Annotated in this window: 56 protein-coding genes and 4 tRNA genes (1 of these 60 only partly in view); 26 read left to right on the plus strand and 34 right to left on the minus strand. The window is 62.9% G+C overall.

The window, feature by feature from the left end; all coding sequences use genetic code 11:
* The 3 genes from VQ044_RS11370 to VQ044_RS11380 all read right to left on the minus strand — a co-directional run.
* On the minus strand, positions 1-90 hold a 90-nt coding region (locus tag VQ044_RS11370; RefSeq protein ID WP_010007596.1), incomplete at its 3' end, for a GTP-binding protein.
* Between the two features lie 196 nt (positions 91-286).
* Positions 287-360, minus strand: a tRNA-Gly gene (locus VQ044_RS11375).
* A 22-nt stretch (positions 361-382) separates the two neighbouring features.
* Positions 383-467 (minus strand) — tRNA-Tyr (locus VQ044_RS11380).
* Between the two features lie 234 nt (positions 468-701).
* Here VQ044_RS11380 and rlmB point away from each other — a divergent pair.
* Positions 702-1,550, plus strand: coding sequence for a 23S rRNA (guanosine(2251)-2'-O)-methyltransferase RlmB (gene rlmB, locus VQ044_RS11385; protein WP_327624857.1), 849 nt, complete (start codon positions 702-704; stop codon positions 1,548-1,550).
* A gap of 122 nt (positions 1,551-1,672) precedes the next feature.
* On the opposite strand, the gene VQ044_RS11390 is transcribed toward rlmB, so the two are convergent.
* Positions 1,673-1,747 (minus strand) — tRNA-Thr (locus VQ044_RS11390).
* Between the two features lie 162 nt (positions 1,748-1,909).
* Between VQ044_RS11390 and VQ044_RS11395 the strand changes: the two genes are divergently transcribed.
* Positions 1,910-2,683, plus strand: a complete 774-nt coding sequence (locus tag VQ044_RS11395) for an NAD kinase (RefSeq protein WP_327624858.1) — start codon at positions 1,910-1,912, stop codon at positions 2,681-2,683.
* A gap of 215 nt (positions 2,684-2,898) precedes the next feature.
* Here VQ044_RS11395 and VQ044_RS11400 read toward each other — a convergent pair whose 3' ends face one another.
* The 9 genes from VQ044_RS11400 to VQ044_RS11440 all read right to left on the minus strand — a co-directional run bounded on the left by VQ044_RS11400 (position 2,899) and on the right by VQ044_RS11440 (position 10,560).
* Positions 2,899-4,038: a DUF2336 domain-containing protein gene (locus VQ044_RS11400; RefSeq protein ID WP_327647427.1), complete on the minus strand. Its 1,140-nt coding sequence runs from the start codon at positions 4,036-4,038 to the stop codon at positions 2,899-2,901.
* Positions 4,039-4,149: 111 nt separating this feature from the next.
* A complete protein-coding gene (locus VQ044_RS11405; protein WP_327647429.1) occupies positions 4,150-4,770 on the minus strand; it encodes a flavin reductase family protein in 621 nt (206 codons plus the stop codon).
* A 2-nt stretch (positions 4,771-4,772) separates the two neighbouring features.
* Entirely contained in the window at positions 4,773-5,357 is a 585-nt protein-coding gene (locus VQ044_RS11410; protein WP_327647426.1) for a nitroreductase family protein, read from the minus strand.
* A 79-nt stretch (positions 5,358-5,436) separates the two neighbouring features.
* The gene (locus VQ044_RS11415) at positions 5,437-6,579 is read right to left on the minus strand and encodes a hypothetical protein (protein ID WP_327647425.1); all 1,143 of its coding nucleotides are present in this window, start codon (positions 6,577-6,579) and stop codon (positions 5,437-5,439) included.
* Positions 6,580-6,880: 301 nt separating this feature from the next.
* Positions 6,881-7,813, minus strand: a complete 933-nt coding sequence (locus VQ044_RS11420; RefSeq protein WP_327650932.1) for a hypothetical protein — start codon at positions 7,811-7,813, stop codon at positions 6,881-6,883.
* A 326-nt stretch (positions 7,814-8,139) separates the two neighbouring features.
* On the minus strand, positions 8,140-8,547 hold the full coding sequence (gene msrB / locus VQ044_RS11425) for a peptide-methionine (R)-S-oxide reductase MsrB (protein WP_327647422.1): 408 nt from the start codon (positions 8,545-8,547) through the stop codon (positions 8,140-8,142).
* A gap of 112 nt (positions 8,548-8,659) precedes the next feature.
* The gene (locus VQ044_RS11430) at positions 8,660-9,358 is read right to left on the minus strand and encodes a ribonuclease activity regulator RraA (RefSeq protein WP_327624864.1); all 699 of its coding nucleotides are present in this window, start codon (positions 9,356-9,358) and stop codon (positions 8,660-8,662) included.
* A gap of 99 nt (positions 9,359-9,457) precedes the next feature.
* Complete coding sequence (pncA, locus tag VQ044_RS11435; RefSeq protein ID WP_327647421.1) at positions 9,458-10,111, minus strand: bifunctional nicotinamidase/pyrazinamidase; 654 nt, start codon at positions 10,109-10,111, stop codon at positions 9,458-9,460.
* A gap of 101 nt (positions 10,112-10,212) precedes the next feature.
* Positions 10,213-10,560, minus strand: a complete 348-nt coding sequence (locus VQ044_RS11440; protein WP_327647420.1) for a hypothetical protein — start codon at positions 10,558-10,560, stop codon at positions 10,213-10,215.
* Positions 10,561-10,948: 388 nt separating this feature from the next.
* Here VQ044_RS11440 and VQ044_RS11445 point away from each other — a divergent pair, with 388 nt between their 5' ends.
* The 3 genes from VQ044_RS11445 to VQ044_RS11455 all read left to right on the plus strand — a co-directional run bounded on the left by VQ044_RS11445 (position 10,949) and on the right by VQ044_RS11455 (position 12,782).
* Complete coding sequence (locus VQ044_RS11445) at positions 10,949-11,470, plus strand: hypothetical protein (protein WP_327647419.1); 522 nt, start codon at positions 10,949-10,951, stop codon at positions 11,468-11,470.
* 379 nt (positions 11,471-11,849) lie between these two features.
* A complete protein-coding gene (locus VQ044_RS11450; protein WP_327624869.1) occupies positions 11,850-11,999 on the plus strand; it encodes an ABC transporter in 150 nt (49 codons plus the stop codon).
* 222 nt (positions 12,000-12,221) lie between these two features.
* Positions 12,222-12,782 carry a hypothetical protein gene (locus tag VQ044_RS11455; protein WP_327647418.1) on the plus strand — a complete coding sequence of 187 codons (561 nt, stop codon included), beginning with the start codon at positions 12,222-12,224 and terminating at the stop codon, positions 12,780-12,782.
* A 159-nt stretch (positions 12,783-12,941) separates the two neighbouring features.
* Here the strand turns inward: VQ044_RS11455 and VQ044_RS11460 are convergent, their stop codons facing one another.
* Entirely contained in the window at positions 12,942-13,676 is a 735-nt protein-coding gene (locus VQ044_RS11460) for a GntR family transcriptional regulator (protein WP_327624871.1), read from the minus strand.
* Positions 13,677-13,769: 93 nt separating this feature from the next.
* Here VQ044_RS11460 and VQ044_RS11465 point away from each other — a divergent pair, with 93 nt between their 5' ends.
* From VQ044_RS11465 to VQ044_RS11505, 9 genes are all read left to right on the plus strand, one after another.
* Positions 13,770-14,759, plus strand: coding sequence for a TRAP transporter substrate-binding protein (locus VQ044_RS11465; RefSeq protein ID WP_327647416.1), 990 nt, complete (start codon positions 13,770-13,772; stop codon positions 14,757-14,759).
* A gap of 77 nt (positions 14,760-14,836) precedes the next feature.
* A complete protein-coding gene (locus tag VQ044_RS11470) occupies positions 14,837-15,382 on the plus strand; it encodes a TRAP transporter small permease subunit (protein ID WP_327624873.1) in 546 nt (181 codons plus the stop codon).
* A complete protein-coding gene (locus VQ044_RS11475) occupies positions 15,379-16,707 on the plus strand; it encodes a TRAP transporter large permease (RefSeq protein WP_327647415.1) in 1,329 nt (442 codons plus the stop codon). The genes VQ044_RS11470 and VQ044_RS11475 overlap by 4 nt, the downstream gene beginning before the upstream one ends.
* Positions 16,704-18,062, plus strand: a complete 1,359-nt coding sequence (locus VQ044_RS11480; protein WP_327624875.1) for a malonyl-CoA decarboxylase — start codon at positions 16,704-16,706, stop codon at positions 18,060-18,062. The genes VQ044_RS11475 and VQ044_RS11480 overlap by 4 nt, the downstream gene beginning before the upstream one ends.
* Positions 18,059-19,588: a malonate--CoA ligase gene (locus tag VQ044_RS11485; RefSeq protein ID WP_327647414.1), complete on the plus strand. Its 1,530-nt coding sequence runs from the start codon at positions 18,059-18,061 to the stop codon at positions 19,586-19,588. The genes VQ044_RS11480 and VQ044_RS11485 overlap by 4 nt, the downstream gene beginning before the upstream one ends.
* A 122-nt stretch (positions 19,589-19,710) precedes the next feature.
* Positions 19,711-20,931 (plus strand): acyl-CoA dehydrogenase, encoded by a 1,221-nt coding sequence (locus tag VQ044_RS11490; RefSeq protein ID WP_327647412.1) that lies wholly within the window; start codon positions 19,711-19,713, stop codon positions 20,929-20,931.
* Positions 20,932-21,213: 282 nt separating this feature from the next.
* A complete protein-coding gene (locus tag VQ044_RS11495) occupies positions 21,214-22,224 on the plus strand; it encodes a DctP family TRAP transporter solute-binding subunit (protein WP_327647411.1) in 1,011 nt (336 codons plus the stop codon).
* Between the two features lie 112 nt (positions 22,225-22,336).
* Positions 22,337-23,017: a TRAP transporter small permease gene (locus VQ044_RS11500; RefSeq protein WP_327647409.1), complete on the plus strand. Its 681-nt coding sequence runs from the start codon at positions 22,337-22,339 to the stop codon at positions 23,015-23,017.
* A 5-nt stretch (positions 23,018-23,022) separates the two neighbouring features.
* Complete coding sequence (locus tag VQ044_RS11505) at positions 23,023-24,648, plus strand: TRAP transporter large permease (protein ID WP_327624879.1); 1,626 nt, start codon at positions 23,023-23,025, stop codon at positions 24,646-24,648.
* Positions 24,649-24,747: 99 nt separating this feature from the next.
* Here VQ044_RS11505 and VQ044_RS11510 read toward each other — a convergent pair whose 3' ends face one another.
* The 4 genes from VQ044_RS11510 to VQ044_RS11525 all read right to left on the minus strand — a co-directional run bounded on the left by VQ044_RS11510 (position 24,748) and on the right by VQ044_RS11525 (position 29,368).
* Entirely contained in the window at positions 24,748-25,449 is a 702-nt protein-coding gene (locus VQ044_RS11510) for an ABC transporter ATP-binding protein (protein WP_327647407.1), read from the minus strand.
* On the minus strand, positions 25,442-26,215 hold the full coding sequence (locus tag VQ044_RS11515; protein WP_327647405.1) for an ABC transporter ATP-binding protein: 774 nt from the start codon (positions 26,213-26,215) through the stop codon (positions 25,442-25,444). The genes VQ044_RS11510 and VQ044_RS11515 overlap by 8 nt, the downstream gene beginning before the upstream one ends.
* A complete protein-coding gene (locus VQ044_RS11520) occupies positions 26,212-28,074 on the minus strand; it encodes an ABC transporter permease (protein ID WP_327691105.1) in 1,863 nt (620 codons plus the stop codon). The genes VQ044_RS11515 and VQ044_RS11520 overlap by 4 nt, the downstream gene beginning before the upstream one ends.
* A gap of 94 nt (positions 28,075-28,168) precedes the next feature.
* Positions 28,169-29,368: an ABC transporter substrate-binding protein gene (locus tag VQ044_RS11525; protein ID WP_327647401.1), complete on the minus strand. Its 1,200-nt coding sequence runs from the start codon at positions 29,366-29,368 to the stop codon at positions 28,169-28,171.
* Between the two features lie 543 nt (positions 29,369-29,911).
* Here VQ044_RS11525 and VQ044_RS11530 point away from each other — a divergent pair.
* Positions 29,912-30,667 carry a YiiX/YebB-like N1pC/P60 family cysteine hydrolase gene (locus VQ044_RS11530; protein WP_327647399.1) on the plus strand — a complete coding sequence of 252 codons (756 nt, stop codon included), beginning with the start codon at positions 29,912-29,914 and terminating at the stop codon, positions 30,665-30,667.
* 115 nt (positions 30,668-30,782) lie between these two features.
* Here VQ044_RS11530 and thrS read toward each other — a convergent pair whose 3' ends face one another.
* A complete protein-coding gene (gene thrS, locus VQ044_RS11535) occupies positions 30,783-32,747 on the minus strand; it encodes a threonine--tRNA ligase (RefSeq protein WP_327647397.1) in 1,965 nt (654 codons plus the stop codon).
* A 155-nt stretch (positions 32,748-32,902) separates the two neighbouring features.
* On the opposite strand from thrS, the gene VQ044_RS11540 reads away from it, so the two are divergent.
* Positions 32,903-33,388 carry a LysM peptidoglycan-binding domain-containing protein gene (locus tag VQ044_RS11540; protein ID WP_327647396.1) on the plus strand — a complete coding sequence of 162 codons (486 nt, stop codon included), beginning with the start codon at positions 32,903-32,905 and terminating at the stop codon, positions 33,386-33,388.
* Between the two features lie 71 nt (positions 33,389-33,459).
* On the opposite strand, the gene yidD is transcribed toward VQ044_RS11540, so the two are convergent.
* Both yidD and VQ044_RS11550 read right to left on the minus strand, forming a co-directional pair.
* A complete protein-coding gene (gene yidD / locus VQ044_RS11545; protein ID WP_327647395.1) occupies positions 33,460-33,798 on the minus strand; it encodes a membrane protein insertion efficiency factor YidD in 339 nt (112 codons plus the stop codon).
* A gap of 48 nt (positions 33,799-33,846) precedes the next feature.
* Entirely contained in the window at positions 33,847-34,293 is a 447-nt protein-coding gene (locus VQ044_RS11550; RefSeq protein WP_327624887.1) for an iron-sulfur cluster assembly scaffold protein, read from the minus strand.
* A gap of 249 nt (positions 34,294-34,542) precedes the next feature.
* Here VQ044_RS11550 and folE point away from each other — a divergent pair, with 249 nt between their 5' ends.
* From folE to VQ044_RS11565, 3 genes are all read left to right on the plus strand, one after another.
* On the plus strand, positions 34,543-35,166 hold the full coding sequence (gene folE / locus VQ044_RS11555; RefSeq protein ID WP_327624888.1) for a GTP cyclohydrolase I FolE: 624 nt from the start codon (positions 34,543-34,545) through the stop codon (positions 35,164-35,166).
* A gap of 8 nt (positions 35,167-35,174) precedes the next feature.
* On the plus strand, positions 35,175-35,609 hold the full coding sequence (gene hisI / locus VQ044_RS11560) for a phosphoribosyl-AMP cyclohydrolase (protein ID WP_327647394.1): 435 nt from the start codon (positions 35,175-35,177) through the stop codon (positions 35,607-35,609).
* Positions 35,610-35,676: 67 nt separating this feature from the next.
* Entirely contained in the window at positions 35,677-36,675 is a 999-nt protein-coding gene (locus VQ044_RS11565; RefSeq protein ID WP_327647393.1) for a patatin-like phospholipase family protein, read from the plus strand.
* 70 nt (positions 36,676-36,745) lie between these two features.
* Here the strand turns inward: VQ044_RS11565 and VQ044_RS11570 are convergent, their stop codons facing one another.
* Together VQ044_RS11570 and VQ044_RS11575 are read right to left on the minus strand one after the other, a co-directional pair.
* Entirely contained in the window at positions 36,746-37,177 is a 432-nt protein-coding gene (locus VQ044_RS11570) for a CBS domain-containing protein (protein WP_327624891.1), read from the minus strand.
* 77 nt (positions 37,178-37,254) lie between these two features.
* Positions 37,255-38,007: a rhomboid family intramembrane serine protease gene (locus VQ044_RS11575; protein WP_327647391.1), complete on the minus strand. Its 753-nt coding sequence runs from the start codon at positions 38,005-38,007 to the stop codon at positions 37,255-37,257.
* A 393-nt stretch (positions 38,008-38,400) separates the two neighbouring features.
* Between VQ044_RS11575 and VQ044_RS11580 the strand changes: the two genes are divergently transcribed.
* The 3 genes from VQ044_RS11580 (at position 38,401) to VQ044_RS11590 (ending at position 41,471) form a co-directional block, all read left to right on the plus strand.
* The gene (locus VQ044_RS11580; protein ID WP_327624893.1) at positions 38,401-39,006 is read left to right on the plus strand and encodes a PilZ domain-containing protein; all 606 of its coding nucleotides are present in this window, start codon (positions 38,401-38,403) and stop codon (positions 39,004-39,006) included.
* Positions 39,007-39,415: 409 nt separating this feature from the next.
* Positions 39,416-40,462, plus strand: coding sequence for an SMP-30/gluconolactonase/LRE family protein (locus VQ044_RS11585; protein ID WP_327647389.1), 1,047 nt, complete (start codon positions 39,416-39,418; stop codon positions 40,460-40,462).
* A 406-nt stretch (positions 40,463-40,868) separates the two neighbouring features.
* Positions 40,869-41,471 carry a transglutaminase-like cysteine peptidase gene (locus tag VQ044_RS11590; RefSeq protein ID WP_327647387.1) on the plus strand — a complete coding sequence of 201 codons (603 nt, stop codon included), beginning with the start codon at positions 40,869-40,871 and terminating at the stop codon, positions 41,469-41,471.
* A 292-nt stretch (positions 41,472-41,763) separates the two neighbouring features.
* Here VQ044_RS11590 and VQ044_RS11595 read toward each other — a convergent pair whose 3' ends face one another.
* The 4 genes from VQ044_RS11595 to VQ044_RS11610 form a co-directional block, all read right to left on the minus strand.
* Positions 41,764-41,904, minus strand: coding sequence for a DUF3126 family protein (locus tag VQ044_RS11595; protein WP_442880619.1), 141 nt, complete (start codon positions 41,902-41,904; stop codon positions 41,764-41,766).
* Positions 41,894-42,103, minus strand: a complete 210-nt coding sequence (locus VQ044_RS11600; protein WP_327624896.1) for a DUF3126 family protein — start codon at positions 42,101-42,103, stop codon at positions 41,894-41,896. The genes VQ044_RS11595 and VQ044_RS11600 overlap by 11 nt, the downstream gene beginning before the upstream one ends.
* 71 nt (positions 42,104-42,174) lie before the next feature.
* Positions 42,175-42,999, minus strand: coding sequence for a serine O-acetyltransferase (gene cysE, locus VQ044_RS11605; RefSeq protein WP_327647385.1), 825 nt, complete (start codon positions 42,997-42,999; stop codon positions 42,175-42,177).
* A gap of 193 nt (positions 43,000-43,192) precedes the next feature.
* Positions 43,193-43,951 carry an alpha/beta fold hydrolase gene (locus VQ044_RS11610; protein WP_327647383.1) on the minus strand — a complete coding sequence of 253 codons (759 nt, stop codon included), beginning with the start codon at positions 43,949-43,951 and terminating at the stop codon, positions 43,193-43,195.
* Positions 43,952-44,105: 154 nt separating this feature from the next.
* On the opposite strand from VQ044_RS11610, the gene VQ044_RS11615 reads away from it, so the two are divergent.
* The 3 genes from VQ044_RS11615 to VQ044_RS11625 all read left to right on the plus strand — a co-directional run bounded on the left by VQ044_RS11615 (position 44,106) and on the right by VQ044_RS11625 (position 47,647).
* Complete coding sequence (locus tag VQ044_RS11615) at positions 44,106-44,351, plus strand: zinc-finger domain-containing protein (protein ID WP_327647382.1); 246 nt, start codon at positions 44,106-44,108, stop codon at positions 44,349-44,351.
* A gap of 4 nt (positions 44,352-44,355) precedes the next feature.
* Positions 44,356-45,546 (plus strand): FAD-dependent monooxygenase, encoded by a 1,191-nt coding sequence (locus tag VQ044_RS11620; RefSeq protein ID WP_327647380.1) that lies wholly within the window; start codon positions 44,356-44,358, stop codon positions 45,544-45,546.
* A gap of 178 nt (positions 45,547-45,724) precedes the next feature.
* On the plus strand, positions 45,725-47,647 hold the full coding sequence (locus VQ044_RS11625; protein WP_331827671.1) for an OmpA family protein: 1,923 nt from the start codon (positions 45,725-45,727) through the stop codon (positions 47,645-47,647).
* 344 nt (positions 47,648-47,991) lie between these two features.
* On the opposite strand, the gene VQ044_RS11630 is transcribed toward VQ044_RS11625, so the two are convergent.
* The 5 genes from VQ044_RS11630 to VQ044_RS11650 all read right to left on the minus strand — a co-directional run bounded on the left by VQ044_RS11630 (position 47,992) and on the right by VQ044_RS11650 (position 54,285).
* Positions 47,992-49,152 (minus strand): AI-2E family transporter, encoded by a 1,161-nt coding sequence (locus tag VQ044_RS11630; protein ID WP_327624903.1) that lies wholly within the window; start codon positions 49,150-49,152, stop codon positions 47,992-47,994.
* Positions 49,153-49,321: 169 nt separating this feature from the next.
* The gene (locus tag VQ044_RS11635; RefSeq protein ID WP_327624904.1) at positions 49,322-50,107 is read right to left on the minus strand and encodes an amino acid ABC transporter ATP-binding protein; all 786 of its coding nucleotides are present in this window, start codon (positions 50,105-50,107) and stop codon (positions 49,322-49,324) included.
* 362 nt (positions 50,108-50,469) lie between these two features.
* The gene (locus tag VQ044_RS11640) at positions 50,470-51,948 is read right to left on the minus strand and encodes an amino acid ABC transporter permease (RefSeq protein ID WP_327647376.1); all 1,479 of its coding nucleotides are present in this window, start codon (positions 51,946-51,948) and stop codon (positions 50,470-50,472) included.
* 18 nt (positions 51,949-51,966) lie between these two features.
* Entirely contained in the window at positions 51,967-53,157 is a 1,191-nt protein-coding gene (locus VQ044_RS11645; protein ID WP_327647374.1) for an amino acid ABC transporter permease, read from the minus strand.
* 108 nt (positions 53,158-53,265) lie between these two features.
* Positions 53,266-54,285, minus strand: coding sequence for an amino acid ABC transporter substrate-binding protein (locus VQ044_RS11650; protein WP_327624907.1), 1,020 nt, complete (start codon positions 54,283-54,285; stop codon positions 53,266-53,268).
* A gap of 217 nt (positions 54,286-54,502) precedes the next feature.
* Between VQ044_RS11650 and metC the strand changes: the two genes are divergently transcribed.
* Positions 54,503-55,684 (plus strand): cystathionine beta-lyase, encoded by a 1,182-nt coding sequence (gene metC, locus VQ044_RS11655; protein ID WP_327647372.1) that lies wholly within the window; start codon positions 54,503-54,505, stop codon positions 55,682-55,684.
* A 113-nt stretch (positions 55,685-55,797) separates the two neighbouring features.
* On the opposite strand, the gene VQ044_RS11660 is transcribed toward metC, so the two are convergent.
* Positions 55,798-55,873 (minus strand) — tRNA-Arg (locus VQ044_RS11660).
* Positions 55,874-55,930: 57 nt separating this feature from the next.
* Positions 55,931-56,157, minus strand: the 3' portion of a protein-coding gene (locus tag VQ044_RS11665) for an ETC complex I subunit (RefSeq protein ID WP_327647370.1). 82 nt of this gene lie beyond the right edge of the window; the window shows 227 of its 309 coding nt (coding positions 83-309); its start codon lies off the right edge, out of view; the stop codon is at positions 55,931-55,933.

Below are 56,157 nucleotides of genomic sequence, written 5' to 3' on the forward strand. Positions count from 1 at the left end.
CGCCGTCAACGACGTCTTGCCGTGATCAACGTGACCAATCGTCCCGATGTTCACATGCGGCTTGTTGCGCTCGAATTTGCTCTTGGCCATCGCCGACTCCCAACTTCGCAGGCGGTTATTTTCCGGCGCCACATAGCGAGTGCAGCCGGCAATGACAAGCGTCTGAGCCGCGACGGGCCAAACCAGCCGACGCAACGCCTGGCGACACACGATCGATTTCAGGGACATGCGGGAAACGTCGGACCCGCGGGCCGGACTATGATTTTGAAGAGGGAGGCGGGGATTTTGGAGCGGGTAGCGGGAATCGAACCCGCATATTCAGCTTGGAAGGCTGCTGCTCTACCATTGAGCTATACCCGCACTTCTAGCAAACGGTCGGCAGTGGTGGAGGGGGCTGGATTCGAACCAGCGTACGCATAGCGAACGGATTTACAGTCCGTCTCCTTTAACCACTCGGACACCCCTCCGAACTGCCGCCGACACGCGCAAGCGCTTGGCCGTACATGGATCGCGGCGGCGCATTCGCCAACCCCCGCGGTTCCGAGCGGCCTTATGAAAGGCGCGGAGCGATCTGTCAACGGCGCGTGGCCGTTGCATCGACGATCGGCGGGGTCCGGCCTACGCATCGTGTTTCGCCGTATCCGCTCTTGCGACGATCCGCGCGCATTGAGCCCTGACGCCAGCTACGATAAGCAGCAGCGATGAGCGACGAGCCCACGACCCACACACCCAAGGATTCTCATTACGCCAATCTGCGGCGCGCCCATCGCGACCGCAAGCGCGGCGATGGCGAGTTGCCGGCTCGCCCGGACAAGCGGGTCCAACCCGGTCGCCCGGACCCGGCGGGTCGCGTCCGGCTCTACGGACTGCACACGGTCGCCGCGGCCCTCCGCAACCCGCGGCGCAAGCTCCATCGCTTGCTGGCAACGCGCAATGCGTTGGCTCGGCTCGACATGGCCGAGGATCAGCTCCCCTGCCCGGTCGAGCTCGTCGAGCCAAGGCAGCTTGATTCCGAGCTCGGAAGCGACGCCGTTCATCAGGGCGTGATGTTGGAGGCCGATCCGTTGCCGGCCGGTCGGCTGGCCGATCTCGGCGAGGCCCGCCTCATCCTCGTGCTGGACCAGGTGACCGACCCGCACAATGTCGGCGCGATTCTGCGCTCGGCGACGGCCTTCAGCGCCGATGCGTTGGTCACGACCGCCCGCCATTCGCCCCAGGAAGGCGGCGTTCTCGCCAAGGCTGCCTCGGGAGCGTTGGAGCACGTTCCGCAGATCGAAGTCGTCAATCTTGCCGAAGCGCTGATGGATCTGTCGAAACGCGGCTTTCGCACCGTCGGCCTCGATTCGGAGGGGCCGGAAAATTTCGAGGCGGCGCTGTCGGGTGACAAGATCGCCATCGTCCTCGGTGCCGAGGGCAAGGGACTTCGCCAGAAGACCAGGGCGACGGTCGATGTGTTGGCGCGGCTGGAAATGAGCGGCGCGATTCGCTCGCTCAACGTTTCCAATGCCGCCGCCATTGCGCTCTACGCGACACGGCGTCACCTCGGCTGACGGCTTCCGAGCGCGCGAATCCGCGCAGTTCGCGGGCGATTCGGAACGCGGTTGTCACCGATGTCGCAGGGATGCTGGTTGCCCATGTTTCTGGGTCGGACAGGGTCTGACGATCGGAAGAATGGTGCCGGATGAGGGGATTGAACCCCCGACCTTCGGTTTACAAAACCGCTGCTCTACCGCTGAGCTAATCCGGCCCGGCGCGGCCCATAGCATATTTGTCAGCCCTATGCAGCGGGTTTTTGACCCGCGGAAAGCCACGGCGGCGCTTGGCCTCAGCCGCCCGCCGCGCTAGGTCTCAAACCTCGACACTGCGGCGCCGATCCGCATCCTTGAAAAGCCGAGCCTCGCGCCGACCGATGTCACGCCCAGTCCAATCCATCACCTTCGTTGCCAGCGAAAGCCCGGCCGCCCAGGAGGCCGCCCACCGGCTTTCCGCGCTCTACGGCAATGATCGCGAGGAAAATGCCGAGGTGGTGGTCGCGCTCGGGGGCGACGGCTTCATGCTTCAAACGCTGCACCGCTTCATGGGCAGCGGCATACCGATCTACGGCATGAACAAGGGCACGATCGGCTTCCTGATGAACGATTATCGGGAGGACGGCCTGAGAGAACGTCTGGCGGCGGCGATCGAAAATGCCATCCATCCGCTCGCCATGACCGCCGTCGACGCCGCCGGCACCGTCCACAAGGCGTTGGCGATCAACGAGGTGGCTATTTTCCGACAGTCCTACCAAGCTGCCCGGCTGCAAATTTCGATCGACGGCAAGGTCCGGCTGGACGAACTCGTCTGCGATGGCGTGATGGTGGCGACCCCGATCGGATCGACGGCTTATAATCTGTCGGCGCAAGGCCCGATCATCCCGGTCGACGCGCCGTTGCTGGCCTTGACGCCGGTGAGCCCGTTCCGCCCACGTCGTTGGCGCGGAGCGCTGTTGCCCAATCACCAGACGGTCGAGATCGTCGTCCTTGAGCCCGAAAAACGTCCCGTGAATGCCGTCGCCGACGCCACCGAAGTAAAGTCGGTCCACCGGATCACGATTTGCGAATCGCTCAACGATACCGGTCTCATTCTGTTCGATCACGATCATTCGTGGGACGAACGGATTCTCGCCGAGCAATTTCGCTATTAGGGAGCGCGGCCCGAAAGCCCCCTCCCCAGCCCGGAAGCGGCCGGCAGATAAGGCTGCGACCGGGATTGCTCGGGACAGACTCCAGAATCGCGAAAACATTGCCCTCGGTGTCTTTGAACGAGACCAGAGACCCGACGTCGGGAATCAACGTTTTCGGTTGAATGATCGAGCCGGATTCCGCTTCGATTCGACTGGCACAGTTCTGTCGAACCCGTTCAGGCGGCCAGCTTCCTGGCCTGCTGCCGTGCCGCGTCCCGTTCGGTCTCGCCGGCCAGCCGATGCAGAAACCGCATCATGGCCTCAAAGCCCGCGGTCCGCGATCGGTCACCCGAGGTGGCAACGAGCCGCTGCATGATCAGCTGCGGCACGTCCTCTGCGGCGGCGATCCGTTTGCCGGATGCGATCTCGCGCCAGACCCCCACGGCGATCAGGAACAGCGGCGCGGCGACGGACGGAAGCCCGCATGTAATGACCATGGTCCGAAATGCGCCGTCGCGCCCCTCGGCGAGGATCGAGCGGACCCGCCGTTCCGACATCGACGACAACCGCACCAGCGCGGCGGCGAACAGGTCAATATTGCCGGCGCAGACCGTGCGCAGGAGGAAGGCGACATTGAGCTGACCGCTGGCCCGCAAATGTTCGACCAAGGCGGGAATTTCGACCTCCGGAACGGTTTCGGCGAGCATCGCCGTCGCCCGTTCACAGGCGTCGGAAGCCAGTCGCTCGGCCCGATCCGCGCCGACCAGATTGCATAACATCGGCAGCGCTGCGAGCGCCTGGCCCGTGCGCAGGATCATCGTCTGGCGCACAGTGGCAGGCAGTTCACGACGATCGAGCAGCGCTCCGCGCACCGACGCGTTGGCGCCATGTCGTTCGGCAATTCGCCGGAAACTCACACCAGCGATCGCGGCGCCTCGGTTTTCGAGCAACGATATGCAGCAGCCCGGTTCCGCGACCTCGGCGATCGCGGCCGCGACGCGCGTCGATACCACGCGCCGGGTGGCGATCGCAGTGCGCAATTCGGCGGACCCGCTTGCCGCCAGGTCGATCAGCTCGTCGTCACGAAGCGCCGGGGAACGGCTGGCGACGACGCAGGCGATTGCCGGATTGTCCTCGCAGAGGCTGAGGAGCACCGTCCGGGGAACCCGGCTGTCATCGGCAAGCCCCTCGGCGAGCGCCAGACGAACTTTCGGCGACGGATCGTCGAGCATCAGGGTCAAGGCCGCCTGGGCCCCGGACTGCTCCTCGGCCGTGATGCGGCCCTCGACGAAGGCGCGCGCGAGAATTGTCGCGCCCTCCGCGCGCTGGGCGCTATTGGCCGTCTCGCACCATTTGACGAACCGTTGGACGATCATGGGAAACGCGACCTCTACCGCTACCGACTTCACGGTCGATACTGGCCAGCAAAGGTTTAGGTTTCGTTCACCATAACGATTCGTCCCGGTACAGGCTGTCCGCAGGGCCCTCTAAACGTCGGCGCCATCGGGGGTTCGGGGCCGCGCCATCTGGAAAACCTGGTCGGTCACCGCATAGTCAAGATAGCCGAGCCGGGAGAGCGGCGCCGCAAGGGCCATGTCGATCATGCCGTCCCTAAGAATCGCCTCGTCGATATGAATCCCGACCACCTGACCGATCACGACGACGTTCTCCGACGCTTCGCCGTTCAGTCCGGTCGGTCGAAACGAATGGGTCACCCGACACTCCAGCGCCGCCGGACTCTCGGCGACACGGGGTGCGGAAACCAGCCTGGACGGGGCCCCGGTCAAGCCCGAAAAACCAAACTCGCTGGTTCCGCGCTCGGCAACCGCGGACGTCCGGTTCATCTGCGCGGCGAGCTGGCGCGTCGCGAGATTGGCGACGAACTCGCCGGTTTCGATAGCGAAACTGGCGGAATCCTTCATGCCGACCGAGGAAAACATGACGAGCTTCGGCCGATCGCTGATCGCGTTGAAGAAGCTGTAGGGCGCGAGATTGACCGAGCCATCCTTGGCCCGCGTCGAGATCCAGCCGATCGGCCGCGGCGCGACGATCGCCTTGAACGGGTCGTGAGGCAGGCCATGATCGTTCCGGTCGGTCGTGTAGAACAGCATCACCCCTGACCCGGCGCGCGCGCTTCGCTGACGACATCGGCCAATGCCGGGCGCGGACGCTCCTTAGGCGGTTCCTGCGGCGTCCCCACATGAATGAACCCGACGACCTTCTCCTCCGCCTGAATGCCGAGGATGGCCTTCGCCTCGTCGTCATAGGCAACCCATTCCGTGACCCAATTGGCCGCATAACCCTTGGCGTGAACAGCGTTGGCGAGATTCATCGCCGCCGCGCCGCCGGACAGAACCTGCTCCCAGACCGGGATCTTCACATGCTCTTTCGCGGTCGAAACGACGGCGATCACCAACGGACTGCGGCTGAAGCGGGTGGCTTCGACCCGCCGCCGCGTATCGGACAACGGCCCCTCCTCACGGCGCTCGGCCAGCGCGGCGAGCGCAGCACCGATCCACTCGGCCGGTTCCCCGCGATAAAGGATGAAGCGCCAGGGCGCGAGCTTGCCATGGTCGGGCACACGCATCGCGGCCGAGAGTATCGCGTCAAGCTCCGCCCCCTCCGGCGCGGGGGCGGCCAGCATCGGGATCGGCACGGAACGGCGGGTGGACAAGAGCGTGAACGGATCGGTCAAGAGGGTATCTTCCGGTAAAGGTCAGGCGAGAGAGTCGCGGGAATCGGGACGATTCGTGGACCGCGGATTATGGCGCACGTCAGTCGCCCGAACCGACGCCATCGGAGACGACGGCCGCCACGTCCGAGGTCAGAACCTCCACGTCGGTGTTCTCGCCGGCCCGGACTTCGAACTGTCGCTGATAGACCTTGTCGCGGTTCTTGGCCACGATCACGTAATCGCCCGCCGCAAGCACCATCGACGGGAAGGCGCCGACGCTCTCGCGCACGACGTCGCCAGAGGCGGTGGTGATCGACCAGGCGGTGTCGGCGATCGCCTCACCGCCCTGTTCGCGCACCAGCTTCATCGTTAGCAACGCCGCCCGGTGCTGCAGTCTGGCCTCGGTGAGTTTTCCGGCCTCCACCCTGATGTCGGCACGAACCGATGCGTTGACCGAGCCGTAGCTGGAGACGACATGGTAGGTATCGGCGTTCAGCCGCAACACCTTGTCGGGCGGAACGTCGCTGGCGACGAGGTCGCGATCGGAATCGTCCTCGGCATCGGTGTACACGTCGAATTTCAGCTTCGTCGGATCGATCGCCGATCCATCGGTGGCAATCGCCTCAAGCTTGAGCCCACCCGCCCCGAGCACCACCGTTTCGCGCGTCCTGACGCCCGAAAACTCGATCCGCTTGACGACGCCGGCCCGGCCGAAGCCGACATGCAGGATGTAGGAGCCGGCCGGCACTTCGAAATTCGCGACGTTGCTCTGCGAGGAGGCGATGAGCGTCGGTCTACCGTCGATCGCCGGGATCGCCGAAAACAGCCGCCAGACGAGACCGTTCGGTATTGCCTCGCTATCCTCGGTCAGCCGCGCCTCGAGAATCAGTGGCGCGCGCGGGGTGATCACGTCCTTGCTCGGCATGTTCTGCGGAGCATAGGCCGGCAGTCCGGGAAGCGTGATCGCGGGCGCGCTCGGCCGCCCCAAGGACGATGGCAGGGCGATCGGCTCGAAGCGGCGCAGCGACCCTTGGGGCGCGGCGCCGACATCGCGCGAGTCCGGGAGCAGTTCCGTCGCCGAGGGCGAGACGTACCCGCCGGGCTCGCGCGATTCGTCCCCGTTGAAGAGCCCGCGAACGCTCCGGTCGAGCAGCGAAGGTATCGGGATGTCCTGCGCCGCCACCGGGGCGCCCGCCAGCAGCATGGCACCGAGGATCGCCAAAAGACGTGCGTCAACGAACAATGCTGCGACCCCTCACGATGCCACCCCTTCACAGGGTTCTTGATCGCAGATCATGGACGAATTCAAGGCGCCCGGTCTGCGATCGGGCGTAAACCGAACACATAGCATGGAAAATGTTCGCTCTGGCGTCGGGAAGGTCGCGACCGGGCGCACGCTTCCACGGCCTCGCTGAAATACAGCGCGGATCGCCAGGACGACGTGGTGAATCGGCTCAGACGGCGAGACGGCGGCGCGAACACCAACCGTGCCCCGACGCGATCATCGTCAGGGCACGGCGCTATGGTTTACTGGCGCAGCGGCGTCAGACGAAATCGATCACCTCGACCGCAATCTGGTTCGCGGCAATCAAATTGTGCCCGCCGTCATAGGCTTCAAGCCGGATGTCGAACTCGGCTGGGCCGAAACCCGGAGCGTAGGGTTGCTGACCTGGCGTGTTCGGATCCGCGTCGATGAAATCCTCGATAAACCCGAATGCGTAATTTTCCGAGTTCTGGGCCACATTGGCGTTGCCGCCGTCGTCGCCGATACGCGGGATTCCGTCCTGATCGACCCAGATAAAGCCGGTGTCGTTGGGGACCGCCACTCCCGGGTCAACCATCGTCAGCTCACGAAACTCGGTGCCGGCTGTCGGATCGACATCGATCAGTAGCTTGAAGGTGAAGTCGGACAGATCTGTCGTCGCCCCATCGAGCCCGGTGGCGATCGAGTAGTCGAAGCTCCACGCCGCCCGGTTCGCGTTGTTTGACGACGAGCCGTTCGTGGTGGACTGCGCTCCATCTTCCACCTGGAAATGGACCGTTCCATCGGCATCTACGGATACCGGATCCTGGCTGGGTCCCTGTCGATATTTGACGGCAAGCGCCAGTTCGACTCCGGCGCTTTCGCTTTGCGTCACAACGAAATCGTTGACCGAGTTGCCACTACCGACAAACATCTCGCCACCGTCCTGTGCCGATGCGTCGATCTGCGTGTCGACGCGCGTGGTCGCACCCGTGGCGGTATTATAATAAACGTCATCGCCAAGATCGGCGGTGCCGTTGTTAAAGAGGATCGTTTCGACCTTCTTGAACTCGTAAATCCCGCCGGTGGAATCGGTCACGGTGACCTTGTCGTTGCCGGTCCCCTTGCGCGCGAAATCGAAATCCTCGAACGAACTTTCGAAGATCGCGATGTCGATGCCCTTCTTACCGTCGTAGCTGAAATCCGGGTCCCCGATCTGGAACACATCATCCAAATTAGTCCCTTTGACTTTCGAGAGTTTTGCGCTTTTTGCCATCGACTTTCCCCAAAGTTTTCACCGCACCGGAAAATATCCATCTGTCAGGCGGCTTAGTAAACCCCGGACACAGCATTCTCTTCGTCAAGCGGAGATACGTACTGCGGAATACGGCATGTCGTAATGTTATGCCGATTATTCATTCTTGGCACCAAGCCACTGTTAGGTCAGCTTTTGTAACTCTCCGCGCCCCGGTCATGGAGGGACCGGCTTTGCAGTCCGTTCTCCTCCGCTCCGTGAATATTTATACAGTCATAGACATGGACGGTGCCGAGATAGCGCGCCTACTCCCCCGCCTGCTCGAAATCCATTGCGACGCCGTTTATGCAGTAGCGCAAACCGCTCGGTGGCGGACCGTCGGGAAACACATGGCCGAGATGGCTACCGCAGCGGCTGCAATGACATTCGGTCCGCACCATGCCGTGGCTGCGGTCTTCAGTGATACCTACGGCGCCGTCCACCGGCGTATCGAAACTCGGCCAGCCGGTACCACTCTCAAATTTCCGACCGGCGACGAACAGCGGCTGCCCGCATCCGGCGCAGGTAAAGGTCCCTGCCCGCTTCTCGTCGAGCAGCGCACAACTTCCCGGCCTCTCGGTGCCGTGCCCGCGCATCACCGCGTATTGCTCTGACGTCAGCATTTCACGCCACTCGGCGTCGGTTCGTTTCACGGGATAGGTCTTGGCATCCATTTTCAGCTCCTTTCGGCAACGGGCCATCGATTCGGTTCAGTAATCAGAAACCGCGCCGACGAGCACGACCGCGCGTCGGGGCGCGGCGATTCGGCCCAAACAAGATCGAGGGTCAGCGGCCCCGGCTTTTCTCGTAGCGCGCGCGCGTCTCGGCATCGGGCGGATAAAGACCCGGCAGCGGAACACCCTTGTCCACTTCGGACATGAGCCAGGCTTCCAGTCGCTCCTGTTCGAGGCAGGCATCCTTCACCTCCTCGACGATCGCGGCCGGAATGACGACTGCCCCGTCGTCGTCGACGACGATCAGATCGTCCGGAAAGATTGCGACCCCCCCGCAGCCGATCGGTTCCTGCCAGCCGACGAAGGTGAGCCCGGCAACGGAAGGCGGCGCCGCCACGCCGGCGCACCAGACCGGCAATCCCGTCCCCATCACACCGGCGACGTCACGCACCACCCCGTCGGTGACGAGGGCCGTAACGCCGCGTTTGGCCATGCGGGCGCACAGAATGTCACCGAAGATTCCCGCATCGGTCACTCCCATCGCATCGACGACCGCGATACAGCCGTCGGGCATGGCTTCGATGGCGGCACGGGTCGAGGTCGGGGAAGACCACGATTCCGGTGTCGCGAGGTCTTCCCGCGCCGGCACGAAGCGCAGGGTGAAGGCGCGGCCGACGAGCCTGTCTTGTCCAGGCACCAGCGGCACGGGCCCGCGCATCCAGACATTGCGCAGTCCACGTTTGAGAAGAATGGTGGTGATGGTCGCGGTCGTAACCGACCGAAATGCCGCAATGGTCGATGAGTCGCTCAAGTGTCTGCCTCTCCATGAATCGATTGCGAATGTGGGATAGCACCGGCCGAAGCGGCGTCAATGCGCGCGGTGGCGCCGCACCTTATTACCGAACGCGGATCAGTCCTGGAGGGGTGCGGCAAATGCAAGCTCTTGCGAGCCGCAGCGCCGCACGCCGGCGGTTGCCATGTCGCGCCAGGCGCGCTCGAGCGAGCCGTCGAGATCGATCCCCCGACAGACGTCCTCGATCACGGTGACATCGAATCCGGCCGCGCGCCCGTCGAGAGCGGTCCAATTGACGCAGAAGTCAGTGGCGAGGCCGACCACGAAGATGCGCTCAACAGCCCGTTCGGCGAGATAGCCGGCCAGGCCGGTCTTCGTGGCATGATCGGCTTCGACAAAGGCGGAATAGCTATCGACGGCCGGATGAAAGCCCTTCCGTACGATCATCTGTGCGCCGGGAACATCGAGGCCCGGATGAAACGCCGCGCCACTTGTGCCCATGACGCAGTGGTCGGGCCAAAGAACCTGGGGACCATAGGCGAGGCCGATCGTCTCGAACGGTTCGCGGCCATGGGTGGAGGCGAAAGACACATGTCCGGGCGTATGCCAGTCCTGGGTCAGGACCACGACACCGAATTGCCGGGCCAAACGATTGACCAGCGGCACCACGGCGTCTCCATTCGGCACCGCAAGCGCTCCGCCGGCGCAAAAATCGTTCTGAATGTCGATGACGATCAACGCGTCGGCGGGAGCAATCTCTATTATTGTCATCGGCAAAAGATGGCATCATTTCGCGACGCCGCAAAGCGCCTCACGACGATCAGCGCTGAGGCCCGCCATTGGATGGACCCCAGCGCCTTGTCATGTCTTTGTCAGCGTAGCGAGAGCGAGGCGCGCAGATCCGCCACCGGCGCCACACGCACCGCGTCGCCCGTCCGCTCGATGAGCAGCTCGGTGTTCGGGTTTCCAAGGCTTGAAGGAACCTGAATGGTCAGGCTCTCTCCGTCGGAGAGCATCGAGACGAAACGCAGGGCGCTTCCGGTCTCGCCCGCCTGGAGCGTCGTGACGACCCGGAAATCATCGCCTTCTACCGTGTAGTAGGCGGCGCCGGTGACGTCACCGAGCGCGATGCTCTGGGCAGCCAGCGGCTTCAATTCAGCACCGTGCGCAGTGCCGAGGCCGGCCACCGTGAGGGCGGCGGCAACTAAGATGGTCTTCATAATCCTGGTCCTTCGAAATTTTCAGACCTCCCGGATCGAAAGCTATGTCTGATTGCTGCGGCGCACAATGGCATGGCAGCCATGATAATCTGCGGGGGCGGAGGATGTCTGGCGCCCAAGGCGTATTCGGGCTCACCCGCTCAGATGATCCACCGTTCAGCCCCCAGAGATCGCAAGAGACAGGCAGACTCGACACAAAATCGCCATCTCGCCACACCTTAGCCGGAATTCTGCTCCTCACAGGGCTTTGGCGGGATTCCTAGCCCCGAAAAAGCTCAGGCAGCGGCCGTTTCGACAAGGGCCAATGGCTGTGCCATGGCTGGCTACAAGACCGCGAAAGTCGACGATGAGTTCCGCGATGCGGTTCACTGAGCGAAAGTTACCGATCATGCGCCTTCCCGCAACCGTCGCGATACTCTTCACGCTTTCGGCGTGCGTGAGCGGAGGAGACGAACTCGACGTGCTGCGATTGACCGCGCCCGAGGACGATGCGCATTGCCGCAGCCTTCTGATTCAGCCGGGCGAATTGGTCTATGCCCAATGCAGACTGGCACTCCGAAAGACCTATTTGACCGATTACGGGACCCGAAAGGCCACCATCGAACAGGCATACGGACCGGTGTCGGAAACACTCGACCAGGCTCTGCGAGCCGACGCGTTCTGCAACTACGACGAAAGCGTCAAGGCATCGGTGGAGTCGCAGGCCGAAACCGCCGCTGCCTACCTCGCCTACGCCAATTGCGAGACGACACGGCAGCGCCTCCAGGACGAGATCACCGCCTCGACAGGTGCCGACGGCGCCGGTGTTGTGGCTGAAGAGCAACCACGAATCATCCAGCAGAACATTCATGCGGTTCGCGAGGCAAAGGCCGTCATCAACGGCCCCATAACAGCCGACGCCACCCTATGAAGCAAGTCGACGGGCTTGGACACGCCCTCTGTGGAGGCCTTCTTTGGCCTCCCCGGGCTCGGGCCCCCGCGATTCTCGCGTTCCGTTGCAGGATTTAACGAAGGTTGAGGCCATATAGCCATAGGGGCCAGACCGCTTCCCTGAGAGAACCAATTCCGCTGGAATGTCAGGAATTTCGGGGAAATGGTCAGTAATGACGTCGAACACGCAAGTGACTGTTAACTTTACGGTCACAGCGGACTAAAGGTTCAAGGGCAGCTGTGTCTTTTCCGCACTTGCTCCTATCGCCTAAAAACAACAGGTTGCCCACGCACCGGCCGCACTAGCGTCGGGAACTTAAACTGCGGCATAAACCGTCAGAGACTGATAGGTAGTTATCATGAAGAAAATCGTCATCGCATCGGTCGCGGTCTTCGCTCTCGCAACCTTCGCCGGTTGCATGGGCAAAGGCATCGGCAAGGGTAAGGGCAAGGCGCCGATCGCGGCTCCGATCGTCGTCGAAGAGCAGACCTACGTCACCAAGGGTTAATCCTTGTCTCTTGGGGGAAGCGTTGAATAGCGCTTTCCCCAAGCGCCTTCAGGGCCGAGGATGTGTCGCGCGTGGGGACGGCGGCGATCGTATAGTCGACCTGCGGACGCGTGAGTTTCCAATCTCGAAAGGCCGACCATGGCTTCATCTTTTCTAAAATTCGCCGTCATCGCCCTGCTTGGCCTAACTGCCGCAGGCTGTTCCTCGACGGGACCAAACACTATGACGTCCGGGGCACCCCTGACGTCGGCATCCTCTCTCGTCACTCCCGCGGCTTATACGCCTGCGGTCGAGGACAGCGACGTTGCCCGGCGAGCCAAGCCTTATTTCGTTGAATTCCGCGCTCGTTCGGCGCAGAGCTACGGCCACACCTTCGCGGTGTTCGGCAAGCTCGACCAGAATGGCCGTGTGCCGATCGATTCGAATGGCGTGCTGATTCCGAGCATGACCGAGATCACCGGCTTGGCTCCGGCCTCGACCAGCAACATTCCCTATACGATCGGCCATGTCCTGCCCGTTCCATCCGAAACCGGACCGAGCGACGGCGACAGCGAGAACGCCTATATGACGGCGTATTACCGAATCGATCTGACAGAGGCCGAATACCGCGGCCTCGTAGCCAAGATCCGTTATCTCAAGCCGAACCGTCCAGTTTGGCATGCCGTGCTCTACAATTGCAGCGCCTACACCAATGAAATTGCCGAATATTTGGGCTTGGAGACCGTCAATCCGCTGCTCTTCCCCAAGAACTACATCAACGCTCTGAAGCGGGCGAACACCTGATTCAAACATCGTCGGCGGAGCGCCGGTCCGGTGAACGTGACGAAAAACCCGGCTTCCACGCCGGGTTTTTTTGTGCCGGACTCGTGCCGTTAGAGACTCGAAGATCGGCGGTCGACGACAGTGACCACGAGCGTTTCCGCCGAGACTGATTCGGGACCGCTACGGCCCCGGACGATCCAGGCTCGCTACCAGGTCGGCGAAGCGCTCACCCTGCACCGTGACATGGGCTCGCAACTCCCGTTCAGCCGCCTCGCCATCACCCGCGCCGATGGCCGCGACGATCCGCTCATGCTCGGCGAGCGACTGGGGTGTCCGTTGGGCCACACGCAGCTGCAGGCGCCGATACGCCTTCAAGCGCTGGTGCAGGCGTTTCGCCTCGGCAATGAGAAACGCATTGCCGCACGCTTCGTAGATCAAGTGGTGAAAGCGTTCGTTCTCGTAATAATAGGCATCGGAATCGCGCGAGCGCGCCGCCGCGGCGCAGGCTGCATGGGCCTGGTTCAAGCTCTGCAACGCCTTGGCATCCGCCCGGCGCGCCGCAAGACGTCCTGCCATTCCCTCCAGTTCGGCCATCACCTCGAACATCTCGACAAGCTGGGCGAGGCCGACTTGGCGCACGAAGGCGCCCCGATTCGGGATCTGTTCGATCAGCGCTGCCGATGCGAGTTGGTTGATCGCCTCCCGTATAGGAGTACGGGAGACGCCGAACCGCGCGGCCAACGCCGATTCGTCCAGACGATCACCGGCGCCCCAGGCTCCCGTGACGATCTCCTGTTCCAGAACATCGCGAATTTCGCCGGCCTTGGGACGCACCAGCGGGCCCCGACCTTCGCTGGAGGGCCGCGCTACGGTGGCCATGTCATCGGATGCGGCAAAGCGGTTCTGTGCGTCCATCTAAATCGTATACAATACGGTTGACATGGCATGCAATAGAATGTGTTTTAAAGGAATGCGCTGGGAGGCGTGATCACTCAACGGGAGGATTCCATGAAATCGATCTTGATGTCGGCCGTCTGCGGCCTCGCCCTGACCGGCACCGCGCTAGCCCAGGACGTCACGCTGAAAGCCTCGCACCAGTGGCCGGGCGGCAAGGGCGACGTGCGGGACGAAATGGTGCAAATGATCGGCAAGGAGATCACGGCGGCCAATGTCGGCCTCGCAATGCAGGTTTTTCCTGGCGAATCGCTGTTCAAGGCGAAGGACCAGTGGGGCGCGGTGACCAAGGGCCAGGTGGACATAACCGCCTTTCCCCTCGACTATGCTTCGGGACGCCATCCGGAATTCTCCGCCACTCTGATGCCCGGCCTCGTCGGCAGTCACGAGCGGGCGACGCGGCTGAACGATTCGCCCTTCATGGACGAGATCAAAAAGTCGATCGACGAAGCCGGCGCGATGGTGCTGTCCGACGCCTGGCTGGCAGGCGGCTTCGTCTCTTCCAAGACCTGCATCACCACGCCGGAAAGCGCCAAGGGCCAGACATTGCGAGCTGCCGGTCCCGCCTTCGAGGAAATGCTGGTGGGCGCGGGTGCCTCTATCGCCTCGATGCCATCGTCCGAAATCTACACCGGCATTCAGCAGAATGTGCTTGACGGAGCCAACACCTCGTCTGGCTCGCTGGTTTCCTACCGCATCTATGAAGTCGCCAAGTGCCTGACCGCGCCGGGCGAAAACGCGCTCTGGTTCATGTATGAGCCGATTTTGATGTCGAAGCGCTCCTTCGACCGCCTCAATGAGGAGCAGCAGAAAGCCTTGCTCGCGGCTGGCCAGAAGGCAGAAGACTATTTTGCGGGCGAAGCCAAGAAACTCGATGGCGAACTGATCGAGGTCTACAAAAAGGCCGGCGTCGAGGTCACCGAAATGTCGAAGGAGAACTACGACGCCTGGCTCAAGATCGCCAAGGAGACCTCGTATAAAAACTTCGCCGAGAAGGTTCCGAACGGCCAGAAGCTGATCGACGACGCGCTCGCAGTCCAGTAAGGCCGACACCATCCAGGGCGGGCCGGAGAACCCGAGCCCGCCCTCTTACCTTCAATAATTTCAGCGAGGGAGCGCGCATGCGACTCATCATCGCGATCGTTTCGGCGATCTCGCGCGTTCTCGGCGTCATTGCCGCGCTATGCCTGCTAGCGGCGGTTCTATCCGTCAGCGAGATGGTGTTTGTGCGATACGTGCTCGGCCATTCGACGGTCTGGCAAACTGAATTTACGACTTACGCCATCGTCGCCGCGACCTTTCTCGGAGCCCCGTGGGTTCTGATCCAACGCGGTCACGTCAATGTCGATATCCTGCAGCTCGCGGCCGGGCCGAGGCTCCGGCTCGGCATGCAGGTTCTCGCGGCGCTCTTTTCGCTCATTTTCGTGGTGCTGCTCGCCTACGCCGGCTGGGTTCACTATGAAGAAGCCTGGTCGAACAGCTGGACCAGTGAGACGGTCTGGGCCGTTCCACTCTGGATGCCGCTGCTGCCGATGCCAGTCGGCACGGTCATGCTTGCCTTGCAATATGTGGCTGAAATCATGCGGTTATTCGTAGAGCCCGACGCCGAGCTTGGCACACCTGACAACACGCTGTTTTCCGACACCGCGAAGGGAGCCCGGTCATGAGCCCCATGATCGCCGGCCTGTCGATGCTTGTCGCCCTGCTCGGATTGCTCGCGATCGGCACGCCCATCGCCTTCGCGCTCGGGCTGGTCTCGATGGGAGCCCTTTTTTCGGTCTACGGGGCCTTCTTCCTCGAGACCCTCGGCGAACAATTCTTCGGCGCGCTGTCGTCGTTCAGCCTCGTGTCGATTCCGATGTTCATCCTGATGGGCGCGGCCGTTGCCTCCTCACCGGCCGGCAAGGATCTCTACGAGGCGCTCGACCGCTGGCTCAATCGCGTGCCCGGCGGGCTAGTCCTGTCGAATCTGGGCGCCTGCTCGATCTTCGCCGCGCTGTCCGGCTCGTCGCCCGCAACCTGCGCCGCTATCGGCAAGATGGGCATTCCGGAGATGCGCCAACGCGGTTATCCGGCCGAGATCGCCGCCGGGTCGATCGCTGCCGGCGGCACGCTCGGCATCCTGATCCCGCCATCCGTGACGATGATCGTCTACGGCATCGCGACCGAGACCTCGATCGGGCGGCTGTTCCTCGCCGGGCTGCTACCGGGTTTCATGCTGACCGTCTATTTCATGATCTGGACGATCATCGCCTGCAAGCGCCAGGGGCTCGGCCTGTCCGAACTCACCCAGAGCTTTTCGATGCGCGAGCGATTCGAGGCGCTACCGCGAGTACTGCCGTTCCTGGCGATCATCGTCGCGGTACTGTTCGTGCTCTATGGCGGTGTCGCCACCCCGTCCGAGGCCGCCGGCGTCGGCGCGCTGTTCTGCCTCGTCCTTGTCGCTGTGATCTACGGCATCTTCTCGAAGACCTGGAAGTTCTCGCAGATGCGCGTGATCTTCCGCGACACGCTGAAGGAGAGCGTGATGATCATGCTGATCATCGGCGCGTCCGAGTTGTTCGCCTTCGCACTCTCGTCGCTGTTCATCACCCAGTCCATCGCCCAGTACATTGCGGAACTGGACATCAATCGCTGGGCGCTCATGGGCGTGATCAACGTCTTTCTGCTTTTTGCCGGCTTTTTCCTGCCGCCGGTCGGCGTCATTTTGATGACCGCACCGATCCTCCTGCCGATCATCATCGGCGCGGGATTCGATCCCTATTGGTTCGCCGTAATCCTGACCATCAATATGGAGATCGGATTGATCACACCGCCGGTCGGCCTGAATCTCTATGTCATCAACGGCATCGCGCCCGACATCACGCTCGGACAGATCCTGCGGGGCTCCCTGCCCTATTTGATCTGCATGATCCTCGGCATCATCACGCTGTCGTTCTTCCCGCAGATCGCCCTGTTCTTGCCGGACCTGATCATGGGACCGGAATTGTGAGCCGGGTTTCCCTCCTGTCCGATCTGCTCGGCTCGATCGGCGCGCGCTCCTGGTTCCATGGCGAGGATGGCGGCAAGGCGATCAGCCTGCCGGAGCTCGCCGCGCTTTGCCATAAGCTCGTCTCATCACGTGGCGAGGCGACCGGGGTGCGCCTCGCGGCCGACATCCTCAAGGGTTTCCGTGCGCTCGATGACAAGGCAGCCAAACGCTTCTTCCACATGCTCGCCGAAGAGTTCATGCCCGACGCTGAAGCCTTACGCGCCGCGGCAAACGCCTATGCCGAAAGCCCAGGTTCCGATACGCTTGTCGCCCTTCAACGGCTCGCGGAACCGCCCCGCCAGGAATTGTTTCGCCGGCTGAATCTCGCGCCAGGCGGAACGGCCGAGTTGGTCAAGCTCCGCGAGCGGCTGTTGCCATTTTTGAAGTGCGACCGAGAGCGGCTCGGGGCCGTCGACGCCGATCTTCGCCATCTCTTCCAGTCATGGTTCAACCGCGGTTTCCTGATGCTGAAGCCGATCGACTGGGACACGCCGGCCAGCGTGCTGGAAAAGATCATTCGCTACGAAGCCGTCCACGCCATCGGTAATTGGGATGAATTGCGCCAGCGCCTTGCCCCGGTCGACCGACGCTGCTTCGGCTTTTTCCATCCCTCAATTCCGGACGACCCGCTGATCTTCGTCGAGGTCGCCCTGACCGACGAAGTTCCAGCCAGTATCGCATCGGTGCTCGACCCGGACCGGACCGTTCTGCCCCCGGAAGCGGCGCAGACAGCTGTCTTCTACTCGATATCCAACTGTCACACGGGGCTGGCGGGCGTGTCCTTCGGCTCGTTCCTGATCAAGCAGGTGGCCGAGGACCTCAAGGAGACGGTCCCGAGCCTGAAAGCCTTCGTCACGCTGTCCCCTGCGCCGGGCTTCGCATCCTGGATCGCCGGGCTGTCGGCGGAGGCGGCTGAAGGGCTGGAAGCCAACGAGAAGCGCACGCTGGCGATCATCGGCGAAGCCGGGTGGTCAGCGGATCCGACCAAGGCCGAGGCGGCCCGACCCGGCCTGCTCTCGCTCGCCGCCCGCTATTACCTGCGCGCCAAGCGCGGCGACGACCGGCCGATCGATCCGGTCGCGCGGTTCCATCTCGGCAACGGCGCCGTTCTCAACCGCATCATGCACCTGGGCGACACCTCCACGAGTGGCTTGGCGCAGGCGCATGGGCTGATGGTGAACTACCTCTATGATCTGCCGCGCATCGAGCAGCGTCACGAAGCCTACGCGGCGGACGGCGAGATCGCGGCCAGCCGGGCCGTCACCGCGCTCCTGCCGGGACGGGCCGGCAGCCATTCGATGAAGGACGTAGCATGACCAATCCGCTCTTCGACGGACTCCTCGCAGCCGGACAGCGCGATCCGGCGCGCCGTTTCGCCATACTCCCGGACGGGCGGAGCTACAGCTACCAGGACGTCGAGGCGGTTTCGGCGCGCTTCGCCAATGCCCTCGTCGATCTGGGCGTCAAGCCCGGCGACCGGGTGGCGGTTCAGGTCGATAAATCCATAGAAGCCTTGATGCTCTATGTCGCGACTGTGCGGGTCGGCGGCGTATTCCTGCCGCTCAACACCGCCTACACGCCGACCGAGGTGGAATATTTCCTCACCGACGCGGGTCCCCGCGTCTTCGTTTGCGATCCGGCCAGACGTGACACGCTCGTCCCCGTCGCCGAAAAGGCCGGCGCGGCGATCGAAACGCTCGGCGTCTGGACCGCGCCGGACAAAAGCGCCGGCAGCCTCAGCGACAAGGCGCTGGCGGCACCGACAACATTCGAGACGGTCGCTCGGGCTGCCAGTGATCTGGCGGCGATCCTTTACACCTCGGGGACCACCGGGCGTTCCAAGGGCGCCATGCTCACCCAGGACAATCTCCTGTCGAATGCCGAGGTGCTGCGCGACTATTGGCGCTTCACCGACAAGGACGTGCTCCTCCACGCGCTGCCGATCTTCCACACCCACGGGCTGTTCGTCGCGTCGAACACCGCCATGATCGCCGGCGGGGCGATGATCTTCCTGCCGAAATTCGACGTCGAGGAGGTGTTTCGCTTCCTGCCGGACGCGACGGCGATGATGGGGGTCCCCACCTTCTACACGCGGCTTCTCGCCGATAAGCGTCTAACCCGCGAGGCCACGGCCCATATGCGGCTGTTCACGTCGGGCTCGGCGCCGCTGCTCGCCGAGACCCACAAGGCCTTTGAGAAGCGTACCGGCCTGCGCATTCTCGAGCGCTACGGCATGACCGAGACCAATATGTCGACCTCGAACCCGTATGACGGCGAACGGCGAGCCGGCACCGTCGGCTTTCCGCTGCCCGGCGTCGCCTTGAGAATCGTCGATGCCGAGACCGGCGAGGCACTCCCCCAGGGCGAGATCGGCGTGATCGAGGTGAAGGGACCGAACGTCTTTTCGGGCTATTGGCAGATGCCGGAAAAGACCGCGGCGGAATTTCGTGAGGACGGTTACTTCATTACTGGCGACCTCGGCCTGATCGATGCCGACGGCTACGTGAGCATCGTCGGACGCGGCAAGGATCTGGTGATCTCGGGCGGCTTCAACATCTATCCCAAGGAGGTCGAGCTTGCCCTGGACGAACTGCCGGGCGTTGTCGAAAGCGCTGTGATCGGTGTGCCGCATCCCGATTTCGGCGAGGGCGTCGTTGGAGTCGTGGTCGGGGCGTCGGGCCTGAAGGAAGAGGAATTGACCGGGGCGCTGAAGGAGCGGCTGGCCCGATTCAAACAGCCGAAGCGGATCGTCTTCGTCGACGAGTTGCCGCGCAACACCATGGGCAAGGTCCAGAAGAACGTCCTGCGCGACCGTTTTGCCGATCTGTTGTCCAACGCCTGACCCGGACGAGAGGTCGTCATGCGGTAGACGAGCGCGCCGCAAGCTCTTAGGACGATGGCTGACCGAAGATCGGCGAATGTGGCCAGCCGCGCCAGCGCATCAGACACAAGGAAGAGGGTTCCATGTCCACCGCCCCTGCCGCGACCTCCTCGCACGCTCCCACCATGGCCTCATTCGACTGGGCCGATCCGTTTCGGCTGGAGGACCAGCTGAGCGAGGACGAACGCCTGATCCGCGACACGGCCAGCGCTTACGCTGAGGAAAAGCTGCGCCCCCGAATCGTCGAAGCCTATCAGAACGAGACCACCGACCGGACGATCTTCAACGAGATGGGCGAACTCGGCCTGCTCGGCCTGACCGTTCCGGAAGAGTACGGCTGCGCGGGTGCGTCCTATGTCTCTTACGGGCTTGTCGCGCGGGCGGTCGAGGCGGTCGATTCCGGCTACCGCTCGATGATGAGCGTCCAGTCCTCCCTGGTGATGTATCCGATCTTCGCCTATGGCGACGAGACGCAGCGCAAGAAGTACCTGCCGAAGCTGGCGAGCGGCGAGTATGTCGGCTGCTTCGGCCTCACCGAGCCCGACGCCGGCTCCGATCCCAGCGGCATGAAGACGAAAGCCGAGAAGGTCTCCGACGGTTACCGTCTGTCCGGCACCAAGATGTGGATTTCCAATTCGCCGATCGCGGATGTCTTCGTCGTCTGGGCGAAATCGACCGTCCATGACGGCCAGATCCGGGGCTTCATCCTGGAAAAGGGAATGAAGGGCCTGTCGGCGCCGAAGATCGAGGGGAAGCTGTCCTTGCGGGCTTCGGTCACCGGCGAGATCGTCATGGACGGGGTCGTCGTGCCGGAGGAAAATCTCCTGCCGAATGTTTCCGGCCTCAAGGGTCCGTTCGGCTGCCTCAACCGCGCGCGCTACGGCATTTCCTGGGGGGCGATGGGCGCCGCCGAGGATTGCTGGAAGCGGGCCCTCGCCTACACGATGGAACGCATCCAGTTCGACCGGCCTCTGGCCGCGACCCAGCTCGTCCAGAAGAAGCTCGCCGACATGCAGACCGAGATCGCGCTGGGGCTGCAGGCCTCGCTTCGTGTCGGCCGCCTGTTCGACGAGGGCAAGATGGCGCCGGAGATGATCTCGCTGGTCAAGCGCAACAATTGCGGCAAGGCGCTCGACATCGCCCGCGTCGCCCGCGACATGCATGGCGGCAACGGCATCATGGGCGAGTACCATGTCATGCGTCACGCCCAGAATCTGGAGACGGTCAACACCTACGAGGGCACGCATGACGTTCACGCGCTGATCCTGGGCAAGGCTCAGACCGGAATCCAGGCGTTCTTCTGATCCTCTACCCTACGTTAGTATAAGGGCACGCAATCACACGCCTATCCGTTCGACAGGCATGCGCAGTACTTGTTAAGGTCGACGCGGCGCAATCTCGGGAGCGTGTCGGCGAGCCGAAGCCACGGTGGAAAGTTCAGGAGCGCCTGTTTCGGTCGCACTTGCCGCATGGGTCCAGCCTCGGCACCGCATCGTTCCCGCGTGACCAAATCGACGGTGCCGAATGGTCGGCATCGTCGCTCGTTTTGAACGGACGCCGTTTGCGTCCGCAGTGGAGGACTACCAATGAAAAATCTGCTTCTTGGCACCATTTCCGCCGCCGCTCTCATCGCCGGCGCATCGAGCGCTTCGGCCGCCGCCGGCTGCGACGATGGCGAAATGGTCATCAAATTCGCCCACGTGGTTGCCGCGACGGGCCATCCCAAGGGTGACGCCGCGACGCTTCTCGCCGAACGCGTGAACCAGGAGATGGATGGCAAGGCCTGCATGGAGGTGTTCCCGAACTCCACACTGTTCGACGACGACAAGGTGCTCGAGGCGCTGCTGCTCGGCGACGTGCAGCTCGCCGCGCCGTCGCTGTCGAAGTTCGAGGCCTACACGCTGAAATATCGCCTCTACGACCTGCCGTTCCTGTTTTCGAACCTCAAGACCGTCGAGGCCTTCAACGACGGCGAGACCGGCAAGAATCTGCTGACCGTCATGGAGGACAAGGGATATACGGGCCTCGGATATTGGCTGTCCGGCCTGAAGCAGTTTTCGGCCAACAAGCCGCTGCTCGTACCGAGCGACGCGTCCGGACTGAAGTTCCGCATCCAGACCTCGGACGTCGCCGAAGCGATGATCGAGGCGATGGGCGGTTCGGCGCAGAAGCTCGCCTTCAAGGAGGTCTATGGCGCGCTGCAGACGGGGGTCGTGGACGGCCAGGAAAACACCTGGTCGAACATCTACACGCAGAAGTTCTTCGAGGTGCAGGACGGTATCACCGAGACCAACCATCAGGTCCTCGCTTATCTGTTGGTCACCTCGACCGAATGGCTAGACGGTCTTGAGCCTGAGTTCCGCGACCAGTTCATGAAGATCGTCGACGAAGTCACCGCCGAGGCGAACGGGAACGTCGCCGAGACCGAAGCCAAGAACCGGCAGAACATCATCGACGCCGGCGGCGAAGTGCGCGAGCTGAGCGCCGAGCAACGCGAGGAGTGGGTCTCCACGATGAAGCCGGTCTGGGACAAGTTCACCGACGACATCGGTCAGGACGTCATCGACGCCGCCGTCGCCACGGGCTCGACGAACTAACCGTCAAACGGCCGGGCGTGCCTGCGGTGCGCCCGGCCTATTTCGTTATCTCGAGTAACGTTAGTGCACGGGCTGCTCGCAACGGGCGCTGTCGTGCTGGGGGGAATGTGCGATGGCCGGCCTGTGGCCCTACCTGGCAATACTGGCCCTGATCGTAGGCTTGTATCTCGTCGAACGACGGCACGCCGAGGCAGTGACCCGGCTTGAGGAGAATATCCTCGCGATCCTTCTGGCGACCATCACGCTTGTCTCCTTCTCGCAGGTCATCGCGCGCTACGGCTTCAACAGCGGCTGGTCCGGCGCGCTCGAACTGACCCGCATCCTGTTTGCCTGGATGATCCTGTTCGGCATGGGCTACGGGCTGAAGCAGGGGCTGCATCTGGGTGTCGACGCAGCGATCCGGCTGTTCCCCAAGCCAGTGTTCCGGATCGCCGCCCTGTTCGGTGCGCTTTGCACCGCCCTTTACGCCATCATTCTGCTGTCGGCCGATTGGCTGTCGATCTTCGGCGCGAACTCCTCCGGCGGCGCCATCTTCTATTGGACCAAGTTCTTCAATCTCGGGCTTGGGCTCGACGACGTGCGCTATCCTGAATGGGTGCAGGAAACCTTCGGCGTCCAGGAACGCGTCCAACGCTGGATTGCCTATCTGATGCTGCCGATCGGCCTGGCCCTTCTGGCCTACCGCTCGCTGCAGGCGATCGTCCAGATCTGGACCGGCCAGCGCGAACTCGTCATCGCCGGCCACGAGGCGGAAGACCTCGTCGCGGAAAACAAAGATCTCCTGAAAGACTGACCGCGATGGAAACGCTCATCCTCTTCATTCTGGTTCTGGGGCTGCTGTTCCTCGGCGCGCCGGTGGCCATTTCGCTCGGCCTCTCCTCGGTCATCACCATCGCCTTTTTCTCCAGCGACTCCATGTCGTCGGTGGCGCTGCAATTGTTCACCGCCTCGCAGAACTACACGCTGCTGGCGATCCCGTTCTTCGTGCTCGCCTCCGCCTTCATGTCGACCGGAGGCGTCGCCAAGCGGCTCATTAACTTCGCCATCGCCACAGTCGGCCATTTTCGCGGCGGCCTCGCCATGGCCTCGGTTCTGGCCTGCATGCTGTTCGCCGCCCTCTCCGGCTCGTCGCCGGCCACCGTGGTCGCGATCGGCACCATCGCCATCGCCGGCATGCGCAAGGTCGGCTACAGCAAGGAGTTCGCGGCTGGCATCATCGCCAACGCCGGAACCCTCGGCATCCTGATACCACCGTCCATCGTCATGGTCGTTTATTCGGCCGCCACCGACGTGTCCGTCGGGCGCATGTTCCTCGCCGGCGTCGTTCCTGGCATCGTCGCCGGGCTGATGCTGATGATCGCGATCTATATCATGGCGCGGATCAAGAACCTGCCGGCCGAGCCCTGGCGCGGCTTCCATGAGATCGCACGCCACGGCAAGGACGCCGGCTGGGGCCTGTTCCTGATCATCATCATCCTCGGCGGCATCTATGGCGGCGTGTTCACGCCGACGGAAGCGGCCGCGGTGGCGGCGGTCTACGCGTTCTTCGTCGCCTTGTTCATCTATCGCGACATGGGACCACTCAAGGACGAGCCCTGGCTGCGCGAGACCGACTCGTCCCGCGCCCGCGTCGGCTTCTCCGCCCTCGTCTATGCCGTCTCCTTCTTCTCTGTCTGGATGATCCTCTCCTTCTTCGCGACATCCGGTCCCGGCGGCGCGAGCTTCGGCTTCGGCGAGCGGGCGACCGTCGGTCTTGTGCTGTCTTTGGCGATCCTCGTCGCCTACACGCTCTGGCGCGGCGAAAGCGCGGGACTGGCGGGCGTGCCGAAGCACCTGGCCGCCAGCCTGCCGATCTGGGGCCGCAACCTGGGAATGACGGGGCGCTCCTTCTTCAGAGCGTTCTTCAATGAAGACACACGCAAGGTCACCGTCGACGCGGCACGCACGACGATCATGCTGATGTTCATCATCGTCAACGCGCTGCTGTTCGCCCATGTGCTGACGGCGGAACGCATTCCCCAGGCGATCACCGGCCTGATGCTCGATGCCGGCTTCAACTGGTTCACCTTCCTGATCGCGGTCAATATCCTGCTGCTCCTCGGCGGCCAGTTCATGGAACCGTCCGGGCTACTTCTGATCGTCGCGCCGGTGGTGTTCCCGATCGCGATGGAACTCGGCGTCGATCCGGTCCATCTCGGCATCGTCATGGTGGTCAACATGGAGATCGGCATGATCACGCCGCCGATCGGGCTCAACCTGTTCGTCACCTCAGGCATTACCGGGATGAGTCTGGTTCAGGTGGTCAAGGCGGCGCTGCCCTTCGTCGGAGTGCTCTTCCTGTTCCTGATTCTGGTCACCTATGTGCCGATTCTGTCGACCTGGCTGCCCTACAGCCTGATGGGACCGGAGCTCGTCACGAGGTAGGCGGGCCTGTGGCGGGTCGCCGCGGCAGGCCAAGCAAGGCATTGTCGCTGCGCGCGCCGACAGTGCCGACCCGATCGATTCGACGACGTCGCCGGCGTTCTAGACCGAAAGGTGCGCATCGCGGATTTCGGGGTGGTGTTCGAGCTCGGCGAACGAGCCGTCGAATTTCTTCTCGCCGCTTTCGATAATCAGCGCGCGGTCGGCGACGATCCGGGCGAAATGCAGGTTCTGCTCCGAGAGCAGCACCGTCAGGCCCTCCGCCTTGAAGCGTAGGATGGTCTCGGCCATCTGCTCCATGATCAGCGGCGCGAGGCCCTCGGATGGCTCGTCGAGCAGCAGCAGGCGCGGATTTCCCATCAAGGTGCGCGCGATGCTCAACATTTGCCGTTCGCCGCCCGACAGGGTCTTGCCACGGTTGTTGCGGCGCTCGCCAAGGTTGGGAAAAAGCTGGAACAGCATCTCGACAGTCCATTTCGGGGCCGCGTAGCGAGCCGATTGCCGGCCGACTTCGAGGTTTTCCAGGATTGTGAGATCGGTGAAGATCCGCCGCTCCTCCGGCACATAGCCGACCCCGTGGCGGGCGACCTTGTACGCCGGCCACCCGGTGATGTCCTCGCCCTCCAGCCGCACCCGGCCGGAGCGGGCGCGGACAAGCTGCATGACGGATTTCATCGTCGTCGTCTTGCCGGCCCCGTTGCGGCCAAGCAAGGCCACGACCTCGCCGGCGTTCACCGAAAGACTGAGATCGTGCAGAATATGCGCCCTGCCGTAGAAGCTGTTGATCGCGCTAATCTCAAGCATCGCGACCATCCCGCGAAAACAGTGTTCCGCCCCCCAGATAGACTTGCTGAACCCGCTCGTCGGCGCGGATTTCGGCCGCGGTGCCCTCGGCGATCAGTTCGCCTCTGTTGAGCACCATGATGTGGTGGGCATGGGTGAAGACGACGTCCATGTCGTGCTCGGTGAACAGCACGCTGATGCCGCGCTCCTCAACGATATCGGCGGTCAGCTGCATCAGCGCCACCCGCTCCCGTGGAGCCATCCCAGCGGTCGGCTCGTCCATCAACAGGAGGCCCGGCCGGTGGCTGAGCGCGATGGCCAGTTCCAAGCGCTTCAGGTCGCCATAGGCGAGGATCGAGCAGGCACGATCGGCCTGGTCGGCCATCCCGACAAGCTCAAGCAGCGCGAGCGCTTCGTCGCGGTAGAGGCGGTAGGCGTAGGGAACCACCGCGAACAGCCGCCGATGATGGCTGATCAGTGCCATCTGCACGTTCTCGGCAACCGTCATGCTCTGATATGTGCCGGTGATCTGGAAAGTCCGCCCGACCCCCATGCGCCAGATCCGCCGGGGCGGCAGGCCGGTGATCGGCTTGCCGTGCAGAAACACCTTGCCGCCGCTGGGCTTCAGCTGGCCCATCAGCATGTTGAAGCAGGTGGATTTACCGGCGCCGTTCGGTCCGATCAGCGCCTTCAGTTCACCCGGCATCACGTTGAAGCTGACACCCTTGACGGCGTCGACGCCGTCAAAGGATTTGGCCAGATGCTCGACTTTTAGGACCGGGCTCACGAAACGCCCTGCCTGTCACGGGTCAAACCGAGGCGCTCGCCCAGCTTCCGCAGCGATCCGACGATGCCGTCGGGCGCCACGATCACCACGGCGATGATCAAAAGGCCGAGGATCAGCCGCCAATATTCGAGCCGGGTCAGCCAGTCCTTCACCGCTTCCAGCGAGGCGGCGCCGACGACGCCGCCGGAAAGGGTTTTGACCCCACCGAGGAAGACGACGATCAAGGCGTCGAAGCTCTTGGCGATCTCCAATTCGTTCGGAAAGATCGACCCCTTGGAGAAGACGAACAGGCCGCCGGCAAGGCCCGCCAGTGCGCCGGCAATCGCGAAGGCGACCCACTGCACCGTCTTGACGTTGATACCCGTCGCCGCGGCCTGGCGCGCGCTGTCGCGGCAGGCGCGCAACGCGTAGCCGAAGGGCGAATGGGTCATATGACGGAGGAAGATGATCCCGCCGACGCCGAACAGAAGCGTGAAATAGTAATAGGCCGTGGTGTCGGAGAGCCACGCGGCCGGCCAGATGTTGACCAGCCCGTCGTCACCACCGGTGACCGCGCCCCACTGAAAGACCAGCGACCACACGAGCTGGCTGAAGGCCAGCGTCAGCATGGCGAAATAGACCCCGCTGAGGCGGATGCAGAACCACCCGATGACGATCGCCAGCAGCCCGGCCCCCAGCGGCGCCATCACAAAGGCGATTTCCATCGGCGCGTCGGCGTAGACGACCACGAGCGCCGCCGCGTAGGCGCCGCCGCCGAAGAACACCGCGTGACCGAAGCTGACCAGCCCGCCCCAGCTGAGGATGAATTGCAGCGATGCGGCGAACAGGCAGACGATGAGGATATCGGTCACCAGCACCTTGGTGAAGTTCGATCCAAACACGGGAAGGAGCAGGAGAGCCACGAGAAGCACCGCGACGAACAGCCGGCCCCGCGGTCCGGCGGGGCGCATCGGTTGTTCCGGTTCGCCCGCTTGCCCTTGCTCGCCAGCCACCTCCTCGCGTCCCAGGAGACCATAGGGGCGCACCATCAGCACCACCGCCATGACGACGAACATCAGCACCAGCGTGCTTTGCGGCAGGTACAGGACGCCGAAGACGTTCAGGACCGAAATGAGTACGGCGGCGAGAAATGCCCCCGGCAGCGATCCCATGCCACCGATCACCACCACCACGAAGATGGCGGCGAGGATATTGAAATCCATCAAAAGGTCGGCGCCGCCCTTGGGCAGCTGGATCGCTCCACCCAGCCCGGCGAGCGCCGAGCCGAGAAAGAAGACGCCGGTGAACAGCCAGGCTTGGTTGACGCCGAGCGCGCCGACCATCTCGCGATCCTGCGTCGCCGCCCGCATGAGGATGCCGACGCGTGTCCGGTTGATCAGCCACCACAGGCCGAACAGCACGAAGGGTGTGATCGCGATCAGTGCCAGGTCATATTGCGGCACCGGCTCGCCCATGATGCGCACCACCGATTTCAGCCCCGGCGCACGCGGCCCCAGGCGGTCCTCTGGCCCCCAGATGATCAGGACCAGATCCTGAATGACCAGGATCACTCCGAAGGTGGCGACCAGTTGAAACAGCTCTGGCGCCCGGTAGATCGGACGAAGCACCAGGATTTCGACGACCACGCCGACGAGGCCGACGGCTATTCCGGCCAGGACGATCGACCCCCAGAAGCCGAAATGCCCCGGAAGGAAATCCATCAGCGAAAGGCCGATATAGGCCCCCAGCATGTAGAACGAGCCGTGGGCGAAATTGACGATGCGCGTCACGCCGAAGATGAGCGATAAGCCGGAGGCGACCAGGAACAGCGCCGCCGCGTTTGCAAGCCCGGTGAGGAGCTGTGCCACAAAAGGTCCCATGGCGTCCGTTCTGTCGCAAGTGATGCGGGCGGATCAAAATGCCGGCGGGGCCCCGAGACGCGCCCGAAACCTCCGCCGGCGACAAGGCCGGATATCAGTCAGCCGGGCGCATGGCTTTGATCTCTTCGTCGCTCGGCATGTAGGGCGTCGGATCGACATAGGTCCAATCGACCATCAGCCCTTTGCCGTCCTCGACCGCGGTGGTGCCGATAAAGGCGCCCATCGTCGACTGATTGTCGATGTCGCGATAGGTGATTTCGCCGTCGGGCGTTTCGACCGCCAGCCCTTTGAACGCTTCAAGCAGGGCAGCGGTCTCGGTGGAGCCTGCCTTTTCGATCAACGCGGCAACGCTCTGGACAGTCATGTAGCCGACGAGGCTACCGTTCTTCGGGCTCTCGCCGGTTTCAGTCTTGTAGGCATCCACGAATGCCTTGCCCGGTCCTTCGCTGATCGCGTACCAGGGATATCCGGTCACGACCCAACCGACCGGCGCTTCATCGCCCAGCGGCTCCAGATATTCCGGCTCGCCGGTCAACAGCCCGTAGACCTTGCGGCCCTCGAACAGACCTCGCGTGCCGCCCTCGCGGACAAACTTGGCGAGATCGGACCCGAAGGTGACGTTGTAGATCGCGTCGGGCTTGGCGGCCTCCAACGCCTGAACCTCGGCGCCGGCGTCGATCTTGAACAGCGCCGGCCACTGTTCGGTGACGAATTCGACCTCCGGCTTCAGCCGCTTGAGGTTGGTCTTGAACGCCTCGACCGCATCGGTGCCGTAGGCATAGTTCGGCGCGATCGTGGCATAGCGGACCGCGTCGGTCTTGGCGGCCTGTTCGGCCAGCATGGCGGCCTGGACGAAGGTCGAGGTCCGCAGGCGGAACGTGTAGGGATTGCCCGAGCTCCAGACCAGCGCGTCCGCCAGCGGTTCGGCGGCCAGATACACATAGCCCTTCTCGGCCGCGAGCGAGGAAATGGCGAGACCGACATTCGACAGAATCGTCCCGGTCAGCATCACCGCGTCCTCGCGGGTCATCAATTCCTCGGCGATCTTCACCGCCTCGCCCGGCTTGCCCTGATCGTCGCGGAAGATGAATTCCAGCGGTTTGCCGAGAACCCCCCCTGCCTCGTTGATCTCCTTCAGCGCCAGTTCGATGCCCTTCCGGTAGGGCTCGGCGAAAGCCGCCATCCGCTTGTAGTGGTTGATATCACCGATCTTGATCGACTCCTGGGCGACCGCGCCCCCCGAGATGGCAGTCAACAGTGCGGCGGCGACTGCCAGTTTGCGGATTATTCTCATGAGTCTCTCCTGATGGCTTCGAGCACGAAACGCGCACCCATAACGACACAATCATGGTCGGCGAAGACCGATGCGGGGCCATCCGCCCCCGCGCTTTCCCTCGCTGGCACTTGGTCGATCCGTCCGCGATAGACCATCGGCGCCTGGTCGATCGCAATCGGGATCAGGCAACGCTCCTGCCGGCGCTCCCTTCCTCACCGCTTCCGGCTTTTCCTTATCGTCCGAAGCGCCAATACGGAATAGCGCGTCGATGCCTGTGGTCGGAGACCTGGCATGCACGGCCGTATCGCGACGCCGCTGGCGGCGTCGGATTGTTCGTCCGGGACCGGTCGTCGGCTGCCCGACTGCGCCGGTGCGCTTGTTTGGGGAGTAACAATGCTCGCGATTTCGGCGAAGACTTTCATGACGGCACACACGCGCCGTCGGATCGATTCCAGTCAGAGCACGGAACGCGAGCCGAAAACCGATTCCGGCATTTCCTGATTTCGCGCTAGCGTGGTCAGAATGAAACTGTTCGGACGGTCGTCCGACAAGGGCGCAAGAATGTTGGACCGAATTGGACGTCTGATCGCGGCATTCCTTCAGGAGCCCGTCACAGACTGTGCCGGGGCCACGCCGTTCCCGTTCGATGCCTTGCTCCATGCATTGCGCCCCTGCGACGTCATTCTGATCGAGGGCAACACGCGCATTTCCTCACCCATCAAATACCTGACCCAGTCGACCTGGTCGCACTCCGCCCTCTACGTCGGACAGCATCGCGATCTTCGACACGCAATCATCGAAGCCGACCTCGAACAAGGCGTCATCATCGCGGCGATCGAGAAATACAAGGATGTTCACATCCGGATATGCCGGCCGAGCGGCCTCAACCCCCGTGACCAGGCGCGCATCACCCGATTCGCGGCAGAGCGCGTGGGCAACGGCTACGACCTCCAGAATATCTTCGATCTGATCCGCTATCTGGTTCCCCTGCCCGTCCCCCGCCGGTTTCGCCGCCGGATGATATCGCTGGGTTCGGGCGACCCGACGCGGGCGATCTGCTCGACGCTGATCGCCCAGGCATTTCAGCATGTCGGCTACCCGATCCTGCCACGCATCGAGACCCATGACCCCAGACGGAGCCGTTGGGGGAACGAGGCCGAGATCATGCACATCCGGCACCACTCGCTGTTCGTGCCGCGCGATTTCGATCTCTCGCCGTTCTTCGAGATCGTTAAGCCGCCGCTGCGTCCCGACTTCGACTTCCATGATGTCGAATGGAGTTCGGCGCGCGATGGCGCCGAAACTGCGTGTCCGTGAGCGGATTATGCGGCCCCGAACCTTCGGCCGGCGGTCCGATAATCCCCGGCAGAGGATCGGCAAACCGTAACGCCCGAAGCTCCACAGCGAGAAGAACTCCGGGCTAACACAGTTATCAGGCCGCGTCGTCCGCCTTCCGGCGAAGGTCCGGCGGAACCGCTTCTTTGCTGAGCGATGCGACCGCGTCCGCGAGGCTCATCGACGTCTGATCGCGCGAGCCGATCCGGCGCAGATTGACCGTCCGCTCCTCGGCCTCGCGTTTGCCGCAGACGAGAATCACCGGGACCTTGGCGACCGAGTGCTCGCGGACCTTGTAGTTGATCTTCTCGTTTCTGAGGTCGGCTTCGACCTTGAGGCCTGCTCGCTTCAATTCGGCCGCGACTTCCTCAGCGTGGTCGTCGGCGTCCGACGTAATCGTCGCCACCACCACCTGCAGCGGAGCAAACCACAGCGGCAGATGCCCGGCATAGTTCTCGAGCAGGATTCCGAGGAAGCGCTCCATCGAGCCGCAGATCGCCCGGTGAATCATGACCGGGGTCTTCTTGTTGGAATCCTTGTCGATATAGAACGCGCCGAAACGTTCCGGCAGGGTGAAGTCGACCTGGGTGGTGCCGCATTGCCAGTCGCGCCCGATGGCATCGCGCAGGACATATTCAAATTTCGGCCCGTAAAACGCCCCCTCGCCCGGATTGATCGCGGTCTTGATCTTGCCGCCCGACTGCGCCGCGATCTGCTCGAGCACATCGGCCATGATCTTTTCGGCGTGGTCCCAGTTGGCGTCCGATCCAACGCGCTTTTCGGGCCGGGTCGACAGTTTCACCGTGATCTCGTCGAAGCCGAAATCGGCATAGGTCGACAGGATCAGATCGTTGATCCGCAGGCATTCCGACTCGAGCTGATCCTCGGTGCAGAAGACGTGGGCGTCGTCCTGGGTGAAACCGCGCACGCGCATGAGACCATGCAGCGCCCCGGACGGCTCATAGCGGTGGACGTTACCGAATTCCGCATAGCGAATGGGCAGATCGCGGTAGCTTTTCAGACCGTGCTTGAAGATTTGCACATGACCGGGGCAATTCATCGGCTTGATCGCGAAGACGCGTTCGTCCTCGGTTTCCGTGACGAACATATTCTCCTTGTACCAGCCCCAATGGCCTGAGGTTTCCCACAGCGCCTTGTCGAGGATCTGCGGCGCGTTGACCTCGTCATAGGTGCCTTCGAGGCGGCGGCGCATGTAGCGGACGAGGTTCTGGAACATCCGCCAGCCATGCGCGTGCCAGAAGACGACCCCCGGTCCCTCCTCCTGGAAATGAAACAGGTCCATCTCCCGGCCGAGCCGGCGGTGGTCGCGCTTTTCCGCCTCCTCCAGCATGTGGAGATAGGCTTTCAGCTGCTCCTGATTGGCCCAGGCCGTGCCGTAGATGCGGGTCAGCATCGGATTGTTCGAGTCCCCGCGCCAATAGGCGCCCGCGACCTTCATCAGCTTGAAGGCGTCGCCGACCTGGCCGGTCGAAGCCATGTGCGGCCCGCGGCAGAGATCGAACCAGTCGCCCTGGCTGTATATCTTGACGTCCTGGTCCTCGGGGATCGCGTCCAGCAGTTCGACCTTGTAGGCCTCCCCCTTGTCGGCGAACACCTGACGCGCCTTGTCACGCGGCCAGACTTCCTTGGTGAAGCGCGCGTTGCGGCGAATAATCTCGGCCATCTTCTTCTCGATGGTCGTCAGGTCGTCGGTGGTGAAGGGCGTATCGCGGGCGAAATCGTAATAGAAGCCGTTCTCGATCACCGGGCCGATCGTCACCTGGGTGTCCGGCCACAACTCCTGAACCGCTTCGGCCATGACGTGGGCGGCGTCGTGCCGAATGAGTTCGAGCGCGCGCGGGTCGTCGCGGGTGACGATCTCGAGCGCACCGCCGCGCCCGAGCGGATCGGCCAGATCGCGCACTTCACCGTCGAGCGCATAGGCGACGGCTTTCTTGGCAAGCGATTTGGAAATGCCGACGGCAACGTCGATACCGCGCGTCGCGGCGTCGAATTCGCGCGCGGAGCCATCGGGAAAGATCAGGGAAACGGCCTCAGCCATGGTGCGTACTCTCTCATCCAGTCCCGCCAACGAACGCGGGTGGTTCGATTTGCCGGTGATCCGGCGCGAAATCGCAGTGCTTGATCGTGATTTGCACGCGATGGTCGCGGCCGATATATTTGACGGGCGCGTGCCTATGCAAGGGAGCCGCAGTCATGAACATCGAAATTCTGCAGCCGAAGGCCTTCGATCTTGTGGGAAGCCGCATCCTCATCGCGGGCAACGCGGTCGGGTTTGAAAGCCATCTGACGATCAGGGTCAGCGACGGACATGACGAGGTGACAGCCGCTGCCACCGCGGGTTCGCTATCCATCAGGCAGTTCCAGGCCGCCGTCGACATCCCGTCCGATGCCGCCTTCACGCTGAGCCGGCTCTTCGTCACCGTCACCGACGACAGCGCTGGCGGCCCCAACCCGCCGACCGTGACCGTGCCGGTTCTCTACGGTCCGAAGATCCTTCCGGGATATGTCGGGTATTGGGAGCACATGGTGATCAGCGGCGAGACGCTCTCGGCCCTGGCGAACCGGTACTACGAGGATGCCTCGAAATACCCGGTCATCCAAGCGGCCAATCAACAGTTTGTCGCCGATCCGAACCTGATCTTTCCGGGACAGTTGCTAAGAATCCCGCGGGACTTCTGAACCGGTTGGAACGCGCCGCCCTCTGCGTCGATCGGGTTGAATGCTGGGGTCCCACCTGGCGACGATGAGGTCTATTTCGTTTTTTCCGTCCTATCCGTAGGCACCGGGTCGAGGCCCGCGGTCCCGAACGGGCCGCAGCGGGCAACCCGCAGCGCGCTCAGGAACCCGCCTCGTATCAGCCCGTGCCGGGCCACCGCCTCATAGGCGTATTCCGAGCAGGTCGGGATGTGCCGGCAATGGCCACCCACGAACGGCGAAAAGACGATCTGGTAGAAACGGACGAGCGCCATTCCGACCAGGCGGCCCGGCGTCCGTTGCCAGGGCCCGTCGTAATTGCGGCTCAAGGGTCGAGCGCGGTCGCGCAAACCCTTGGGCGCCGCGTGATCGGGTTTTTGGTCAGACTTGCACATCACCAGACCAGTTCGACGCGCTTGTGGAACCGAAGCCCGGCGTAGCAGTCATGCCGCCGCGCTCTCGTCCTTGCGGGCGATCTGATCGAGCGCGTCGACCACCGCGTCGAAGGTCAGCATGGTGGAGGCATGCCGGGCCTTGTAGTCGCGGACGGGCTCCAGATATTTCAGATCCTCGAAGCGGCCCGACGGCGGTGCTCCGTTCTCCTTCAGCATCCGGCGCATCGTCTCACGGACCGCACGCAATTCGTCAGGTGTAGCGCCGACGATATGGCTGGCCATCACCGACGACGAGGCCTGTCCGAGCGCGCAGGCCTTCACCTCATGGGCGAAATCCGACACGACCCCGTCGGCGAGCTTCAGATCGACCGTCACCGTCGAGCCGCAAAGCTTGGAGTGCGCGGTCGCGCTCGCATCCGCGCTGTCGAGACGCCCGATCCGGGGAATGTTGCCGGCCAACTCGAGAATGCGGGAATTGTACACGTCGTCGATCACTGCAACACCATCCGTCGGCTTCGGCCGTTTGCCCTGTCATTTCGCTTTTTCCGAAACTATATAGTTGCTCGGGCACCGGTTCGAAAGTCGCCGTCCTCGGTCGCATTGTCATGACCCGGTGGCGCCGGAAGTGGGGTAGGTGTGGACAGGATATCGATTTCGAGCCGTAATGACGCTCCGGCGCAGGCTCCAGACCAACATTCCCTATGGATTGCCGCACGAATTCCGACTGGCACGGAGCGAAGCAAGATGGACGCTGTCGTCAAGAAATTTCCCGACGTTGCCGACGAGAGGCACACCGAGCGGCCGAGCCGAGCGGAAGCGGAGGCGGCGGTGGAGACGTTGTTGCGCTGGGTCGGCGAAGATCCGACCCGTGAGGGCCTGCGCGAAACCCCGGCCCGCGTCGTGAAATCCTATGAGGAGCTGTTCGGAGGCTACCGACAGGAAGCCGGCGACGTTCTCGGCCGCACCTTCGAGGAAATTTCCGGCTACGACGACATGGTTCTGGTTCGCGACGTGGACTTTCATTCGCACTGTGAGCACCACATGGTGCCGATCATCGGCAAGGCGCATGTCGCCTATGTCCCGGACGGTCGCGTTCTCGGCCTGTCGAAGATCGCGCGCGTCGTCGATATCTATGGTCGCCGCCTGCAGACGCAGGAATCGATGACCGCGCAGATCGCCACGGCTATCGTCAGTATGCTTCGGCCCAAGGGCATCGCGGTGATGATCGAAGCCGAACATATGTGCATGTCGATGCGCGGTATCCGGTCCAAGGGCTCGCTGACCGTGACAACGTCGTTCCAGGGCGTCTTTGCCGACGATGGCGAGTTGAAGGGGCGGTTCTTCTCGCTGACCGGCCACCGGGTGTGAGAATGGCGATGTCGGACAAGCAGGTGTTTGATCGTCCATCAGCCGACGCGAGTGAACAAGAGGAAGGAACCCGGCTTCGGCCGCGATTCGACGCGGCCGGCCTCGTCACCGCCGTCGTCACCGATCACGCCTCCGGCGAGCTCTTGATGGTCGCCCATATGAACGAACGGGCGCTTGAGGCGACCTTGTCGACAGGATTGGCGCATTATTGGTCGCGTTCGCGCAACACGCTCTGGAAAAAGGGCGAAACGTCCGGCGCCCTACAGAGCGTTCGCGAAGTCCGCGTCGACTGCGACCAGGACGCCGTCTGGCTGAAAGTCGCGGTCGCCAAGCCGAACGACACTTGCCACACCAGCCGCTCGACCTGTTTCTATCGTGTCGTCGCGGACGATGGGCAGAGCCTTGCGGTTCGCGAGACGGGAGATGGTCCCGTCGCCTCTTAATCGGATGATCAGACCTTTGCCGTAGCCTCACATTAGATAAACGGAGAACAATCGGGGGCGACGCAAGATGCTTGATAGGGTCTTCGGTTGGGGGGCGGAACCTCCCCTAGCCAGCTACGCACCTCGAGAGACCGCGACGCGGCGCTCCCCAGGCATCGCGCTGGCCCTCGGCGGCGGAGCGGCCCGCGGATGGGCGCATATCGGCGTCCTCAGAGCGCTCGACGAATCCGGCATTCGCATCTCCATGATCGCCGGCACGTCGATCGGTGCCCTCGTGGGCGGCTGCTACCTGGCTGGAAAACTCGACGATCTGGAAACGTTTGCCCTGTCGCTGACGCGACGAGGAATGATGCGGTTTCTCGATCTGCGCTTCGGCGCGGGTGGACTGATTGGCGGGATGCGGCTCAGCCGTCGCCTGTCGGAATCGCTGGAAGGGATCCAGATCGAGGATTTGGACCGTCGCCTCGTCTGCGTCGCCACCGAGGCGCAAAATGGTCACGAGGTGTGGATCGATTCCGGCTCCCTGATCCTGGCGATGCGGGCGTCCTATGCTCTTCCCGGTGTTTTCGAGCCCGTCTCCTGCGGCAACCGGCGACTACTCGACGGCGCCCTCGTCAACCCGGTTCCGGTGAATGTGTGCCGCGTCAACGAGGAAAAATTCGTCGTCGCCGTGAACCTGCACTACGACCTGTTCGGACGCGCGGCGATCGTTCGCATGCGGGCCGTCGCGGATGATGTTGCGGATGACGGAAGCGCATCGCCGCAGGGACTGGGGCTGACCGATATCGTAACGCCAAGGTTGGAAGGCGCCTCTCCCCGGAGAGAGAAACTCAGCATCGCGCGCTCCATGGTCGATGCGTTCAACATCATCCAGGACCGTATCTCCCGCGCTCGCCTTGCCGGTGATCCTCCCGACCTTTCGCTGCAACCGCGCGTGCGCGACATCGGCCTTTCGGAGTTCTTCCGGGCCGAGGAGGCCATCGCGCTCGGATACGAAGCGACGAAGAGCCGGATCGGCGAGATCGAACGAATGACCGACGTCGCCCTCGAAGCGGGCGGACGGTAGGCGACGACGGGTTTGTGTCCGGGCTGGCGCGAGGCCGACGCATTGCCCCACCGCCCATTTTCGCTTTCGTTCAGCCGGCGGCGATATATTCGCGCATCTCGTTGGCCTCGCGTTCCACTTCCTCGATGCGGCGTTTGACGACGTCGCCGATCGAAATGATCCCGACCAGCTTATCCTCCTCGCAGACGGGCAAGTGGCGGAAGCGGCCGTGGGTCATCAATTCCATCGCCTCGTTGATCGAGGTCGATTCCGTACATGTGGTCACCGCCATCGTCATGACGTCGCGCACGCTCTGAGAAATGCTGGCGACGCCAGACGTTCCGATAAGGCGAACGATATCGCGCTCCGATACGATGCCGGCGACCGCTCCCTGAGCGTCGACGAGGACGATGGCACCAATCTTCTTGCCCGCGAGTACTTGGACAGCCTCTTCCAGTGTCGCCTCTGGACGGAGTGTCACGACCTCCCGCCCCTTCTCTTCCAGTATCTGGCGCACGGACATGTCTTCAGCCTCCCCTTCGTGATCGTTTGGAAAGGTGAGCCAGAGTCGCGCGAACCGCAAGGGGCAAGGCGCGCGTGTCAGGGCAAGCGGACGCGCGAAAGGGGATCGAACAGGCGAAATGCCAGGAACCCGAACGCAAATCCGCCCAGATGGGCTTCCCAGGCGATCGCGCCACCGCCGAGCGCACCGCCCACTCCACTGCCGATCAGCAGGTTGGTCGCGAAAAAGACCCCGATGAAAACAAGGACGGTTCGGTTGGCCAACGCATCGGTGATCGGCACGACCGGCATGTCGGCCCGCGCCGGGTTGAACCGCGTCCGCCCCCGCCCCCCGAAGGCAAAACGGCAGGCTCCTCCCATCAACGCCGATACAATTCCCGAAGCGCCGATGACTGGAGCGACAAGGGTCGGGTTCAAGATCGCGAAAGCAGCCACGCCCGCGAGCGCGCCAACCCCCGAGAAGGCAACGAAACGAACGGTCCCGAGCCGCCGCGCGACCGGTGTCCCGAAAGCCAGCAGCCACACCGCGTTGACGCCCAGATGCGTCCAATCCCCATGCAGAAACGCATAGGAGAGTGGCGACCAGATATCGGCGCCGGCGGAACGCAACCCGCAGATTTCGTCAAGATCGCCGTAGCATCCGGGAATGAACGCGAAGTCGAGCAGCACATCGGACGCGGCGACGGGACCCAGGACGAAAACCCTGATCGCATGGACGGTCGCAAGAACCGCGATGAGGATCAGAATGATTGCCGGAACGTTGAAGGCCGGAGGATGCGGTCTTCGATCGAGGGTCTCATCGTCCGATTGGCCGGAATGGTGCGGGGTCACGCTTCGTGCTCCATCGTCGTTTCGGTCCTCGTCCACTGCTAGCCGACGACCGTGAGGGTGACGCATCGGCCCGCCGAACATGGGGCGCTGGACGTAAACTGACACCAATAGAAAAAACCGCCCCATAACATGGGGCGGCCAAAGGTCTGCGTGAATCTGAACTGGAAAACCAGGGAAGCGCAGGTGGGTGCTGCCAGACCGGATCGAAATCCGTCCTGCATCATTTGTAAGCCTTCCAGCGCAATTCGACAAACAGATTTGCAAGCGAGAGTTAATACGGCATCACCGCATCGCAGCATGACGATTCCTGCACCGATCGTTAAGCTTCGGGCTGTAAAAAGTCCCGGTAAGCGCGGTTGTGCGCGACCGTGGCGAAACGACGGTTGAGAGATTATGCAGGCTCAGGCTCAAGCACGGCAGACGGGATCGGATGAGCGGCGTCGCTTCAATCGTGTCGACGTCAATCTCCTCGGCCGCTTCATGCGGGAAGACCGAACCGAATATCCTTGCCGCGCCGAGAACATGTCCCCTGGGGACGTCGCGATCACCACCGCCGTGCACCCGTCCAAGGACGAGCGGATCATCGTCTACATCGATCATATCGGTCGATTGGAGGGCACGGTGGTTCGCGTTTTTGACGGCGGCTTTGTGCTCATGCTCAACAGCAGCGAACGCAAGCGCGAGAAGCTGGCCGCCCAGTTGACCTGGTTCGCCAACCGTCATGAACTCGATCTACCGGAAGATCGCCGCCATGAGCGGGTCGAGCCGCAAAACCCGTTCGTGGACGTGGTCCTCGAAGACGGCCGTCGCTACCAGACCCGGATCATCGACTTGTCACTGTCCGGCGCCGCCGTGACGAGCAGCGTTCGGCCCGCCATTGGCTCGCGGATTACGCTGGGCACGACGAAAGGACGGGTCGTCCGCCACCTCGAAGAGGGATTCGCGATCGAATTCGCCGCGATGCAGTCGCGCGAAACGATCGAACGCAGCATGCTCTGACAGCCTGACGGTATCTGTCCGGAACCCTTGGTGCTGAAGAATGCGTCGCCCAGGCGATATCGCCATGTCCGACTGCCCGAAATGTAAGTTCCTCGCCACCACGATAGGGCTGCGCCCCTCTTGCGAGCGGACCATTCTTGCCCCAGTGGCAACGAAGGTCATATGCCCCCATGCATCGACATGCACCTACGGCGTTCTAACGCTTTCATTGTGCATCGGAATTCTCGATGCCGGATACACTCTCTGATCCGATGCATTCACCGCTCGGTGCAAGCCCGGCGCCGTAAAGGCGCCGAGATGGCAAACCGTCGTTAACAGCGTTAAGCTTCCTGCCGCACATGCCCAGTTGGAGAATGATGAGCAACGCAATCCGGCGCGTTCTCAGGATCGGCCGGGGGGGGAGGACGACATGAACATGGACCGACGTGCATTTCTATCCGGCAGCGCCGCGCTGGGCGCCGTGCTGGCGATGCCTGGACTCGCGGAGACGCAAGAGATGTCGCTGCCTCCGCAGCCGTCTCGTTATCCCGATGACGCCTGGGTCGTTCTCGACCCGCGCTTTTCCCAGTACATGATCGGCAACACGCCGTTGCAGAGGCAGTGGACCGGCGCTCTTTGGGCCGAGGGACCCGCCTGGAACGGCGTCGGCCGCTACGCCGTGTTCAGCGACATCCCCAACAACCGGCAAATGCGCTGGGACGCGGTAACCGAGACGGTGACGCCGCTGCGCCACGTCTCCAACTTTTCCAACGGCAACACCTTCGACTTCGAGGGACGGCAGATCAGCTGTGAGCACTCGACCGCCCGGGTCGTGCGCTATGGGCGGGAAGGTTCGCCGACCGTGCTGGCCGAAACCTTCGAGGGCAAACCGCTGAACGCCCCGAACGACGCGGTGGTCCACCCGGATGACGGCGGCATCATCTTCACCGATCCGGGCTATGGCAGCCATTGGTATTACGAAGGCAATGTCCGCGAACTGGAACTGCCGACCAGCATCTATCACATCGATGCGACCAGCGGCGTGCTGACCAAGCTGACGGACGAGATTTTCAAGCCGAATGGACTCTGCTTTTCGCCGGACTACCGCATCCTCTACGTCGCGGATTCGGCCGCCACCCACCATCCGGAACCGGCCCGCATCATTGCCTGGGACGTCGAGGAGAACGGTCGCAAGCTGACGAACCGGCGCGAGTTCGCGACGCTGGAAAGCGGGTTCCACGACGGTCTGCGCGCAGATGTCGATGGCAATGTCTGGGCGGCGACAGGCTTTGCCGGAGAAGGGCAGGACGGCGTGCAGGTATATGCACCCGATGGCACCAAGATCGGCCAGATCAAAACGCCGGAAGGCTGCGCCAACCTCACCTTTGTCGGGGAACAGCGCAACCGGCTGTTCATGACGGCGAGCCAATCGATCTACACGATCTACACGGCCGCCCAAGGCGCCCATATCGCCTGAGGTCGCTCGACCAGCCCTGGGCCGTCGGCAATCACGAGATTGAACTGATGCCGCAGGTGCCAGGGCGCGCTCCGACGCGCGCCGCCACAAGCTGGCCTGGCTGGGCCCTCGGCGCCAGTCGATCCGGCGTCTCGGGCGCAGGCTGACTATGGCGCGGCTGCCCTGCCCCTCCTTCCCGACCTGCGTCAATCTATGCGGATCTGGCCAGCGCCTCGGTCGGCCGACACATCGTTTATGGTTGACGAAATCCCACTGGTCGGACGAAAATTCTCTTGAAAAGTTTTATGTTACCTAAAGTATAGAATCGATAGGAATCCGATAAAATTTGATATAATTTACACTACTACATTTTGTGTAGAAGTAAAACGGATGTGACATTCTCCCTGAACGAACGAGGAGAAAGAAAATGTCAAAATTCTTCAGCAAGATGGTGGTCGGTCTCGGATTTCTGACGGTGGTATTTTCCGCTACGTCGGCCTCCGCCCAATCCTCGGCCATGATCACCACGGGGATCACGTCGCAGCCGATCGGGCATTATGAATTCTGCAAGCGCTATCCGGGCACCTGTCAGCCGAACGCCTCGGTCGGCGTGGTAAGCCTGACCCGGGCGATGTGGACCAAGCTCGTCGAGGTCAACAACGCCGTCAATTCTTCCATTTTCCCGCGCACGGACCAGGACATGTATGGCGTCCCGGAAGTCTGGTCGTATCCGACGGTTCAAGGTGACTGCGAGGACTACGTGCTGCTGAAGCAATACATGCTCCAGCGCGAGGGAGTCCCCGCCTCAGCACTGCTGATCACCGTCCTGCGTCAGTCAAACGGCGAAGGCCATGCGGTTTTGACGGTCCGCACCGATCAAGGCGATTACGTTCTCGATAATCTCGACGATCGCGTTCTTGCTTGGAGCGATACGGATTACGAATATTTGAAGCGTCAGTCGGAACGCGATGCCGGCAAATGGCTCGCCATCGCCGACGATCGCAACATTCTGGTCGGCAGCGTCCGCTGAAATCGGCGTCCGCGCTGTCCTGGAACAATGGGCTTCGCGCCGGAAGCTGTTCCAGCCGGTTTGTCGGTATCCAAATCCCGGCGCGCCCTGCCCGCCGAAATCCCGTCACGCACCCCACCTCGCCGCCGCCAGGCGAGGTTCAGCTAGGCTGCTCAGGCTTTCCCCGTCCATGCCTGAACGGTCACGGAGCCGGCCCTTCTGGAAGGGCCGGCTCCTCTATCCACGATCACCAATACGCCGCGCCCCCCGCCAGTGAGGGACGAGCCGACCGGCCTAGCTGGGCGCCGTCGTCCTATTCCAGATCGATGTCGAGGATCGTCATGGTGAAGTGATACGACAGTTCACCCTCCTCCGTATCCTTCGCGAGCAACCCGACGAATTCACTGTTGAGATAGACCTCAGCCGAANTGGGCGCCGTCGTCCTATTCCAGATCGATGTCGAGGATCGTCATGGTGAAGTGATACGACAGTTCACCCTCCTCCGTATCCTTCGCGAGCAACCCGACGAATTCACTGTTGAGATAGACCTCAGCCGAATCGGCACTGCGCGCAAGCGCACGAACCTGGAGGTCGGCTCCTTTGAAACTTTGTCTCAGATAGGCTTCGAGCTTGCGTATTTCGTCGGGCTTCACATCGTTCTCCTGGACCAACTTCGAACGGCTGTAGCTAGGCCTCCGCTCGCAAATTCAATGCGCCGACGCAATCAATCTGTGCGGTCGAAGCTCTGATCCATGGCCCGGCCCGGCTCGTCGCAATCGTCGGTCTTGCCGATCACCCGCGCCGGAACGCCGGCCACGGTCGTGTGCGGTGGAACAGGCTTGAGGACGACCGAGCCGGACGCGATCTTCGAGCATTTGCCGATCGTGATGTTGCCGAGGACCTTCGCACCGGCCCCGATCAGGACGCCGTAGCCGATCTTCGGATGGCGATCGCCGAACTCCTTGCCAGTGCCGCCGAGGGTGACGTTCTGGAGAATCGAGACGTTGTCCCCGACGACCGCTGTGAAGCCGATGACGAGGCCGGTGGCGTGATCGAGAAAAATCCCTCTGCCCATCCGGGACGCCGGATGAATGTCCGTCTGGAACACGGCGGACGATCGCGCCTGAAGATAGAGGGCGAAATCGCGCCGGCCCTCGTTCCAGAGCCAGTGCGCGAGCCGATGCGTCTGAATCGCGTGAAACCCTTTGAAGTAGAGCAGCGGCTCGATGTAGCGCTCGCAGGCCGGGTCACGGTCGAACACCGCTTGGATGTCGGTTCGCAACGTCGCGCTGAACTCCACGTCGGATTCCAGCATGTCGGCGTAAGCTTGCGCGATCACGATCGCCGGCACGTCCGGATGATCCAGCCGTTGTGACACGCGGTGGATCAGCGCCGCCTCAAGGCTTCGCTGGTTGAGAATGGTGGCGTAGATGAAGCAGGACAGAACCGGTTCGCGCTCCGCGACCTCAATTGCTTCCGTGCGCACTTTTGCCCAGATCGGATCGACGGCCTGGATCTTGTCCTGGACCTGCGGGCTGCTCTTGCTCATGACGCTCTCCCGAGACGGCGCTTGGGGAAACCTCGATGGTTCCCGCATTCGAGTACAGATAGGCGAGTTGCCGCCCGAGGAAAAGTCGGGGGGCCTGCAGGCCCTGTCCAAGCGATCGTGAGCGCGTATGCGACACCTCTGGTCCGCCCCAGCCGCGACGCCGGACATGGGCGAAAACGGCCTCGATAGGGCGTCAGGCGTCTTCGCTCATAAATCGGAGCACCTCGGCCTTGAAACGACGATCGCCGACGGACTGCATATGGTCGCGGCCCTCGATAGCGAGCACGCGCGCATTCGGCATCAGTGCGGCCAACCGATGCGGTGAGCCGGCGATGTCGTCCGTCGTGCCGACGCCGATCAACACCGGTTGCGCGATCCGGCCGACCTCCGCTTCCGTCAGTTCCTTTCGGGACGTCGAGATGCAGGCGGCCAGCGCCTCCCTGTCGCTGTTCGTTCGATCGGCAAAAGCCCGGAACATGCGGCCGCGCGGATCTTTGACATCCTCCAGCGAAGGGGCTCGCAGCGCCGCGGCGATCGGGTCCCAATCGCCGACGCCGTCGACGAGGCCGAAACCCAGGCCGCCGAAGACGACGCGCACAAAGCGCTCGGATGCGGCGAGCGCCCCAAAGGCCGCGACCCGCGCGCCCATGGAATAGCCGAACACCGTGGTAGCCCGAACCTCCAGATGGTCGAGCAGCGCCACCGCGTCGCCGGCCATTTTCTGGGGCGTGTAAGCCGCCTCATCCGTCGGCTTGGCGCTTTGGCCATGACCGCGATGATCGAAGGCGACGGCCCGGTAGCCAGCGTCGGTCAGCGTCCTGACCCAGCCGGTATCCACCCAGTTGACCCGCGTCGACGACGCGAAGCCGTGCAGGAGCAGGACGCTTGGAGCTTCGCGATCGCCCGCATCGAGAAATGCGAGTTCAAGCCCGTCGCTGATGAAATGATCCATGATGGGCGCAGCCTCGCATTCGTATCCCGTTGGCGGCGTGAAGTCCGCAAACGTTTGGATAAGCACCAAGTGGCGTCATCGCCACCCCTGTTCATTCCGTTCCACCGACACTATGGTCCGCGACGTTGCGAACCATAGCCGAGAGTGAGCCGCGATGGCTGGACACGTGATTCCCCATTTTCAGAACGACGCAGGCTACGACACGATCGAGGTCGGGGTGACGGAGTTCATGTGCTGCGGCGCCAATCCGCCGCACGATCATCCCCATGTCTATCTCGACATGGGCGACGAGAGCGAAATCGTCTGCGGCTACTGCTCGACCCTCTATCGGCTGAACACGGCGTTGAAAGCCACGGAAACCAGCCCGGCCGGTTGCGGCTTCGGAGAAAAGGCCGCTTAGGTCCGTGTCCGCGGCCGACCGGGCGCGACCGATCACGATCATCGGAGCGGGAATCGGCGGACTGACAGCAGCGCTGGCGCTGGCGGATCGTGGTTTCGCGGTAGAAATCTTCGAACGCGCGCCGCAGATGCAGGAAGTCGGCGCCGGTCTCCAGCTTTCCCCGAACGCGTTGAGAGTTCTCGGCCGGCTCGGACTCATGAAGGACTTGCTGGTCCATGGCACGCGCGCTCGTGAGGTAATCTTGCGCCGGGCGTTCACCGGTCGGCCGATCGCCTCGGTCCCGGTCGTCGCCAGCGACGGCATGCCCTATGTATCGATCCACCGCGCCGACCTGCAGGCAGTTCTCCTGCGCGCCGTCGACCGTTCCCCCGCGATCACGCTTCACCTTGGGGCTACGCTCCAGGCGCTGACCCCGGCGCGTGGCGGCCTCGATCTCTGGTTCATCAGCGGCGAGGGTCGGCACAGACTTCAGGCCAGCCTGGTGGTCGGCGCCGATGGCGTGCGCTCGTCCATCGCGCGCCGGCTGGGGCTTGCGGCGGCCACACCCAGCGGCGCGATCGCCTGGCGCGGCTACGTGAGCCGCGACAACGGCGGCGGCCCGCCGCCTGGCATCACGGCGTGGCTCGGCCCCCGGCGTCACGCCGTCGCTTATCCGATTTCCGGCGGGCGCGAGACGAACCTCGTCCTCATCGAGCCAATGAAGCGAACGACGCTCGCCGATCCGGCGGGGCTTGCCTACCGCTTCCGCTCATGGGATCGGCAACTTACATCGATGATCGCGGCGGCCGGCGACATGACCGGCTGGCCTTTGAACGTGGTGCCGCCGGACCGGCCCTGGCGCCATCTCGACGATCGGCTCATTCTGATCGGTGACGCGGCTCATGCCATGCTACCGTATGCTGCGCAGGGCGCCGGCATGGCCATCGAGGATGCAGCGGTGCTCGCCGACGCCCTGGCGCGGGCACCCAGCCGGAGCGCCGCGTTGGCCCACTACGAAGCCGAGCGGAGGCCCCGCATCGCCAAAGTCCGCCGTCGCGTCGCCTTCCACCAGCGCGTCTATCATCTGCCCTGGCCGCTCAATCTGGCGCGCGACGCCGCACTCTCATTGCGATCGCCGGACAGTCTTCGGGACGAGCTCTCTTGGCTCTATGATTGGAGCCCCCCGGCCGATTCTGAAGACAGCGAGACGATTTAACGAAACCCCGAGCGATCTCAGGCGTTGTGCGTGCGTCTGGACAAACTTCGACGCTTTCCTAGCTAGCGGCGATCGGAGTGGACGCCGACAACTGGTCGGGATGCCGATTAAAGGTGCATGGGAGTGCCGAGGCGTCATCCGGGTCTGCAAGGGACTTATTTCAACAAAGGTAAAAGATATGCCGAATTTCAAGAGAACCGGCAGGCTGGTTGGCGTGGCCGCGCTTGCCGCTTCGACCGCGATCAGCGGACCGATTGCGGCCTACGCGCAGGACTCGGCCGCGTTCCGCGTCGCCCAGGCCGACCCGACCGCATGCGATCCGGCTGCCGTGGCACCCGATCCGGCAGCCTGTGAACCGGCGCCTGCCGGCGAGACAGTCCCTGCCGAGGTGGTCCCTGCTGAACCAGCCCCCGCCGAGGCACCCGCGGCCGAGGCCCCGGCCGAACCAGCCCCCGCCGAACCGGCTCCTGTCGAGGAAGCCCCTGCTGAACCAGCCCCGGTCGAGGAACCCGCTGCCGAGGCTCCCGCCGAGCCTACGCCCGCCGAAGCGGCTCCTGCGGAGGAAGCCCCTGCTGAACCAGCCCCGGTCGAGGAACCCGCTGCCGAGGCTCCCGCCGAGCCTACGCCCGCCGAAGCGGCTCCTGCGGAGGAAGCCCCTGCTGAACCAGCCCCGGTCGAGGAACCCGCTGCCGAGGCTCCCGCCGAGCCTACGCCCGCCGAAGCGGCTCCTGCGGAGGAAGCCCCTGCTGAACCAGCCCCGGTCGAGGAACCCGCTGCCGAGGCTCCCGCCGAGCCTACGCCCGCCGAAGCGGCTCCTGCGGAGGCAGCACCTGCTGAACCCGCGCCGGTTGAACCCGCACCCGCTGCCGAGGCTCCGGCCGAACCAGCACCCGCCGCGACAGAGCCAGCCGCAGCGCCCGCGGCAGCTCCGGTCGAAGATCCCAAGCCCGTGTCGGCCGAGATACAGGAAGCCCCTGTCCCCGCCGGCCAGATCAGCGCAAGCGACGCACAAGTGCAGCAATTGAGCCAGCCTGTCGAAGTGCCCTCGATCACTGCGGAGCAGGGAGAGCGGATTTCGGCACCGGCGGACGGCTCGTCGCAGACCACCATCAACGACAACAGCACGACCAACAACGCGACCGTGAACAATACGACTGTCAACAACACGACTGTGGTTGGGCAGCCGGAACTTCCGCCCGGCGCCGAAGTCGTCGAGCGTGTCGGCGATCGGGACATCCTGTCGATCGTGGGCGCCGGCGTCGCTGGCGCGCTGGTCGGTGGCGCCGCCGCCTACTTCATCCGCGGCAATGACGACGACCGTATCGCGGTCGACGCCGAGGAGCGCTACTATGAGCGTCTTTCCAGTGGGCGGACCCGCCAGACGGTGGTCCGACCGAACGGCATCCAGGTCGTGACGATCACCAACCGGTATGGCGACGTGATCCAGCGCTCCCGGATTCTGCCGGACGGACGCGAGGTCGTTCTGTTCTACGATCCTTACCAGGACGGTGCCGAACGCCCGGACTATTACTATGATCCGGCGGCGGATCTCGCTCCGGTCGTTCTGACAATTCCAGAAGACCAATACATCGTCGACGTGACGGAACCGGACGAGGAACTGTACTATCGCACGATCGTCGCACCGCCGGTCGAGACCGTCGAGCGGATTTACTCGATCGATGAGGTCAGACGCTCCGAGCGCATTCGCGACAAGGTGCGCCGTATCGATCTCAATACGATCAAATTTGCGTTCGGCTCCGCCGCGATCGAACAAAGCGAAGTCGACAATTTGCAGGCGCTGGCCGACGCGATCGTCCGGGTCATCAAGGAGAATCCGGCCGAGACCTTCCTGGTCGAGGGGCATACCGACGCGGTGGGCAGCGAAATCGCCAATCTGGCGCTGTCCGATCGCCGGGCGGAGGCTGTCGCCTCGGCGCTGTCGCAGTACTTCGACGTACCGCCGGAAAACCTGATCACGCAGGGCTATGGCGAGCAGAACCTGAAGGTCAAGACGCAAGCGGCGAACGCTGAGAACCGGCGTGTCACGCTCCGGCGCATCACCGCGCTGGTGAAACCGGTCGCAACGACCGCCAAGCGCTAGTCAGACGGATTCATATCCGGCACACCGACCGGCGGCCCTCTGGGCCGCCGGTTTTTTATTGGGCATCTGTGAAGGGCAGCAACGAGCGCGGCATCATACCTATCTGCGGTGGTAGGCAACAACTCGACCGGCCACTCCCGGCACCTTCACGCCGATACCCGGCGAGGCGCGATGCGGCGCATCGGGCGAAGTCGCAACGCCGCAAGGCGCGCCGAGCGCCTGACCTGCGGTGGGGCTTTGAACCGGGTCTGCCAGGGGGCGTTCTACCGAGCCCCGCGCGCCGCGCCTGGCCGGACACCCCCGTTCGGCATCCTCGAACAGGTCTCTGTCACCGCACGCCGTTATCAGTCGTCTTCGTCCGGCGTTCGTTTTGTTTCGGCCGATAGAAAATCGCCGAGCGGCGCGAGCGGTTCGACATAGCTGGCGAAGACCTTGATAGCGACCATGACCGGGACTGCGAGGAACATGCCGACCACGCCCCAAATCCAACCCCAGAACGCCACCGAGAGGAAGACGGCGGCGGCATTCATCTCCAACCGTCGGCCGACGATCGTTGGCGTCACGAGTTGGCCTTCGATTGTCGTGCAGGCGAGGTACAGCAGCACTGGAACCAGAGCTTGGGCCAAGTTGCCGAAATCGGCGAGAGCGATCACCCCGACAATCGCCATGCCAATCAGCGCACCGATATAGGGAATGAAGTTGAGCAGCATCGCCAGAGCGCCGAAGACGACGGGAGTCGGCATGTCGACCCACCACAACAGCGTCCCGACCGCGATCCCGAGAGAGGCGTTGATCATCGTGATAGTGAACAGATAACGCGAGAGTTCGCGCTCGATGTCGTGCGCGATGTGAAGCGCGCGCTTCTTGTCGGCCAGCGTCGGCATCGACCGTATGAGTTTCTGGTAAAATAGGTCGCCCGAAGCGAGAAGGAAAAACAAAAACACCAGAGTGAAGCCGACAGAAGCCAGCATCTGCGGCACTGCGGTCGTGGCATTGTCGACGAGGCCGGGGTTCTTGACGACAACCTCATTGTCCTCCGCCCCTCCGGCGGCGCTTTTCGCGGTTTTCTCAACATTCTCCTGTGCCGAGCGGAGGCGTTCGAGCCGGTTCTTGACAGTCCGCATCTCCGCATCCACGGCCGCGGCGTAACGAGGCGCGTCGTTGACGATCTTCGCGATGGGATCGCTGAGCATGTAGAAGCCTGAAATCAGCGTCATCGTCGTGCCGATCACGAGGACGAACGCAGAGATCGGCTCCCAGATTTTCAACCGGCGACGCAGGAATCGCACCACCGGGCTCATCACCAACGCGAACAGCAGGGCAATGATGACCGGCAGCACGAAGCTTGCCGTCAGATACAATCCGCCGAACAGGAGGATGAAGAAGATTCCAATGATGGCCCAACTCGGGGTGGACGCGATTGCCTGCGCGTCGACCAGTTCGATCGTCGCGGGAACAGGAGCCGGCGACGGCGCCGCTCTGCTTTCGGATGTTCGCTCGGACAAATCACCAACCCTCGCGCGAAATGTTCATCGAAATCCGGGGAACCGAAGTCCTGACAGGCAACATCGCGTCCGCGCAAGACGTCACGTTGCTGCCCCGCACGGCGTCGCTTATCGAACGCCGATCATCTGCACGACCAGGCGATTCGCGTAAACGCGCCCGACGACCAGGTCAATGAAGGATCTGCGAGAGGAAGAGCTTGGTGCGCTCGTGTTGCGGATTGGTGAAGAACGGCTCCGGCTCGTTCTGCTCGACGATCTGGCCGGCATCCATGAAGATCACACGATTGGCGACCTGGCGTGCAAAGCCCATCTCGTGGGTCACGCACAACATCGTCATTCCCTCTTCGGCGAGCCCCACCATAACATCGAGCACTTCCTTGATCATCTCCGGGTCGAGCGCCGAGGTCGGCTCGTCGAACAGCATGATTTTCGGGCTCATGCACAACGATCGGGCGATGGCCACGCGCTGCTGCTGGCCGCCGGAGAGCTGGCCGGGGTATTTGTTCGCCTGCTCGGGGATCTTCACCCGCGACAGGTAATGCATGGCCACCTCTTCGGCCTTCTTCTTCGGCATCTTGCGCACCCAGATCGGGGCCAGCGTGCAGTTCTCCAGAATGGTCAAATGCGGGAAGAGATTGAAATGCTGGAACACCATGCCGACTTCGCGCCGCACCTCGTCAATCTTCTTCAGATCGTTGGTCAGCTCGATGCCGTCCACGACGATGCGGCCTTTTTGATGCTCCTCCAGCCGGTTGATGCAGCGGATCATCGTCGATTTGCCGGATCCCGACGGACCGCAGACGACGATGCGTTCACCCGTGCGAACGGTCAGATTGATGTCGCGGAGAACGTGGAATTCCCCGAACCACTTGTTGACGCCCGAGAGTTCGACGGCGATCTCGTCGGAGACCTGCATCGGTGTCGGTTGCGCCTTGGTTTCGGTATCGACAGCCATGGTCGGATCCTTAGAGCATCGGAAGATAATATGGACGCGGTTCTGTTTCCCGGTTCGCCGAGGTGATCCACGCGGAGGGCGGCGACAAACGTAGCGGCGCTACGGTCGAGCCGGCCGACAAAGTGGGCACCCGGCGACCGGAAACCCACCCGCCTGTTTGCCTTTGGCAAACGGCAGGTCTTAGAATCCGCCGATCGACCTCACCGCGCCATCCGGCGCGGGGCGACCGGTGGGCCAGGGGCTTTCGGGACAATTCCTTCGGGGTTCGTCTTGGCCGTAGCGCCGCTACGACCTGCGCCGATCCCCTCGACCTTGTCCAGAAATCCCTCTGGCAGAACGCATTCATATTGTCGTCCGATGCTCTAGCGTGTGTGTCCGGTATCCAGTCGCCGCTCAGTGTAGATCGAGTAGCGCGACATGGAAAAGCAGAACAACCAATAAATGAACGCGGCGAAGACGAGGCCGGTCGCCGGCGTGGAGGGGGTGATCCAGCTTGGATCGTTGAAGCCACGGCGCACCGTCCCGAGAAGGTCGGCCAGACCGATGATGTAGACCAGGCTGGTATCCTTGAAGAGCCCGATGAAGGTGTTGACGATTCCCGGAATCACCAGTTTCAGAGCCTGCGGCAGGATGATCAGGCGCATCTTCTGCCAGTAGGTCAGCGCCATGGCGTCGGCGCCTTCATACTGACCTTTTGGTATGGCCTGGAGGCCGCCGCGGATCACCTCCGCCATGTAGGCCGCCGAGAACAGCGCGACGCCGACGAGTGCCCGCAAAAGCTGATTGAAGCTGACGCCCTCGGGCAGGAACAGCGGCAGCATGAAATTCGCCATGAACAGGACGGTAATCAGCGGCACGCCGCGCCAGAACTCGATGAAGATCACCGAGAATAGCCGCACCGCAGGCATGTCCGATCGCCGGCCGAGAGCGAGGATGACACCCAGCGGAAGCGAGGCGGCGATACCGCTCAGCGCGACGACGAGCGTCAACATCAGGCCACCCCACAGATTGGTTGGCACCGGCCGCAAGCCAAAATTGGCGGTCATCACGAAGACAAAGAGAACGACCGCGACAATCGGCATCAGCAGGCGGAGTCGACTGATCTCTTGGGAACGGAATCCGGTGAGGACAGCCACCGCTATCGAACCGAGGCTTGCCAGAAACGCGACAAGCGTGAGCGTCGAGAATCGCAGATCAAGGAAATCGACCGAGGCACCGCTGACAATCTTCGACAAAAACAGCGCCAACACGCCGAACAGAGCCAACCCGACGGCAGTCTTCATCAGGCTACCGAAACCGATCTCCGGGCGCGATGCCACATCGCTGATCGTGATGGCGGCGGCGATCAAAAGCAGCAGCGTCACCCCGCCGCCGGAGAACGAGAACCGCCCGCCGGTGAGGAGGATCAGCGTCACCACCGGATAGACCGCGAACAGCAGCATCGCATTGATCCGCTTGAACGGAATACGCGGTATGGCGATTCCGGCAACGAGCACGATCAGCATTACCACCGACACGTCGATCCGCCAGCGCGCACCGAACGGATAGACGCCGTACATGAACTGGCTGAATTTCGCCCCGACAAAGGCCCAGCATGCGCCCCCCTCCCCGAGGCAGGCTTCCCGGTCGCTTCCCGTGAAGGTGGCGTCGATCCAGGCCCAGTTGACGATGTTCCACGCCCCCCAGACAATGATCAATCCTGCAAGGATGCTCAACACCGAATCGAGCGGCGTGGCGAACAGGTTGCGGCGGGTCGTTCCGATGATGCCCCTCTCGCTCGGCGGGGGCGGGAGCGGCTGTTTCTGCTCGGTCGCGACGAAGCGGGCGACTTGTTCTTCCATGGTCCTGCGCGCCCTTCATCAACGCTCGACGAGCGCCATTTTCGAGTTGAACCAGTTCATCAGCAGCGAAACCGTGATGCTGATTCCCAGATAGACGACCATCCAGATGACCACGACCTCGATCGACTGACCCGACTGGTTGAGGACCGTCGATCCAACCGCGACGAGCTCGGGATAGCCGATCGCCAGCCCGAGGGAGGAGTTCTTGGTCAGGTTGAGGTACTGGCTGGTCAGCGGTGGGATGATCACCCGGAAGGCTTGCGGCACTACGACCAGTCGCAGCAATTGCCCGCGCTTCAGGCCAAGCGCCGACGCCGCCTCGGTCTGCCCCTTGGAAACCGAGAGGATGCCGGCGCGCACGATCTCGGCGATGAAGGCAGCCGTATAGATCGACAGCGCCAGCAACAGCGCGATGAATTCCGGCCGGAGCTGGAAACCGCCGGCCAGGTTGAACCGGCTCGCCTCTGGAAACTCTAGCGCGGCCGGCACGCCGGTCACCAGGAACACGACGACCGGTAGCCCGACGATCATCCCGATCGCGGGCCAAAGCACGGGCGTGCGCTCGCCGGTGGCCAATTGCTTCTTCCGGCTGTAACGGGCGAGCCACATCGTCGCCAGGATGCCGACCAGGAAAGCCGCGAAGGCAGCCCAGGCAAGCGGCTGGAACAGTACGCTCGGGATCTGCAGGCCGCGATTGGTGAGATAGACCCCAATCGGGCTTTCCGCGACCCCACGCGGTCCGCTCAGAACGGAGAGAACCCCGAAATACCAGAACAGAATAACCAGCAGCGGCGGAATATTGCGGAACGTCTCGACATAAATGGTCGAGAGCGTGCGGATGAGAAAATTGTGCGACAGCCTGCCGATTCCGACCAAGAAGCCGATGATCGTCGCCACGATAACACCGCTCGCCGCGATGATCAGCGTGTTGGCGATGCCAACAAGGATCGCTTGTCCGTAGGTGGAATTGCTGGAATACGCGATCGGCGTCTGGGCGATGTCGAATCCGGACCGGGATTCCAGGAATCCAAAGCCTGATGCAATATTCGCTGCGGCGAGATTTTGCGCGGTGTTGTCGATGATCCACCAAGCGAAAGCCACCAGACCGACAACCAAGAGGACCTGGATCACGATACTGCGGAAGGTCGGATTGGTCAGAAGCGAGTCACCGCCACGCTCGCGTGACGACGGATGGATGTCGGCGGTCATTTCGGTTCCCAAGCGGTGCACAAAATCTCGCTCCCGCCACCCGATGGGCGACGAGCGTCAATGCCGGTCGGAGCGGACGCCGAAAGGCGCCCGCTCCGTTGTTACCGATTAGCGGACCGGCATACCGTACTGCAGACCGCCCTTGGTCCAGAGGGCATTCTGGCCACGCTGGATCTTGAGCGGCGTGTCGACACCGATGTTGCGCTCAAAGATCTCGCCGTAGTTGCCGACGGCCTTGATGATGTTGACCACCCAATCCTGCGACACGCCGATCGACTCGCCGAAGTTCTTGTCCTTGCCGAGGAGGCGACGGATTTCCGGATTTTCCGAATCCAGCATCTCTTCGACATTCGCCTGGGTGACCCCAAGCTCTTCGGCGTTGAGCAGCGCGTAGTGCGTCCACTTCACGACGTTGAGCCACTCCGTATCGCCTTGGCGCACTGCGGGTCCAAGCGGCTCCTTGGAGACGATTTCCGGCAGGATCGCGTGATCGTCCGGACTGCCCATTTCGAGGCGCGAGGCGGCAAGACCGGAGGCGTCCGTCGTCAGGACGTCGCAACGACCGCTGTCATAGGCCGAGTTGACGTCCGACTGCGACTCGATGACGACCGGATTGTACTCCATGTTGTTGGTCCGGAAAAAATCCGCGAGGTTGAGTTCGGTGGTGGTGCCACTCTGCACGCACACCGTCGCACCGGAGAGCTCCAGCGCCGAGCTGACATTGAGTTCCTTCTTCACCATGAAGCCCTGGCCGTCATAGTAATTGACGCCGGCGAAGGTGAGCCCGAGCTTCGTGTCCCGGTCCATGGTCCAGGTGGTGTTTCGGGCCAGAACGTCGACTTCGCTGTTCTGGAGCGCCGGAAAGCGCTGTACCGCCGACAGCGGCGAATATTGAACCTTGCTGGGGTCACCGAACACAGCGGCGGCGATCGCCTTGCAATAGTCGACGTCGAGGCCCTGCCAAGCGCCCTGATCATTCTGCGAGGCGAAGCCTGGCAAACCCGTATTGACGCCGCATTTAAGGGCCCCGCGATCCTTTACAGTCTGGAGGGTCTGCGCCGAGGCGCCGCCAGCTGCCAGGCCCGCGATCGAGAGACCGAGCACCGCGGTCAGAAGCTTCAATTTCATCAGGATACCTTCCCGGTTGGGTTTTGGGTATGACTTTATTGACAAACGAAGTACCCAGTCCGATGCGGCAGATGGCGGCCTCGGGACAAAGTCCCTCATTTCGCACAGCAATCACATGTCATAAAAAAGTGCAGGTCAAGCAGTTGACGTTTTTTTCCCCTCGCTTTCGGCAATACGTCCGATCAGTCGTCTTGAGTACAATCAGAAAGCCGAACAATTGAGCACCGACAACTCCCGCCGGGGACGGCAGGACGGCATCAACACCCGTCTGGCGCATGGGCCTTACGATCCACAGTCCCAGCACGGCTTCGTGAATCCGCCGGTTGTCCATGGCTCGACCGTCCTCTTTCCCTCGACGGAAAGCCTCAACAACAGAATTCACGCGCCGTTTACCTACGGTCTGTCGGGCACGCCGACCACCAAGGTCCTGGAAGACGTTTTGACCGAGTTGGAAGGGGCAGCCGGGACGATTCTGCTCCCGTCCGGGCTCGCCGCCGTCACGGTCCCGTTGCTCGCCTACCTGTCGAGCGGCGACCACTGTCTCGTTGTGGATTCGGTCTATTACCCCACTCGTCGTTTCTGCGATGGAACCCTGTCGCGCTTGGGTGTCGAGGTCGAGTATTTCGATCCGCACATTGGCGAAGGTATAGCCGGGCTGATGCGGCCGGAAACGAAAGTCGTCTTCCTCGAGGCGCCTGGTTCGAACACGTTCGAGATCATGGATGTCCGCGTTGTCTGCGATGCCGCCCACGCCGGCGAAGCGGTCACCATGATGGACAATACCTGGGCGACGCCGATGTTCTTCAAGCCGCTCGATCACGGCGTCGATCTGTCGATTCATGCCCTGACGAAATATCCGGGCGGTCATTCCGACGTGATGATGGGCAGCGTATCGGCGACCCAGACGACCTACGGTCGGCTCCGCGACACCCAGATGCAGATCGGCGTCAACGCAGCGCCCGACGACGTCTACCTTGTCCTGCGCGGACTGAAGACGATGGGCATCCGCCTGGAACGCCATCAGGCCTCGGCGCTGGCCCTGGCGGAATGGCTGGAAAGCCGGGAGGAGGTGAGCGAGGTGCTTCACCCCGCCCTTCCCTCGTTTCCCGGCCATGCGCTTTGGCGGCGCCAGTTCAGCGGCGCCAGCGGCCTGTTCGCTTTCGTGTTGAAGGGCGATGCGCGAAAGGCGGCGGCCTTCCTGGACGCGCTGCGGATCTTCGGGCTCGGTTATTCCTGGGGCGGGCACGAAAGCCTCGCCGTTCCGGTCGATTTGAGCGACCGGACCATCGCCAAGGGTCCCGGCGGCGGTGCGCTCATTCGACTTCAGGTGGGGCTGGAGGACGTCGCCGATCTCAAGGCCGACCTGGAAGTCGGATTTGCGGCCGCGAATACGCTATAAAAGCGCTCGTCGCGGAGGAGCTTGGGGTGCGCGAATGGCCGCCTGCTGGACCGCGCGGCACCTCCGCGGACCGAAAATGTCGCCCATGTCTCCGGGCCGGACAATTGGGCTGGTGGTGACCCCGGCAGGATTCGAACCTGCGACCATCGGCTTAGAAGGCCGGTGCTCTATCCACTGAGCTACGGGGCCGGCGTGACCGAAAAATCATGCAAACCGAGCAGTGCCCCGATCACGAACGCCGGAGCGTCAATGGGTCCAAGGCTGATTTCGGTCGTACCGGAAGTTGTCGGCATAAGCCACTTTGGACCGCTTTGCGAGGTGGGGTTCCTCGACCCGAAATGGAATATCGTTGCGCTCGGCATATTCGATCGCCAGCTCTTTCGTGGCGAAGGAGAGGCGGAGCTGCGAATTCATGTCGCCCGAGGACGTATAGCCCATCAGGGGCTCGATCCGCTTGGGCTCCTCCGGCTCAT

Source organism: Aurantimonas sp. C2-5-R2, from assembly GCF_036549495.1.
Taxonomy (GTDB): Bacteria; Pseudomonadota; Alphaproteobacteria; order Rhizobiales; family Rhizobiaceae; genus Aurantimonas; species Aurantimonas coralicida_A.

What these genes read in the sequence shown, in the direction of transcription:
- hisI (WP_327647394.1), top strand. Translation starts at nt 35,175, where the DNA reads ATGTCGGACAAGCAGGTGTTTGATCGTCCATCAGCCGACGCGAGTGAA.
- rlmB (WP_327624857.1), top strand. Translation starts at nt 702, where the DNA reads ATGAGCGACGAGCCCACGACCCACACACCCAAGGATTCTCATTACGCC.
- VQ044_RS11505 (WP_327624879.1), top strand. Translation starts at nt 23,023, where the DNA reads ATGGAAACGCTCATCCTCTTCATTCTGGTTCTGGGGCTGCTGTTCCTC.
- VQ044_RS11490 (WP_327647412.1), top strand. Translation starts at nt 19,711, where the DNA reads ATGTCCACCGCCCCTGCCGCGACCTCCTCGCACGCTCCCACCATGGCC.
- VQ044_RS11640 (WP_327647376.1), bottom strand. Translation starts at nt 51,948, where the DNA reads ATGGAAGAACAAGTCGCCCGCTTCGTCGCGACCGAGCAGAAACAGCCG.
- VQ044_RS11470 (WP_327624873.1), top strand. Translation starts at nt 14,837, where the DNA reads ATGCGACTCATCATCGCGATCGTTTCGGCGATCTCGCGCGTTCTCGGC.
- VQ044_RS11650 (WP_327624907.1), bottom strand. Translation starts at nt 54,285, where the DNA reads ATGAAATTGAAGCTTCTGACCGCGGTGCTCGGTCTCTCGATCGCGGGC.
- msrB (WP_327647422.1), bottom strand. Translation starts at nt 8,547, where the DNA reads ATGGATGCCAAGACCTATCCCGTGAAACGAACCGACGCCGAGTGGCGT.
- VQ044_RS11400 (WP_327647427.1), bottom strand. Translation starts at nt 4,038, where the DNA reads ATGATCGTCCAACGGTTCGTCAAATGGTGCGAGACGGCCAATAGCGCC.
- VQ044_RS11645 (WP_327647374.1), bottom strand. Translation starts at nt 53,157, where the DNA reads ATGACCGCCGACATCCATCCGTCGTCACGCGAGCGTGGCGGTGACTCG.
- VQ044_RS11570 (WP_327624891.1), bottom strand. Translation starts at nt 37,177, where the DNA reads ATGTCCGTGCGCCAGATACTGGAAGAGAAGGGGCGGGAGGTCGTGACA.
- VQ044_RS11495 (WP_327647411.1), top strand. Translation starts at nt 21,214, where the DNA reads ATGAAAAATCTGCTTCTTGGCACCATTTCCGCCGCCGCTCTCATCGCC.
- VQ044_RS11475 (WP_327647415.1), top strand. Translation starts at nt 15,379, where the DNA reads ATGAGCCCCATGATCGCCGGCCTGTCGATGCTTGTCGCCCTGCTCGGA.
- folE (WP_327624888.1), top strand. Translation starts at nt 34,543, where the DNA reads ATGGACGCTGTCGTCAAGAAATTTCCCGACGTTGCCGACGAGAGGCAC.
- VQ044_RS11625 (WP_331827671.1), top strand. Translation starts at nt 45,725, where the DNA reads ATGCCGAATTTCAAGAGAACCGGCAGGCTGGTTGGCGTGGCCGCGCTT.
- yidD (WP_327647395.1), bottom strand. Translation starts at nt 33,798, where the DNA reads ATGTGCAAGTCTGACCAAAAACCCGATCACGCGGCGCCCAAGGGTTTG.
- pncA (WP_327647421.1), bottom strand. Translation starts at nt 10,111, where the DNA reads ATGACAATAATAGAGATTGCTCCCGCCGACGCGTTGATCGTCATCGAC.
- VQ044_RS11590 (WP_327647387.1), top strand. Translation starts at nt 40,869, where the DNA reads ATGTCAAAATTCTTCAGCAAGATGGTGGTCGGTCTCGGATTTCTGACG.
- VQ044_RS11540 (WP_327647396.1), top strand. Translation starts at nt 32,903, where the DNA reads ATGAACATCGAAATTCTGCAGCCGAAGGCCTTCGATCTTGTGGGAAGC.
- VQ044_RS11440 (WP_327647420.1), bottom strand. Translation starts at nt 10,560, where the DNA reads ATGAAGACCATCTTAGTTGCCGCCGCCCTCACGGTGGCCGGCCTCGGC.
- VQ044_RS11565 (WP_327647393.1), top strand. Translation starts at nt 35,677, where the DNA reads ATGCTTGATAGGGTCTTCGGTTGGGGGGCGGAACCTCCCCTAGCCAGC.
- VQ044_RS11485 (WP_327647414.1), top strand. Translation starts at nt 18,059, where the DNA reads ATGACCAATCCGCTCTTCGACGGACTCCTCGCAGCCGGACAGCGCGAT.
- VQ044_RS11460 (WP_327624871.1), bottom strand. Translation starts at nt 13,676, where the DNA reads ATGGACGCACAGAACCGCTTTGCCGCATCCGATGACATGGCCACCGTA.
- VQ044_RS11530 (WP_327647399.1), top strand. Translation starts at nt 29,912, where the DNA reads ATGTTGGACCGAATTGGACGTCTGATCGCGGCATTCCTTCAGGAGCCC.
- VQ044_RS11445 (WP_327647419.1), top strand. Translation starts at nt 10,949, where the DNA reads ATGCGCCTTCCCGCAACCGTCGCGATACTCTTCACGCTTTCGGCGTGC.
- VQ044_RS11455 (WP_327647418.1), top strand. Translation starts at nt 12,222, where the DNA reads ATGACGTCCGGGGCACCCCTGACGTCGGCATCCTCTCTCGTCACTCCC.
- VQ044_RS11635 (WP_327624904.1), bottom strand. Translation starts at nt 50,107, where the DNA reads ATGGCTGTCGATACCGAAACCAAGGCGCAACCGACACCGATGCAGGTC.
- VQ044_RS11450 (WP_327624869.1), top strand. Translation starts at nt 11,850, where the DNA reads ATGAAGAAAATCGTCATCGCATCGGTCGCGGTCTTCGCTCTCGCAACC.
- VQ044_RS11395 (WP_327624858.1), top strand. Translation starts at nt 1,910, where the DNA reads ATGTCACGCCCAGTCCAATCCATCACCTTCGTTGCCAGCGAAAGCCCG.
- VQ044_RS11585 (WP_327647389.1), top strand. Translation starts at nt 39,416, where the DNA reads ATGAACATGGACCGACGTGCATTTCTATCCGGCAGCGCCGCGCTGGGC.
- VQ044_RS11615 (WP_327647382.1), top strand. Translation starts at nt 44,106, where the DNA reads ATGGCTGGACACGTGATTCCCCATTTTCAGAACGACGCAGGCTACGAC.
- VQ044_RS11525 (WP_327647401.1), bottom strand. Translation starts at nt 29,368, where the DNA reads ATGAGAATAATCCGCAAACTGGCAGTCGCCGCCGCACTGTTGACTGCC.
- VQ044_RS11520 (WP_327691105.1), bottom strand. Translation starts at nt 28,074, where the DNA reads ATGGGACCTTTTGTGGCACAGCTCCTCACCGGGCTTGCAAACGCGGCG.
- thrS (WP_327647397.1), bottom strand. Translation starts at nt 32,747, where the DNA reads ATGGCTGAGGCCGTTTCCCTGATCTTTCCCGATGGCTCCGCGCGCGAA.
- VQ044_RS11465 (WP_327647416.1), top strand. Translation starts at nt 13,770, where the DNA reads ATGAAATCGATCTTGATGTCGGCCGTCTGCGGCCTCGCCCTGACCGGC.
- VQ044_RS11500 (WP_327647409.1), top strand. Translation starts at nt 22,337, where the DNA reads ATGGCCGGCCTGTGGCCCTACCTGGCAATACTGGCCCTGATCGTAGGC.
- VQ044_RS11580 (WP_327624893.1), top strand. Translation starts at nt 38,401, where the DNA reads ATGCAGGCTCAGGCTCAAGCACGGCAGACGGGATCGGATGAGCGGCGT.
- cysE (WP_327647385.1), bottom strand. Translation starts at nt 42,999, where the DNA reads ATGAGCAAGAGCAGCCCGCAGGTCCAGGACAAGATCCAGGCCGTCGAT.
- VQ044_RS11510 (WP_327647407.1), bottom strand. Translation starts at nt 25,449, where the DNA reads ATGCTTGAGATTAGCGCGATCAACAGCTTCTACGGCAGGGCGCATATT.
- VQ044_RS11610 (WP_327647383.1), bottom strand. Translation starts at nt 43,951, where the DNA reads ATGGATCATTTCATCAGCGACGGGCTTGAACTCGCATTTCTCGATGCG.